The sequence below is a fragment of the Archangium sp. genome (assembly GCF_036277355.1).
Lineage (GTDB): Bacteria > Myxococcota > Myxococcia > Myxococcales > Myxococcaceae > Archangium.
In genome coordinates, this window is record NZ_DASUNC010000086.1 from 1 (window position 1) to 57,671 (window position 57,671).

43 protein-coding genes (1 of these 43 running past the window's edge) are annotated in these 57,671 nt (G+C 68.8%); 17 read left to right on the plus strand and 26 right to left on the minus strand.

Annotated features, from left to right (window positions below):
• The 5 genes from VFZ09_RS22900 to VFZ09_RS22920 all read right to left on the minus strand — a co-directional run.
• The coding region (locus tag VFZ09_RS22900) for a serine/threonine protein kinase (protein WP_329729767.1) at positions 1-1,681 on the minus strand (1,681 nt) is incomplete at its 3' end.
• Complete coding sequence (locus VFZ09_RS22905) at positions 1,678-3,600, minus strand: hypothetical protein (protein WP_329729768.1); 1,923 nt, start codon at positions 3,598-3,600, stop codon at positions 1,678-1,680. The genes VFZ09_RS22900 and VFZ09_RS22905, both read right to left, overlap by 4 nt.
• Positions 3,601-3,603: 3 nt before the next feature.
• Positions 3,604-4,431, minus strand: a complete 828-nt coding sequence (locus VFZ09_RS22910) for a carboxypeptidase regulatory-like domain-containing protein (protein WP_329729769.1) — start codon at positions 4,429-4,431, stop codon at positions 3,604-3,606.
• Positions 4,428-5,816 carry a hypothetical protein gene (locus tag VFZ09_RS22915; RefSeq protein ID WP_329729770.1) on the minus strand — a complete coding sequence of 463 codons (1,389 nt, stop codon included), beginning with the start codon at positions 5,814-5,816 and terminating at the stop codon, positions 4,428-4,430. The genes VFZ09_RS22910 and VFZ09_RS22915 overlap by 4 nt, the downstream gene beginning before the upstream one ends.
• Before the next feature lie 44 nt (positions 5,817-5,860).
• Positions 5,861-7,480 carry a hypothetical protein gene (locus VFZ09_RS22920; RefSeq protein WP_329729771.1) on the minus strand — a complete coding sequence of 540 codons (1,620 nt, stop codon included), beginning with the start codon at positions 7,478-7,480 and terminating at the stop codon, positions 5,861-5,863.
• 191 nt (positions 7,481-7,671) lie between these two features.
• Between VFZ09_RS22920 and VFZ09_RS22925 the strand changes: the two genes are divergently transcribed.
• On the plus strand, positions 7,672-8,301 hold the full coding sequence (locus VFZ09_RS22925) for a hypothetical protein (protein ID WP_329729772.1): 630 nt from the start codon (positions 7,672-7,674) through the stop codon (positions 8,299-8,301).
• A gap of 1 nt (position 8,302) precedes the next feature.
• Here the strand turns inward: VFZ09_RS22925 and VFZ09_RS22930 are convergent, their stop codons facing one another.
• The 3 genes from VFZ09_RS22930 to VFZ09_RS22940 form a co-directional block, all read right to left on the minus strand.
• Entirely contained in the window at positions 8,303-9,505 is a 1,203-nt protein-coding gene (locus VFZ09_RS22930; protein ID WP_329729773.1) for a proline dehydrogenase family protein, read from the minus strand.
• A gap of 249 nt (positions 9,506-9,754) precedes the next feature.
• Complete coding sequence (locus VFZ09_RS22935) at positions 9,755-10,450, minus strand: pirin family protein (RefSeq protein ID WP_329729774.1); 696 nt, start codon at positions 10,448-10,450, stop codon at positions 9,755-9,757.
• Between the two features lie 123 nt (positions 10,451-10,573).
• Positions 10,574-11,647, minus strand: coding sequence for a DMT family transporter (locus VFZ09_RS22940; RefSeq protein ID WP_329729810.1), 1,074 nt, complete (start codon positions 11,645-11,647; stop codon positions 10,574-10,576).
• A gap of 116 nt (positions 11,648-11,763) precedes the next feature.
• Between VFZ09_RS22940 and VFZ09_RS22945 the strand changes: the two genes are divergently transcribed.
• From VFZ09_RS22945 to VFZ09_RS22955, 3 genes are all read left to right on the plus strand, one after another.
• Positions 11,764-12,144 (plus strand): VOC family protein, encoded by a 381-nt coding sequence (locus VFZ09_RS22945; protein ID WP_329729811.1) that lies wholly within the window; start codon positions 11,764-11,766, stop codon positions 12,142-12,144.
• Positions 12,145-12,338: 194 nt separating this feature from the next.
• A complete protein-coding gene (locus VFZ09_RS22950; RefSeq protein WP_329729775.1) occupies positions 12,339-13,160 on the plus strand; it encodes a sigma-70 family RNA polymerase sigma factor in 822 nt (273 codons plus the stop codon).
• Positions 13,161-13,311: 151 nt separating this feature from the next.
• Positions 13,312-14,781: an MDR family MFS transporter gene (locus tag VFZ09_RS22955; RefSeq protein WP_329729776.1), complete on the plus strand. Its 1,470-nt coding sequence runs from the start codon at positions 13,312-13,314 to the stop codon at positions 14,779-14,781.
• Positions 14,782-14,799: 18 nt separating this feature from the next.
• Here VFZ09_RS22955 and VFZ09_RS22960 read toward each other — a convergent pair whose 3' ends face one another.
• The 5 genes from VFZ09_RS22960 to VFZ09_RS22980 all read right to left on the minus strand — a co-directional run bounded on the left by VFZ09_RS22960 (position 14,800) and on the right by VFZ09_RS22980 (position 24,531).
• Positions 14,800-15,339, minus strand: coding sequence for a hypothetical protein (locus tag VFZ09_RS22960; protein WP_329729777.1), 540 nt, complete (start codon positions 15,337-15,339; stop codon positions 14,800-14,802).
• A 137-nt stretch (positions 15,340-15,476) separates the two neighbouring features.
• Positions 15,477-18,443, minus strand: a complete 2,967-nt coding sequence (locus tag VFZ09_RS22965) for an HsdM family class I SAM-dependent methyltransferase (RefSeq protein ID WP_329729778.1) — start codon at positions 18,441-18,443, stop codon at positions 15,477-15,479.
• A 399-nt stretch (positions 18,444-18,842) separates the two neighbouring features.
• A complete protein-coding gene (locus VFZ09_RS22970; RefSeq protein ID WP_329729779.1) occupies positions 18,843-21,989 on the minus strand; it encodes a multidrug efflux RND transporter permease subunit in 3,147 nt (1,048 codons plus the stop codon).
• Between the two features lie 2 nt (positions 21,990-21,991).
• Positions 21,992-23,146, minus strand: coding sequence for an efflux RND transporter periplasmic adaptor subunit (locus VFZ09_RS22975; RefSeq protein ID WP_329729780.1), 1,155 nt, complete (start codon positions 23,144-23,146; stop codon positions 21,992-21,994).
• Positions 23,143-24,531 carry a TolC family protein gene (locus VFZ09_RS22980; RefSeq protein WP_329729781.1) on the minus strand — a complete coding sequence of 463 codons (1,389 nt, stop codon included), beginning with the start codon at positions 24,529-24,531 and terminating at the stop codon, positions 23,143-23,145. Before VFZ09_RS22980 ends, VFZ09_RS22975 begins: the two co-directional genes overlap by 4 nt.
• A 122-nt stretch (positions 24,532-24,653) precedes the next feature.
• Here VFZ09_RS22980 and VFZ09_RS22985 point away from each other — a divergent pair, with 122 nt between their 5' ends.
• Positions 24,654-25,097: a MarR family winged helix-turn-helix transcriptional regulator gene (locus VFZ09_RS22985; RefSeq protein WP_329729782.1), complete on the plus strand. Its 444-nt coding sequence runs from the start codon at positions 24,654-24,656 to the stop codon at positions 25,095-25,097.
• A 19-nt stretch (positions 25,098-25,116) separates the two neighbouring features.
• On the opposite strand, the gene VFZ09_RS22990 is transcribed toward VFZ09_RS22985, so the two are convergent.
• Positions 25,117-26,430: a hypothetical protein gene (locus tag VFZ09_RS22990; protein ID WP_329729783.1), complete on the minus strand. Its 1,314-nt coding sequence runs from the start codon at positions 26,428-26,430 to the stop codon at positions 25,117-25,119.
• A gap of 216 nt (positions 26,431-26,646) precedes the next feature.
• On the opposite strand from VFZ09_RS22990, the gene VFZ09_RS22995 reads away from it, so the two are divergent.
• Entirely contained in the window at positions 26,647-28,170 is a 1,524-nt protein-coding gene (locus VFZ09_RS22995; RefSeq protein ID WP_329729784.1) for a hypothetical protein, read from the plus strand.
• Positions 28,171-28,200: 30 nt separating this feature from the next.
• Here VFZ09_RS22995 and VFZ09_RS23000 read toward each other — a convergent pair whose 3' ends face one another.
• The 5 genes from VFZ09_RS23000 to VFZ09_RS23020 form a co-directional block, all read right to left on the minus strand.
• Positions 28,201-28,923 (minus strand): YebC/PmpR family DNA-binding transcriptional regulator, encoded by a 723-nt coding sequence (locus VFZ09_RS23000; protein ID WP_329729785.1) that lies wholly within the window; start codon positions 28,921-28,923, stop codon positions 28,201-28,203.
• A 96-nt stretch (positions 28,924-29,019) separates the two neighbouring features.
• Complete coding sequence (locus tag VFZ09_RS23005) at positions 29,020-30,108, minus strand: metallophosphoesterase (protein WP_329729786.1); 1,089 nt, start codon at positions 30,106-30,108, stop codon at positions 29,020-29,022.
• A gap of 217 nt (positions 30,109-30,325) precedes the next feature.
• Positions 30,326-32,167, minus strand: a complete 1,842-nt coding sequence (gene typA, locus VFZ09_RS23010) for a translational GTPase TypA (protein WP_329729787.1) — start codon at positions 32,165-32,167, stop codon at positions 30,326-30,328.
• A 167-nt stretch (positions 32,168-32,334) separates the two neighbouring features.
• On the minus strand, positions 32,335-33,285 hold the full coding sequence (locus tag VFZ09_RS23015; protein ID WP_329729788.1) for an alpha/beta hydrolase: 951 nt from the start codon (positions 33,283-33,285) through the stop codon (positions 32,335-32,337).
• Positions 33,286-33,289: 4 nt separating this feature from the next.
• Positions 33,290-34,873, minus strand: coding sequence for a sigma 54-interacting transcriptional regulator (locus VFZ09_RS23020; RefSeq protein ID WP_329729789.1), 1,584 nt, complete (start codon positions 34,871-34,873; stop codon positions 33,290-33,292).
• Between the two features lie 109 nt (positions 34,874-34,982).
• Between VFZ09_RS23020 and VFZ09_RS23025 the strand changes: the two genes are divergently transcribed.
• The 8 genes from VFZ09_RS23025 to VFZ09_RS23060 all read left to right on the plus strand — a co-directional run bounded on the left by VFZ09_RS23025 (position 34,983) and on the right by VFZ09_RS23060 (position 42,356).
• On the plus strand, positions 34,983-35,972 hold the full coding sequence (locus VFZ09_RS23025; RefSeq protein WP_329729790.1) for a cation diffusion facilitator family transporter: 990 nt from the start codon (positions 34,983-34,985) through the stop codon (positions 35,970-35,972).
• A gap of 203 nt (positions 35,973-36,175) precedes the next feature.
• Entirely contained in the window at positions 36,176-37,528 is a 1,353-nt protein-coding gene (locus tag VFZ09_RS23030; RefSeq protein WP_329729791.1) for a carbohydrate porin, read from the plus strand.
• Between the two features lie 62 nt (positions 37,529-37,590).
• Entirely contained in the window at positions 37,591-38,643 is a 1,053-nt protein-coding gene (locus VFZ09_RS23035; protein ID WP_329729792.1) for a hypothetical protein, read from the plus strand.
• Complete coding sequence (gene rsmD, locus VFZ09_RS23040) at positions 38,643-39,200, plus strand: 16S rRNA (guanine(966)-N(2))-methyltransferase RsmD (RefSeq protein ID WP_329729793.1); 558 nt, start codon at positions 38,643-38,645, stop codon at positions 39,198-39,200. Before VFZ09_RS23035 ends, rsmD begins: the two co-directional genes overlap by 1 nt.
• Positions 39,201-39,233: 33 nt before the next feature.
• On the plus strand, positions 39,234-39,716 hold the full coding sequence (coaD, locus tag VFZ09_RS23045) for a pantetheine-phosphate adenylyltransferase (protein WP_329729794.1): 483 nt from the start codon (positions 39,234-39,236) through the stop codon (positions 39,714-39,716).
• Between the two features lie 131 nt (positions 39,717-39,847).
• A complete protein-coding gene (locus VFZ09_RS23050) occupies positions 39,848-41,038 on the plus strand; it encodes a pyridoxal phosphate-dependent aminotransferase (protein ID WP_329729795.1) in 1,191 nt (396 codons plus the stop codon).
• Between the two features lie 41 nt (positions 41,039-41,079).
• Complete coding sequence (locus tag VFZ09_RS23055) at positions 41,080-41,757, plus strand: hypothetical protein (protein WP_329729796.1); 678 nt, start codon at positions 41,080-41,082, stop codon at positions 41,755-41,757.
• Positions 41,754-42,356, plus strand: coding sequence for a head protein (locus VFZ09_RS23060; RefSeq protein ID WP_329729797.1), 603 nt, complete (start codon positions 41,754-41,756; stop codon positions 42,354-42,356). Before VFZ09_RS23055 ends, VFZ09_RS23060 begins: the two co-directional genes overlap by 4 nt.
• A gap of 60 nt (positions 42,357-42,416) precedes the next feature.
• Here VFZ09_RS23060 and VFZ09_RS23065 read toward each other — a convergent pair whose 3' ends face one another.
• The 3 genes from VFZ09_RS23065 to VFZ09_RS23075 all read right to left on the minus strand — a co-directional run bounded on the left by VFZ09_RS23065 (position 42,417) and on the right by VFZ09_RS23075 (position 44,273).
• Positions 42,417-42,935: a hypothetical protein gene (locus VFZ09_RS23065; protein ID WP_329729798.1), complete on the minus strand. Its 519-nt coding sequence runs from the start codon at positions 42,933-42,935 to the stop codon at positions 42,417-42,419.
• A gap of 36 nt (positions 42,936-42,971) precedes the next feature.
• On the minus strand, positions 42,972-43,283 hold the full coding sequence (locus tag VFZ09_RS23070) for a hypothetical protein (protein ID WP_329729799.1): 312 nt from the start codon (positions 43,281-43,283) through the stop codon (positions 42,972-42,974).
• Positions 43,284-43,547: 264 nt separating this feature from the next.
• On the minus strand, positions 43,548-44,273 hold the full coding sequence (locus tag VFZ09_RS23075) for a hypothetical protein (RefSeq protein WP_329729800.1): 726 nt from the start codon (positions 44,271-44,273) through the stop codon (positions 43,548-43,550).
• 156 nt (positions 44,274-44,429) lie between these two features.
• On the opposite strand from VFZ09_RS23075, the gene carB reads away from it, so the two are divergent.
• A complete protein-coding gene (gene carB, locus VFZ09_RS23080) occupies positions 44,430-47,657 on the plus strand; it encodes a carbamoyl-phosphate synthase large subunit (RefSeq protein ID WP_329729801.1) in 3,228 nt (1,075 codons plus the stop codon).
• 45 nt (positions 47,658-47,702) lie between these two features.
• Here the strand turns inward: carB and VFZ09_RS23085 are convergent, their stop codons facing one another.
• Together VFZ09_RS23085 and VFZ09_RS23090 are read right to left on the minus strand one after the other, a co-directional pair.
• Complete coding sequence (locus VFZ09_RS23085) at positions 47,703-50,015, minus strand: peptidoglycan-binding domain-containing protein (RefSeq protein WP_329729802.1); 2,313 nt, start codon at positions 50,013-50,015, stop codon at positions 47,703-47,705.
• A 37-nt stretch (positions 50,016-50,052) separates the two neighbouring features.
• The gene (locus VFZ09_RS23090; protein ID WP_329729803.1) at positions 50,053-51,228 is read right to left on the minus strand and encodes an SH3 domain-containing protein; all 1,176 of its coding nucleotides are present in this window, start codon (positions 51,226-51,228) and stop codon (positions 50,053-50,055) included.
• A 191-nt stretch (positions 51,229-51,419) separates the two neighbouring features.
• Here VFZ09_RS23090 and dacB point away from each other — a divergent pair, with 191 nt between their 5' ends.
• The gene (gene dacB / locus VFZ09_RS23095) at positions 51,420-52,925 is read left to right on the plus strand and encodes a D-alanyl-D-alanine carboxypeptidase/D-alanyl-D-alanine endopeptidase (protein ID WP_329729804.1); all 1,506 of its coding nucleotides are present in this window, start codon (positions 51,420-51,422) and stop codon (positions 52,923-52,925) included.
• Between the two features lie 247 nt (positions 52,926-53,172).
• Positions 53,173-55,659, plus strand: a complete 2,487-nt coding sequence (locus VFZ09_RS23100) for a HEAT repeat domain-containing protein (RefSeq protein ID WP_329729805.1) — start codon at positions 53,173-53,175, stop codon at positions 55,657-55,659.
• 91 nt (positions 55,660-55,750) lie between these two features.
• Here the strand turns inward: VFZ09_RS23100 and VFZ09_RS23105 are convergent, their stop codons facing one another.
• Both VFZ09_RS23105 and VFZ09_RS23110 read right to left on the minus strand, forming a co-directional pair.
• Entirely contained in the window at positions 55,751-57,313 is a 1,563-nt protein-coding gene (locus tag VFZ09_RS23105) for an ATP-binding protein (protein WP_329729806.1), read from the minus strand.
• A gap of 126 nt (positions 57,314-57,439) precedes the next feature.
• Positions 57,440-57,671, minus strand: the 3' end of a protein-coding gene (locus VFZ09_RS23110; RefSeq protein ID WP_329729807.1) for a glutathione S-transferase family protein. Its footprint extends 527 nt past the window's final position; the window shows 232 of its 759 coding nt (coding positions 528-759); the start codon falls outside the window, past its right edge; it ends in the stop codon at positions 57,440-57,442.

The following is a 57,671-nucleotide window of genomic DNA, read 5'->3' on the forward strand; positions in this document are numbered from 1 at the left end:
CGCCCGAGCGAGCGATCGTGACCAGGAGCATGACCCGGCGGTCCGCGGGAAGCTCGTCGCGGAACTGCTCTCCGCACTCGAGGAGCTTCCGCGAGTTCTTCTTCATGACGCGGCTCACGTCCCTGGCGGTGAGCGGGGAGGGCATGGGGACTGGTTTCGGCGTCACCGTGGGCTCGGGCGCCGTGTCCACGGGAGGCTCCGCCGGTGGAGGCTCGGTCTTCTGCTCCACGGGGGGCGTGGGCGTGGGGGCCGCGGGCGTGGGAGTGGGCTCCACCTTGGGCGCCGGGCTCGGAGCTGGCGCGGTCACCCCGGTGACGGGAGCGGGAGGCGCTGCCCGAGGCATGAGGTACCAGACCGCGCCTCCACCCAACGCCAGCAGTGCCACGGCCCCGATGGCACCCATCGCCACGGACAGCCCCGTGCTCCGCGCGGGAGGTGGACTGGCGGGGATGGGGACCGGGACGGGGACGGCGGCGAGCGCGGGAGGAGGACTGGCGGGGACGGGGACGGTGACGGCGGGGAGCGTGGGAGCTATGGGGCGCCGCTGGGGTTCTTGGGTGGGCGGCTCCGGGGCCTCGACGGCGGTCATCCGAGCCGACGGACGGACCAGGGTCCTCGCGGTGCCGAGCAGCTCCTCCTGTTGCTGGTCCTGCTGCTGCACCAGCGTGTGCGCACCCAGCTCGGAGAGCGGGGGAATCTTCGTCTTTCGCTCGACGTCGGCCGCGCCGAACATGCCCTGCATGTACTGGGCGAGCTGCGACACGCCCGGGATCGACGCCGTCCCGCGCAGGAACTCCTCCAGGTCGGCGCGCATCTCGGCCGCGCTCGCGTAGCGATCCTCCCGGCGGCGCTCCAGCGCCTTCATCACGATGCGATCCAGGTCGGGAGGAACGTCGGGCCGGTAGGTGCTCGGCGGGGGGATGGGTTGCTCCATCAGCGCCAGCAGCACGCCCAGCTCCGTGTCCCGCTGGAAGACGCGGCGCGCGGTGAGCAGCTCATGGAAGGTGACGCCCAGCGAGAACAGATCGCTGCGGCTGTCGAGCTGCTGCTCGCCCCGGGCCTGCTCGGGGGACATGTAGCCCCACTTGCCCTTCAGGAACCCGGGCTGCGTCTGCGTCATCCGCGACGAGGCCTTGGCGATCCCGAAGTCGAGCACCTTCACCGTGCCCTGGTACGTGACGAAGATGTTCGAGGGCGAGATGTCCCGGTGGACGAGCTCCAGGGGCCGCCCCTGATCCTGATAGCCGTGGGCGAACTCCAGGCCCTCGAGCACGGAGAGGATGATGCGGGCGGCGATCGGGACCGGCACGCCCTGGCCCTGGTATTGGGTGACCGAGAACACCGCCTCCAGGTCCTCGCCCGCCAGGTACTCCATGCAGATGAAGTACCGGTTGTCCGCCACGCCCAGATCGGTGATCTGCACGATGTTCGGATGGTGCAGCCGCGACGCCAGCCGCGCCTCGTCCAGGAACATCGAGACGAACTCCCGATGCTGGGTGAGGTGCTCGTGCATGCACTTGATCACCACGTCCCGCTCGAAACCCTCGGCGCCGAGCTGCTTGGCGAGGAAGATCTCCGCCATGCCACCCTCGGCGAGCTTGCGGATGAGCACGTAATTGCCGAAGCGGCGCGGTGACATGGCCGGCCAGGACAAGGGAATCACGGGTTGGGACGCCGTCATGGACGCGCTTTCCGAAGAGTTCGGATCCAGTATGCCTCGTCTTGACCCGAGACGAGACGGAACACCAGTGCCTCCGTGGGAGGCAGGCGCTGGGAGAAGCGGCCCTTGGCGTCGAGCTTCATCGCCTGCCCGTTGAGGAAGAGCCGGGAGCCGCGGGGGACCACGCCCTCCACCGGAACCCCCTCGCTTCCGATGCGCTCACCCGGGCGGGGACGGCTGAGCGCCAGCCCGCTGCGCTCGTTGTCATACACCAGCTCCAGCTTGTTCATCCGGCCGCCCGCCAGCTCGTCTCCCCCAGGGCCGAGCGCCGCCACGTACCAGAGGTAGCGCCCCTCGCCGAGCGCGCCCGGCTCCAGGCTGTACTGGTTCTGGTTCGTCACCCGCTGCAGGAGCGGCGTCTGGACGTCGGTGGCGCGGTAGATGCGCAGCTGATACGAGCGCGCCCCCGGCCGGGGCTCGAAGCTGAAGTGCAGCGAGGGCACCGCGCTCTGGAAGTAGATGGTGGCCTTGAGCCCGGTCTCGAGCACCTCGGCCTTCGGGTTCGAGGCAGCCAGCGCGGAGCGGCCGCGATCCGGCTGGAACCGGGCCGAGCCCTGTGCGCGCACGTTCCCGTCCTCGGCGAGGAAGCGCCAGTGCAGCTCGCCCCGGGCCGGCGGTTCGACTCGCACCGCGTCCGCGCCCGCGCGCCCCGCCAGCAGCGGCTCCCGGAAGGAGGGCTCCTCCGCCACCTCCACCCGGAGGGGTGCTCCGGACGCGGAGGGAACCTGGATCCCCACCTCGCCGGGCCCGTCGGTGAACACGCGCGCGCCCTTCGCATCCACGGGCAGCACGAGCGGGGGCGCCGAGGCCTGCTCGGCCCGCGCGGACTCCGAGGCGCGGCGTACTCCCTCGCCCGCCTTGAGGAGGGTGGTCTTCCCATCCGCCACCAGCTCGGCCTGCCCGGTGAGGACGGTGACGGTGGCGCCTGCTTCGGGATTGCTCACGGAGATCGTGCTCTGCTCGGAGACCTTGAGCTCGACCTCACCGCGAGCGTCCGTCAGCTTCAGCGACTGCTTGCCCTTGCTGAACAGGAGCCGCGCCCTTCCTCGGCTGAGCTGCAGCGTGTAGGTGCTCTGGTCTCCCCGCCGGGAGGCCTCCTGGAGTGTCCCGGCGGTGTCCCCGGAGAGGCTCACCTGCAGCGAGCTGGAGGACAGGCGGGCGCTGGAGCTCGCGGGGATCTCGAACGCCGCGCCGCGACCGAGCTCCCGGCGCTGATCAGCGGCCACGTCGGCGAAGGCGCTGTCCTGGGCGCCACGCACGCGGGCCTTGCCGCCCTGGGGCTCGAGGGTGAAGACGATCTCCTCGGCGACCACGGGCGGCGACGCTTGCCGGGGCTTGCCGAGCGAGAGCGCGAGCTCCTCGCCCGCCACGACCTGGATGGGCTGGCCTCGCGGATCGAGCACGCGGATGTCGCCGTACTGGAGCGTCAGCCTGGGATCCTTCTCGCTCAGGTCGAAGACCATCTCCGACGCGGTGACCAGCTCCGCCCGGCCGAAGCGGCCCATGACGGTGAGCCCGTTGCCGCCGGCTTTCGGCGAGGTCGAGACGATCCTCCCTTCCTCCAGCTCGAGGGTGAGCGCTCCCGGTGTGCCGTTCACCCGGAAGCGGCTGTTCTCGGCTACCTCCACCTCGGTGCCGTTGATGTAGCGCACGCGCGCGGTGCTCCCGGGACCGGTCACCACGGTCTCGCCCGGGTAGAGCGGCTCGTCCACGCGGCCGGGGCGGGAGGTTCCATCCCGCTGCACCGTGACCTGGCCCTGGAACTGGAGGAGCTTCGCCAACTCCGGCGCGCCGGATCCGGCGGGAGGCTTCTTGTCACACCCCCCGCATCCCCCCAGGAGGAGCAGGAGCAGCGAGAGTGTGAGGGAGAGGACGCGCACGGCTCAATTCTCCAGAGGTGACAGATCCACGTAGAACAGCGCCTGCTCTCCGGCGCCCACGTCCACCACCTTCGTCTGGGGCACGTAGCCGCGTGCCTCGAAGGTGACGTGATAGCGGCCCGCGGGCAGGCGGAACTCGAAGTCTCCCGTCGCGCGGGTGCGGGCGCGGAGCCCGGCCTCCTCGACACGCAGGGTGGCCAGGACGGCGCGCCCCCGGGTGGAGCGCACGCGCCCGCGTATCCAGGCCCGGACCTCCCCGGTCTTCTGCAGGAGGACCTCCACCGAGGCCTCGCCATGGGAGGGCACGACCACCACTTCCTCCTGCGGCCGGACTCCGGTGCCGGCGAGCTTCAAGGTGACGGGGCCCGGGCCCGCCTCGGGCACCACGAAGAAGCCGTCCGCATCGCTCCGGGCGACCACCTGACCGCCGAGCTGCACCTCGATACCGCCCACGGGCACCTTCGTGCCCTCACTGCCCTGTTCCCACAGGAGCCGGCCCTTCACGGTACCGGGACCCGGGATGCGCTCGAGCGGCAGGAACACACTGGCCTGGCCTCCCGGGGGCACGAGCACCTTGCGCTCCACGGGTTGATAGCCCTCGGCCGAGACGTGGATGGCCACCTGGCCCGAGGTGAGCCCCTCCACGCGAAACGCCCCCCCAGCGGCGCGGGCTTCCTTGCCACCGGCCTGGACGCGCGGGCTCTTGAGCGGCAGGGAAGGGTGGGGCCGCAGGGTGATCCACACCGTCCCGGAGGTCTCCGGCGTGGGCGCGGCGGCCAGGGCGCCGGTGCTCAGCAGCGCGAGCACGAGTGTCAGCGCGCACGGTCTCATGGGCGCGGCCCCCCTCCGAGCGGGAGCTGGTAGCCCACTCCCAGAGACACCCCACCCAGGTTGCCGCTCACCTGCTGGCTTCCCGGCGCGTAGCCCCACTGCACCTGTCCGGCCACGCGGCCCGGGCCCAGCCTCCAGGCGAACCCGGCTCCCACCGTCACGTCGAGGCCCGTCGAGCGGAGCTCCTGGGTGACGGTGCCTTTCTGGCTCTTCAGCTCCACGTCGCCCCACATGCGCAGGACGCCCGCGCTCGCGTCCGCGAAGATCAGGCCTCGTGACAGGACCGGGTGGCTCCAGCGGGCCCCGAGCCGGACGGCTCCTCCGCCGAGGGTGAACGTCTTGGTGACCGGGTCCGGTCCGTCCGCCGCGAGGAGGGTGCTCACCGTGTTGTTGCCGCGCCATTCGGCCTGCACCAGTGCCTCCACGGGCAGCGTGGCGAGCCGGAGCGCGCCCTCGAGCCGGAGTCCCGCGCCATGGGCCCGGGCGGCGTTGCTGTGCGCGAACAGGAAGGCGCCCAGCGTGGGCTGCCAGGACGACCCTGGGGAAGACGGGGGCTGCCCGGTGGATGCCACCCGCGAGGGGGAATCCGGCCCGCCGGGTGGCGCCGGACGAGGCTCGACCTGGAGTGTGGACGAGCGCTCGGTCTCGTCGAGCGGTGAAGCGGAGATGCGCACCGGAGCCGTGCTCCCGGTGGAGGCGGTGAAGGGGACCTCGAAGATGCCGCCCTCCTTCGCTTCGATGGGGCCGAGCGTGCCCTGCTCGGCGCTCACGGTGAGGGGCGGGAGCGCGACGGCGGGGTTGCCGCTGTCATCCACGACGAACCCCTGCAGCCGGACGGGCTGCCCCTGGATCGGCGTCTCCATCGCCACGAGGTGGACGCGGGGGAACCCGGGCTCGGGGAGCGGCACGGTCCGCGTGCTGCTCTTGCGCGAGCGCTCGGTGATGGTCACCTGCGCGCTGGTGACTCCGGGAGGAAGCAGGATCGGCACCACGGCCTCTCCGCTGGCGGCCGCGACCACGGGCCCGTAGGTGGCGGCACCTATCGAGACCTGCACCCGCGAGCGAGGTGGCGCCTCGACCCGGAGCGAGTAGGGGCCGTGGACGGGCAGGGCGAGCCACGCCCCGGACTTGTGGGTTCCCCGCTTCACCGTCGCATGGAACAGGGCCACCCCGGGGCCTTGCCGCGAGGGCGGCCGGTAGGTGGCGCGGAACGTGCCGTCCCGCGCGGGAGCGGGCTCGGTGACGGAGCCGGCGTTGACGCTCAGGGAGACCTGCGCGTCACTCAGCGGATGGCCCGCCTCATCGAGCACGCTGAGCTCGAGCTGCGCGCTGCCCTCGGAGGTGACGAAAGGCTTGTCGGAACGCAGCGCGACAGCCTGACCCATCAGGGTCAGAACCAGGAGAGTGAGAGTCGCTGCCGCCATGACGCCTAGGGGTCGTTCCTTTCGCCACGCCGCAGTCTACGCAATCCCCTCCCGGGGCGCGATGCCACCCCGAGCAGGGCCAGCCAGGTGACGAGCTGACCCGGGAGGCCGCCGGTCTGGCAACCGCACCCGACGTCCACACCCACGTCCTTTTGTTGGAAGTCCACGCTTTCCATCTGGGTGAGGAAGGTTCCCTCCGGGTTCACCACCCAGACCTTCGTGCTCACCGTCTGGTTGGGCTGGATGGTCGTCTGGGCGGTGACCTTGACCGTCAGCGGCGAGCCCTTGCGCAACTCCGGGAGCTCGAACCCGTCTCCCTTGGCCGGTAGGGCCTGGCCGTTGATGCTCGCCCCAAGCACCGTCAGGCCCTGGGGTTCCAGCCTCAGCACGCCGCCCGTCACGGCCAGATCACTCTCGGCCGACACCTGCACCTCGAGCTCGACCACCTCGCCGGGCTCGGCCACCAGGCTGTCCGCCGGGGTCAGCACCGAGAGCTTCGCGACGGTCGAGCACTGCGGCTGGACGAGCCGTTTGACCTGCTCGCCGCTCGGCTTCTTCAGCACCTCGTTGCCGATGAGCGGCCAGACGGCCAGGAGCTTCGATGCATCGGTGGGGCACTCGGGCAGGCTGACGGAGGTCTTCCACCGGCCAGGAGAGTCCTCGACGGGCGAGGTGACGGCCAGGGGCGGACTGGCCGCGAAGGAGAGGAGCTTGTCCGCGGGCAGCGCCGCCGGGTCTCCACACTGGTCACGCAGGGTGAGCTGGGCGGTGAGCCGTCCACTGCCGATGAGCAGCAGAGGGGGCTCCCGGGTGCTCTCGCTGAACGAGAAGCTCGAGGTTTGAGGGCTGGGAATCCCCGCCTTGAAGTGGAGGGTGAGCGGTTCCTTGGCGTCGACGCCGGAGACGGTGAACTCGACGTCCTCTGGCTTCGTGTCCTTCCAGATCACCTGCGCGGTGCCCGTGAGGATGCCCGTGGCACAGGGGGGGGAGTACTCCGGCCGCTCGAGAGTGCTTCTGACGAAGGTGACCGAGCTGCCCGAGGCCGCGCAGAGCATCACCGGGGTGGAGGGTGCCTCCGTCACGGGATTGTCCCAGGCGTCCTCGGCCGTGAGCACGAGCGTCGTCTCCGAGCAGGCCGGCGCCGGGTCCGGGGCGGTGGTGGACAGCCTCACGTGAGCGAACGGGCCGGGGCTGACCATGGTGGAGGCGCTCCCCGTGAGGTTCTGGCCCGTCACATCCGTGACGGTGAGGGTCTTGAGGTCCGGAGCGGCGCTCGAGAAGGTGACGGGGAACTGCGGCAGCGGTGTCTCCGTGGGAACGAAGTGGACGTCCGTGTCCGGTGGGAGCAGCGCCCGGAGAACGGTCGTCTCGAAGTGCACCCGGCCGGTGTAGCGGGTGGGGTTGCCGGCCTCGTCCACCGGGAGCACCTGGAGGGTGTAGGAGGTTCCGGCGACCGTCGCCCGGTCGAGAGCGACGATGAAGCGCACGGGCGGACCGGGCACCACGAGGAGGCCCGGGACGTGGGATGGGATGGCGGGATGGGCGGGCAGGGGCGTGCCGGCCACCAGCCATGCAAGCAGCAGCAGACAGTTCGTGCGGAGACGACGGCTCTGTGCCTGGTTCATCGTTCGGTCCGGGGAGCGCCAGGCAGCGCGAGTCTGCTCAGCGGGGGCGAGCACCCATCGTAGAGACGGGTGCATGGATGTTGCAATGAGCCCCTCGGCAGCTCTGTCTCACTCCCCGAGTATTTCGCTTTATTCCAGTTTCATTCCATGTACAATCGGGTTGTATTTATCCAACACCGAGGTTGCAACCCATGTCCAGTGCCCCGCTCCGCCCCTTCGTCCATGTCCTGCTGCCGCTCCTGCTGGTGGTGGGCTGTGGCACCTCCGAGACCCTCCCGCCGGACGCCGAGGAATCCCTGGGCACCCAGGAGGCGGCGGTCTGTTCGGGGCTGACCGTCACCACGCTCACCCTCTCGGGAGCGAGCACCTACCTGGGTGAGATGGCCGCCAGTGGCTCCTGGGCGGTGTCCGCCGGCGCCAACGCGGTGCGGCTGGAGTACTACATCGACAACGTCCTCTACTCCGTCGAGGAGCGCACCGGGACCTCGGGCACCTGGTACTTCAGCAACACCGGGGTGGCCTGTGGCGCGCGCACCCTGCTGGTGAAGGCCTGGCCGATGGTCATCGACAGCGGCGGCAACCGCACCACCTGCTACGGGGCCTTGAAGACGCTCTCGCAGACGGTGACCGAGGCGTGCCCGACCACCTGGAAGTTCATGTACACCGAGTACTGCTACGACCGCTGGACGGTGTCGTGCTACCAGGTCAACCCGCAGCCCGCCTGCCCGACCGACCCCGAGGGCAAGTCCTGCTCGACGAGCGGCGCCATGTGCTGGCGCATCCTGGACCACAGCGAGGCCGAGCGGTACCGCTGCCTGTGAGCTACCGCTCCGGAGGGCGGGCGCCGGGCAATGCCCGGGCCTGCTTGCGCCGTTGCAGCTCGCCGCGGATGAGCCGGACCTCGCGTCCGCCCTGGCCGGCGATGGCGCTGTTCTCCTGCGCGCGGCGGATGAGGTACGGCAGCACGGCGCGCACCGGGCCGTAGGGCAGGTACTTGGCCACGTTGTAGCCCGCCCTCGCCAGGTTGAACGAGATGTTGTCGCTCATCCCGTAGAGCTGGCTGAAGAAGACTCGCGGATCGTTCGGCGCGATGCCCCGCCGGGCGAGCTCCCGCACCAGCAGCAGGCAGCTCTCCTCGTTGTGCGTGCCCGCGCACAGCCCCATCCGCTCCAGGTGGTCCAGGCACACCCGCAGCGCGCTGTCGTAGGCGGCATCCGTGGCGGCCTTGTCCGGCTGGATCGGATCCGCGTAGCCGCGCTCCTTCGCGCGCAGCCGCTCCTTCTCCATGTACGCGCCGCGCACCAGCTTGGCCCCGAGGAAGTACCCCTGCGTCCTCGCCCGCTCCAGCGCCGCGCGCAGGTTGTCCAGGCTCGCCGTCCGGTACATCTGGTAGGTGTTGTAGACGAGCGCCCGCTCCCGGTTGAAGCGGACCATCATCTCCTCGCCCAGCCCGTCGATGACGTCCTGGATCCACGTCTCCTCGCCATCGAGGAAGATGCGCACCCCGAGTGCATGGGCTCGCTCGCAGATGCGCAGCACGCGCTCGCGCACCCGGCTCCACTCGGCCTGCTCGTCCGCGCTCAGGGCCTCACCCGCGCCCAGCTTCTCCAGCAGCCCGAAGCGCGCCAGGCCCGTCACCTTGAAGACGCTGAAGGGGATGTGCGGGTGGCTCGCCGCCCACTCGATGGTGGCGATCGTCTCGCGCGCGGTGGCGTCGAAGCTGGCCTCGGACTTCTCCCCCTCCACGCTGTAGTCGAGGATCGATTGGACTCCCACGCGTCCCAGCGTCTCGATGGCGGCCGCGCACTCCTGGATGCTCTCGCCGCCGCAGAACTGCTCGAAGACGGTGTGCTTCACGGTGAGCCGGACGCCGGGCAGGCCCACTCGCACCAGCCAGGCGGCCAGGGGAATGCCCGCTCGCACCAGCCAGGGGTAGGTCAATGAGGAGAAGAGCAGGTGCGCCTTGCGCATCTGCCAATCGCTCTTGGTGGCGAAGGCAATGGCCGTGTTGTCGAACGAGGTCACGGGAGCGGACTCCACCGGGTGACCGGGAGACGAAGAGGGGGAAGGGGCGGGGGCGAGTGCGGACATCAGGTGCCGGGCTACATGTTTCGGGTGCCGGCATCAAGTGGGGCACCCACCGGAGGTACCTCCGATGGTTTGAGTCCCACGTTTCGAACTCCCCGCCGCCGTGTCGGACCGGACTCCAGGGCTCCCTGGGTTTCTTGGGTTTTTCACCCCTCCCCACGTCTGGCGCTTCCAATCGGCCACGCCTCAGGCGAGGTCGAAGAGCAGGGCCTCGAGCGGCTCGGAGGCCGTGAGGACGAGCCGGGACTCCTCGGACACGGCCACGCCGTCACCGGCCTTCAGCTCCACGCCGTTGAGCGTGCCCTTGCCCCGGGCCAGCTGAACCCAGGCGTGGCGGCCTGGAGCCAGCGTGTACTCGGCCTGCTCGCCCTGGCCCAGCAGCGTGCCGTGCAGCACCACGTCCTGGTGCACCGTGAGGCTGCCGTCCCGGGCGTCGGGGCTGGCCACCACGCGCCAGCGGCCCTTGCGCTCGGCCTCGGAGAACGCCTTCTGCTCATAGCCGGGCTTCAGTCCTCGCCGGTCGGGGAGGATCCAGATCTGCAGGAAGTGCAGCTCCTCGTTGGCGCCGTTCATCTCGCTGTGCATGACGCCGGTGCCCGCCGTCATGCGCTGCACCTCGCCGGTCCGCAGCAGTCCCTCGCCGCCCGTGCTGTCGCGGTGCGCGATGGCGCCGCTGAGCGGGTAGGTGATGATCTCCATGTCCCGGTGCGGATGCGTGTCGAAGCCGTCGCCCGCCGTGACGCGGTCCTCGTTGATGACGCGCAGGGCGCGGAAGCCCATGAAGTCCGGGTCGTAGTAGCCGCCGAACGAGAAGGTGTGGTGGGAGTCCAGCCAGCCGTGGTTGGCATGGCCGCGCGCTTCAGAGGGTCGAACGATCATCATGGTGTGCTCCTTTTCTCTCGGTGAGTTCTCTCGTCGAGACACCACCAAGATGACCGCGAGACTGTTGCTGCACCAGAGGTGAATCCTGGAAGGACTGTTCCACCCATGGGACGAAACGCGGGCTCAGTGCGGCCCGTGCTTGTGCCGATGGTGCAGATCCGACACGTGCGGATGATCGTGGGTGAGGGGCACGTGCCGGTGCGGGTGGCTGTGGGGCTCGGAGATGTCCGTCAGGCCCGGGTGCTCGTGCTGGTGGTGTGCGTCGTGCACGTGCAGGTGCTCGTGCTCCATCGGCTCGTGCGTGTGCACGTGGCCGTGGCGCTCGCGCACGAGGAGGACGACGCCCAGCACCATGGCGGCGCCGCCCAGCAGTTGCGTGAGGGACAGCCGCTCGCCGAGCAGCGGGAGGGCGGCCAGGGCTCCGAGGAAGGGGGCCGTGGCGAAGTAGGCGGCCTCGCGTGCGGCCCCGAGCAGGCGCAGGGCGTACATGTCCAGGACGATGCTCAGGCCGTAGCTGGCCGCCCCGAGCGCGAGCGCCGCGGCGAGGACTCCAGGCCCTGGGAGCGGCTGTTGTCCTGTCACGACAGAGAGGGCGAGCATGCAGGCCCCGGCTCCCAGGGCCTTGATGCGCACCACGGCCACGGGGTCCTTCAGGGAGAGGCGTTGGGTGAGGTTGTTGTCCACCGCCCAGGACAGGCACGCGCCCGCCACGGCCAGGACTCCGGGCCCGTCCGCATGCACCTCGCCCGCCTGGAGCCCGAGCACCGCCGCGCCGCAGAAGATGAACCCGGCGGCGAGGGCTGCCCGGCGGCCCAGGTGCTCGCCGAACAGGAGCACGGCCAGGAGGATGGTGAAGGGCCCCTCCAGGTTGAGCAGCAGGGAGGTGCTCACCCCTGACAGCCGCTCGAGGCCCACCAGCATCAGCACGGGGCCGAGCATTCCCCCGCAGAGGATGACGCCCGCGAGCAGGGGCCCGTCCCTTCGCTCCAGGGGTGCCTCCCGGCGGGGGCTCGCGGTCCGGCGAAGCCGCGTCACGGCGCCCACGAGGGACAGCCCCAGTCCTCCGCCCAGGTAGAGCAGCGAGGCGAGCAGCAGGGGGCCGCTCGTGGGCAGGAGCAGCTTGGACAGCGGCGCGCTCAGGCCGAACAGGGCCGCGGCTCCGAGGCCCATCAGCGCCCCCTTCACCTCCGGCGACATGGACACCGTACGGACCCTCCTCGGGAGTGAGCGCGATGTGGCTCCAGGGACCCGTTTCCTACAGATAATTCCCGGTACCTTCACCTGCTTCCTGCGGGTGAAGTACACCTGTGGAGATGATCGACCACACTGGCATTGGCGTCGCCGACGTCGCCCGCTCCGCTGCCTTCTACGATGCCGCGCTCGGAGCCCTCGGCCTGCGCCGGGTCATGCAGCTTCCCGAAGGCGATGGGTCCGACGGCATCGGCTACGGCATCGACTACCCGATCTTCTGGATCGACCGGTTCCATCCGCACTCCGTCAAGCAGCACACCGCCTTCGCCGCCAGGAGCAGGGCCGAGGTCGACGCCTTCCACGCCGCCGCCGTGAAGGCAGGTGGCACGGACAACGGTCCGCCCGGGCCGCGCACGCCCCAGGGCTACCCGCCGGGCTACTACGCCGCCTTCGTGCTCGATCCCGATGGCAACAACATGGAGGCGGTGTTCCGCGGCGGCTGAGGCCCCCTTCCGCCTGCGGGTGGGCTTTGGCTCGTCTTCGTGCCCGCCATGTTCGCCGGCATGGACCTCGCCCAGCTGTTACAGACGCGGCGGAGCGTGAGCGCGGAATCGGTTGGAGCCGCGCCCTGACACGAGGCATCCTGGCTGCCTGGCGCTCCCCGGCCGCGGAAGGAGCGCGAGGAGGCGACCGGGAGATGGCGACGCGAACCGATGGGCAGCTGTTGGAGGCCGTGCGCTCGGGTGACGGCAAGGCCGTGGACGAGCTGCTCGCCCGTCACGAGAAGCAGGTGTACCGCTTCGGCCTGCGCATGTGCGGCTCGGAGGAGGACGCCAAGGAGGTGCTCCAGGAGACGCTGCTCGCGGCCTTCCGGGGCATCCACGCGTTCCGGGGCGACGCGCAGCTGTCCACGTGGCTGTTCCAGGTGGCCCGCACGCACTGCTTCCGCCTGCGCCGCCGCCGCGCCGGAGCCCCCGAGGAGCTCCAGCCCCTGGATTCTCCCGCGGCGGCCCAGGTGGCCGCGGCGGATGCGGCTCCGGACATGGTCTCCCACGCGCGGCAGATGGGAGAGGTGTTGCAGGCGGCCATCCTCGCGTTGCCCGAGGCACAGCGCGAGGTGCTCATCCTCCGGGACGTGGAGGGCCTCACGGCCGAGGAGGCGGCGCAGGTGGTGGGGATCGAGGTGCGGGCGCTCAAGAGCCGGCTGCACCGCGCGCGTCTCCAACTGCGCGAGCACCTCTCCACGCTGATGGGGGAGGGTGCCCAGGACGAGGCCCGGGGATGTCCGGAGCTGGCGCAGGAGCTCTCGGCGTTCGCCGCGCAGGAGGTGGACCAGGCCACGTGCGTGCGCCTCGAGGACCATCTGTCGCGGTGCCCGCGCTGTGCCGAGGCGTGCGACTCGCTCAAGCGGACGGTGTCCCTGTGCCGGCGCATCCCGGGGGACGAGGTGCCCGCGCCGGTGCGCGCGGCGGTGCGCCAGGCGTTGTCACGGGCGCTCGAGGCCGAAAACCCCCGGTGAGTGTCCGGCACGCGGAGTCCACGCGCGCTGACACCGGGCGAGCGGGCATCCGGACTCGCGGTGGGGACGGGAATACTTGACGATGGCGGCCCTGGGCTCCACCCGTTAAGCAGGGCGCCACCTCTCCGCCCGACAACCCCGCCCCGACAGCATGAGAACCACCCACCGTCCCCTGACCACCGTTGCCCTGGCCTTGAGTCTCTTCATGGCGGCGCTGGAGATGACCGTCGTCTCCACCGCCATGCCCACGGTGGTCAGTGAGCTGGGCGGGTTGCAGAGCTACGCCTGGGTCTTCACCGCGTACATGCTGGCCTCCACCGTGACGGTGCCCATCTTCGGCAAGCTGGCGGACCTCTATGGGCGCAAGCCCGTGCTGCTCTTCGGCATCGTCCTGTTCCTCGCGGGCTCCGTCCTCAGTGGGCTGTCCACGTCGATGAACATGCTGATCGCCTTCCGCACGCTGCAGGGGCTGGGGGCGGGAGCGATGCAGCCCGTCTCGCTCACCATCATCGGGGACATCTACACGCTGCAGCAGCGCGCGAGGGTGCAGGGCGTCTTCAGCGGGGTGTGGGGGATCGCGGGGCTGGTGGGCCCGCTCACCGGTGGCCTCATCGTGAAGTACCTCACCTGGCACTGGGTCTTCTTCATCAACGTGCCGGTGGGGTTGGGAGCGCTCGCGCTGCTGGTGTTCTTCTTCCACGAGCAGGTGCAGCACAAGCCGCAGAAGCTGGACTACGCGGGCGCGGTGTTGCTCTCGGCGGGCGTGGTGGCGTTGCTCTTCGGCGTGCAGGGAATCGGCCGCAACCTGCCGGAGCTGCTGTTGGGCGTCGTGCTGCTCGCCGCCTTCGTGTGGGTGGAGCGCAAGGTGGCCGAGCCCATCATCCCCATGAGCCTCTTCAAGAATCCCGCCATCGCCATCGCCTCGGTGGCGGCGGCGCTCTTCTCGGCGGCGATGTTCGGGGCCACCACCTACGTGCCGCTGTACGTGCAGGGCGTGCTGGGCGGCTCGGCCACGCTGGCGGGAGGGATGATCACCCCGATGATCGTCGGCTGGCCCGTGGCGAGCCTGGTCGCGGGGCGGCTGTTGCTCAAGACGGGCTTCCGTCCGCTCATCGTCGGAGGGCTGGGGCTCACGGTGATCGGCACGGGGGCGATGGCGCTGTTGCTCAAGCCGCAGTCCTCGCTGCTGATTCCGGAGCTGGCGATGGCGCTGTTCGGCATCGGCCTGGGCTTCACGGCCACCTCGCTGCTCATCGCGGTGCAGACCAGCGTGGGCTGGGAGCTACGCGGGGTGGCGACGGCGAGCCACATGTTCTTCCGCACCATCGGAGGGGCGCTCGGGGTGGGGTTGATGGGCGGCGTGGTGGTCTCCCAGCTCATGAAGGATCCGAGTGTCCCCCTGGCCGCCGCCAACGAGCTGCTCGGCCCCGAGCATGGCCGTGGCCTGTCTCCGGCCTTGTTCCAGTCGTTGAGCGGAGCGCTCGGCACGGGGCTGACGATCAACTTCTGGATCATCTGCGCCGCCACCGTGGCCGCCTTCGCCGCGGGGCTCTTCTTCCCCAAGGTGCAGCGCGGCGAGGGCGTGGCGCTCTCCTCCACCGACGTGGCGGCGCCTCACTGACGCGCCCGCAGTGAAAAGTCAATCTGGGCGCGCGTCTAGCCAGAGATGGGTGAGCTCGATAGCAACACAGGGGGGCGTGAGCGTTGTTCGCTCATGGTAAGAAGTGAGAAGGTTCGTGTCCGTCTCATGCGGGAAAATAGACGCAGTTTTGAATGCATCTTTGAGCAGAGGGAGCAGCGTCGAGTGCGGCTTTCGTCCATCCCGGACGTACGCCACCATGAGTCCCGAAGACATCTTTGGTGCGTATCGTCCGTCCGCGAACTTCGCGACACCTTGTTCGCAGTACCACACATCGACTGCATGATTCCGTTTGGGGCTTACCACCTTGCATTCAGCGAATAGGCCCCATGCACTCAGATCGGTGACATCACGCGGCTCTTTTTTCGGTTGGAACATAAGATCCGGTGACTGGCGGAAAGACTTGCCCGATGCCCGATGCTGGCCACTCCGCTCCACTCTTCCAAACAAGCGAAGCATGGACGCTCTTCGTTTGCCGCCGCGCTTCTCATTGAGAAGCGCTTCGATCTTGTTGGTGAGTTGTTCCTCATCAACTGTCATCAGTTCTATTTGCCGGTCGGACCGCAACTGGGCCCAAGCCCACCGGATGGATGCGATGACTGCATTACGTAGATCGCTTGAGATGGGTGGTTGTGCGTCAGACACGCGCACTGATGTTGAGAGGTGCGTGCGAGAACTCACGAGCTTTTCCCCTCAAGGATGGACAGCGCCAGCATCCGCGCACGTGTAGGTGTCCAGTATCGGTAGTGATGAAGGATGGCAGCGAGCGTTGTTACCGCATCAATGCTCACCGTCACAAGCGTCGCTCCCGATGCATCTGCTTCCTGAAGAACCTTGGCCCATGGGATGGCGATGTCGCCAGGAGTCCTGGTCTTGTGCGTAAGTCGATCGACCTGTAGCACGCTCCATGGCCCTGTGTTCACTTCGGTTCGGAGTCGTACGCAAGCACGCTCATTCGACGTTGCTAGTACGTGGGAAAGCTCTTCTTGGAGCACTTCCGTGAATCGCTTGATTTCATGAGGCTTCGGAGGAGTCAACGCGCGGCGCCGATTCTTCGCGTACGGTAGTGCCGTATCGAGCGTGTCACAAACGTTGTCTCGGTCGATGTCATCGAGGTCGTATGTGTCAAATACGAGCTTGTCGATGCGTTTTTCAAGCGCCTCTGACCAGCCGGATGTCCAAAGCGTCTTGGAGAGTTCCAGGGCTACCCGCCGCTGTGGTTTCGCTAGTCGCTTGAGGGGGATGACTGGGAACGCCTTCAACGTCTCAAGAACGTACCTGTCGCGCTCGACCCCGAATGCGCCGTCGGTAAGAAGCGCAAAGTAGAGAAAAACTTTCGATTGCAATAGCAGTTGTAGCCAACGAGCTTCATCAAGACCGTCATCTACTTGCGCGAATGACGCCCCGTGCCACGATTGTGAGAATGCAACCTCAGATTTGGATTCTGCTCCGGCTACGACGGCTCGTGGCTCTGAGGGATTCGCCGGGGGCGACTGCCGTACGAGAAGGAGAGGAGCAGTGTAGGCATTGCGTGGGCGGGAAGCTTCAACCTGTGCCTCTCCGCACGGAAGTAGTGAACTGGGATCGACCCAGAATCCGATTGGAGGTTCAAGTTGATTTTCTGGGGATTTCTTGAGCCGCGGTGTGATGCACGGCATATCACGCAGCCATTTGGTGGAATTCTTGCGATTACCGACGCGGTATCCGTTTCGTATCGTTGTGCCGAGCGTCTTTTCGACGTAGTCCACCAACGACGGGTGAGCGGCCATGAGTCGGTTTACGATCTGCTCGTCGAACCCCGTGCCACGAAATCGCGTCTTCAGAAGCCACGGTTTGGTGACTGCATTATCGACGCTGACGACTTTTGCGTCGTTCCAATCAATGCGAAGAAGACGCTGCGCTTTCTGGTCCTTGTCACTGACCAGCGGACTGACGAACTGGAATGCACTTCCGTGCTCCGGTCTGGCGTTGCATGCAAAGAGGATAGCGAAAGGTGCTCGGCTATTCGGCCAAACCGACGTTTCTCGCAGGGCTGTTCCGTTGAGGAGTCCTGTTACTTGGACGCTCTGGAGCAAGTCACGTCGCGCTTCATCCGCCTTTCCAGGAAATAACCAGCGAGCATGCGTCACAAGCGCGATTTGCGCACGAGGACGAGCCCACTCCATGGCACGGTAGACAAACGGAATGTCCGGGAAGGCATCTGGAAAGGTAAACGTCTTGGATCGTGCATCTCCCAGCCGGGACTTCACGAGTTCCCGAGAGTCGTTGGCCCAGCGCTGTTTGTCTTCAATGCTGGCATCGGCCGTCCACGGTGGATTTCCGATGACGAGGTCGAACTGCTCCTTGTGCTCCGGATCTACGGGGCCGAGGCTCCCACGAGAATGACCCCCTCCGCGCAGGTGGAGCGCCATACCGCGAAGCGGCTTCTCGAACTTGAGTAGGGAGAGCGGTTGTGGGTTGGGCTGCGGATCGAGTTCGATAGCGGTAAGGTAGAGCGCGAGTTCAGCAAGCCTCAGTGCCTCATCGTTAATGTCAAATCCAGCGAGTTGATTGTAAAGAATTCGCCGAATGACCCTTCGCGATGGTTGACGTTTCGTACGTGCCCACTCGCGTGCGACAAGTGCGCGGAATACGGCGACGAGAAACACGCCCGCGCCAGCGGCGGGGTCAAGCACGCGTGGAGCTTCGACGTGATCGAGCGAGGCGAACGACTCCTCTACCATGAATTCAGCGATATGGCGTGGTGTGTAGAAGATGCTCTCGCCTTCCGCAGCATCTGTGTCTTCCTGGTGGGCGTACGCCTCATAAACCTCGCTGAGTAGACCGACAGGAACGTGGGCAAAGTTCACGTGACGCCACTCGGAAGGCAGTTCGAGCTGTCCTTCGGCTGTAGCTGCATGCGAGATATTTCCGACTACTTGATTGTAGATAATCTCTGGCAGTTCTGACGCGCGCTCCTTGGTGCGGAATTGAAGAAAACTGCCGTTAAAGGTTTGATCGAGCCAATCAAAGGTTTTGAGCGAGCGCGCTCGCGTCACGAGGCAATCCGCGAAGGCTTGTGCTTTGCTATCCCCGCATATCTCACTGGGATTGAGACCCTGAAGGAGTTGCCGATCGATGAGGAAGCGCCAGAATAGAGCGCGTCCAACGAGGGAAATAGCATCGTGCGCATTGACGCTCGCCGCATGGCCTAGCCTCCGTGCATTCTCGATCGACTGGCGCAGTAGGTTCCTCAACTGCGTGCGAATTCCGATCGCTTCGCCTGCTTGCGGCTTTTGAAGCAGTGTCGGGAACCGCAAAGGACCTTCCGGTAGGTCCTTCAGAGATGCCGGTGGTGAATTCCCTCCAAGCACGACTGGGTAGACGTCGAGTCGGCCAGGTCGGAGAACTGCAATGTAGTCCGCATCGCCGCGAAACGCGATGCGTCGCACCCATGCTCCAAGATTGAACGCCGATTGGCGCGCATCGAAGACATAGGCGCGCGGCTGGCGCTGCGATTCCAACGCCAACACTGGACGATCTTCATCCCGTGCGCGGACGAGATCGAGGTAGCGCAGAGTGCGTGGTTCCTCTTGCGTCAGATCGACGAGCTGGTCGCGCGTCGCGCCGTAGCTCTCTATCTGCTGAACGAGTTCGTCAGACACGGCGGCATCTTCTTCGAAGCTCTACGCACGAAGCAATCTCCACTTCTGTTCCCCGCTCTAAGTCCCCGGACGTGGTTTCTGTCCACACCGGGTTGTGTCCACACCGGACTGGTGGAGTGTTCACTTGGTTCCTCGACACCGTCGCGGAGCTAGTACTACGAGGTCACTTATCCTCCGGGCGAAGCACGTCTCCGAAGGGAATTCTCCCTTGGAGAACGGTTGAAGTGACCGGATAGTACCTCGAATGGCTGGTCCAATGGTCGGACCAGTTAGAACGGTTCGGGGCTGGAAGGTGTAGTGCGCCAACGCTCCGCCTCGTCCATCTGCAGTGACCTTATGAGCGAGTGGGGGAGAGTTCGGCCCGGGCCCTCGACGAGTGGCCCAGGCCCCGGGCTCACGTCACGGCGCGGGGGCGGGAGCGATGGTCTCCGGCTCCACGCCGCCGCGCTTCGCCGCTCCCCGGAGCTGCTGCATCAGCACGTACAGGCCGGGGATGAAGACGAAGTTGACGACGGTGGACACGAGCATTCCGCCGAACACGGCCGTGCCCAGCGAGTTGCGCGCGGCGGCACCGGCGCCCTTGGCCATCATGAGCGGCACCACGCCCAGCAGGAAGGCGATGGACGTCATGAGGATGGGGCGCAGACGTACCTCGGCGGCCTCGACCACGGCGTCGATGGCGCTCTTGCCGCTCTCGCGCAGCTGCTCGGCGAACTCCACGATGAGGATGGCGTTCTTGCTGGCCAGACCCACCAGCATCACCAGTCCGACCTGGCAGAAGACGTCATTGGCGTAGCCACGCGCCAGCTGCAGTCCCAGCGCGCCCATGATGGCCAGCGGCACCGAGAGGATGATGACGAAGGGCAGGGTGAAGCTCTCGTACTGGGCCGCGAGCACCAGGAACACGAACAGCAGGCCGAGGGCGAAGATGATCAGCGTCTGACCGCCGCTCTCCTTCTGCTCGAGGCTGATGCCCGTCCACTCCGAGCTCATGCCCTGGGGCAGTTGCTGCGCGGCGAGCTGGTCCATGGCGTCCAGCGCCTGGCCGGAGGAGGCGCCCGGAGCGGCCTGTCCGTTGATCTCCACGGCGCGGAACAGGTTGTGGTGCCGGATGACCTGGGCGGAGGCCGTGGGCGTCACCTTCACCAGCGACTCCAGGGGAATCATCGCGCCGGTGTCGGTGCGCGTGTAGAAGGCGCCGATGTCCGAGGGGTTGTCGCGGAACTGCTGCTCGGCCTGGACGTAGACGCGGTAGGTGCGGTTCGCGTAGTTGAAGTCGTTGACGTACTGGCTGCCCATGTAGAGCTGCATGGTGCCGAAGATCTGCTCGATGGGAACGCCGAGCGCCTTGGCCTTCTGGCGATCCACCTCCACGTCCAGCAGCGGCGTGTCGGCGTTGAAGGAGGTGAAGACGCCGCGCAGGCGGCTGTCCTGGTTGCCGTTGGCCACCAGCTCCTGGGCGGTCGAGGCCAGCTGATCCAACGAGATGCTGCCTCCGACGTCCTCGATGATGAACTGGAAGCCGCCCACGCTGCCCACGCCGCGGATGGCGGGGGGCTGCAGGGGCATGACGCGGGCTCCACCGATGGAGGCGAGCGGCCCGCGCAGCCGCTCCACCAGCGCGGCCACGGACTGGTTCGGGTGGGGCCGCTTCTCCCAGGGCAGCAGGGGAATGAAGATGGTGGCGTAGTTGGGGCCGGTGCCCTGGAAGGAGAACCCGCCGATGGCGAAGATGGTGACCACCTCGGGCTGGGCCTCGAGGATCTGCTCCGCCTCGGCCAGCACCTTCTCCGTCTGGGCGAGCGACATGCCCTCGGGCCCCTGCACGGAGATGATGAGGTAGCCCTGGTCCTCGTCGGGGATGAAGCCGGTGGGCGCCGTGCGGAACAGCAGCACCGTGCCCGCGATGCACAGGAGGAACGCCACGAGGATGATGACGGGGTGCGCGAGCAGCGAGCGCAGGCCCCGGCCGTAGACGGCCTTCGTCCAGTCGAGCGCCTTGTCCATCCAGCGGAAGAAGATCCACTTCTCGCCGTGGTGGTGCTGGAGCAGGCGGGCGCTCAGGGCGGGCGTCAGGGTGAGGGCGCAGAAGGTGGACAGGGCCACCGACGCGGCGATGGTGAGAGCGAACTGGCGGTAGATGGCGCCCGTGGTGCCGGGGAAGAGCGCCACGGGGATGAACACCGCCACCAGCACGATGGAGATGGCCACCACCGCGCCGGCCACCTCCTTCATGCCCTCGCGAGCCGCCTGCATGGCCGTCAGGTGCTTCTCCACCATCAACCGCTCGATGTTCTCGATGACGACGATGGCGTCGTCCACCACGAGGCCCGTGGCCAATGTGAGGCCGAACAGGGTGAGCGTGTTGATGGAGAAGCCCATCAGGTAGACGAAGGCGAAGGTGCCCACCAGCGAGACGGGGAGGGTGAGGGCGGTGATGAGCACGCTGCGCCAGCCGTGCAGGAACAGGAAGATGACGAGGATGACGAGCGCGATGGCCTCGATCAGGGTGTGCACCACCTCGTTGACGGAGGCGCGCACCGCGAGCGTGGTGTCGTTGCCCGGCCTGTACTCGAGCCCCGGGGGGAACTGCTGGGCGAGCCGGTCCATCTCCTTGATGACGCCGTCACGCACGTCGAGCGCGTTGGCGGTGGGGAGCTGGAAGATGGCGAGGCCCACGCCGGTGCGCCCGTTGAAGCGCAGCAGCGTGCCGTAGTTCTCCGCGCCGAGCTCCACGCGGGCCACGTCCTTGACGCGCACGAGCTTGCCGTCGGTGGTGTTGCGCTGGAGGACGATCTCCCCGAACTCCTCGGGCTCGACGAGCCGGCCGCGCGCGCGCACGGCGATCTGATAGGGCTGCTCGTCGGTGGAGGGCGGCTGGCCCACCTGGCCCGCGGCCACCTGGAGGTTCTGCTCCTGGAGGGCGCGCACCACGTCCTGGGGGGTGAGGTTGCGGCGCGCCAGCTGGGTGGGATCCAACCACAGGCGCATGGAGAACTTGCGCTCGCCGAAGATGCGCACCTCGCCCACGCCGCGCACGCGCTTGATGGCGTCCTTGAGGTTCACGTCGGCGTAGTTGCTGAGGAACCTGGCGTCGTAGCGGTTGTCCGGGCTGGACAGGCCGATCGTCAGCAGCATCTGGCTGGAGGCCTTGTTGACGACGATGCCCGTCTGGTTCACCTGGGCGGGCAGACGCGAGGCGGCGCGGCTCACGCGGTTCTGCACGTCCACGGCCGCCACCTCGATGTCGCGCGTGGGCTCGAAGGTGACGGTGATCTGACTGGTGCCGTCGTTGCTGCTGGTGGAGGTGATGTAGCGCATGCCCTCCACGCCGTTGAGCTCCTGCTCGATCGGAATGGTGACGGCGCTCTCCACGACCTCGGCGCTCGCGCCCACGTAGGTGCTGGTGACGGTCACCTGGGGCGGGGCGAGATCCGGGTACTGGGCGATGGGAAGGGTGGGAATGGCGATCGCCCCCACCAACGTCAGCAGGATGGAGCAGACCGCGGCGAAGACGGGCCTGCGGATGAAGAAATCGACGAACATGGTTAGCGGCTGCCCCCGGCGGCTCCACCACCGCCCTCGGAGCCCTGCGTGACGGCCCGGGCGGGCGAGGGCTTCACCTTCACCGGCGCGCCGTGACGCAGCGCCTGCAGCGAGGTGACGGCCACCTGCTCACCCTCCTTCAATCCGCCCTCCACCACGTAGGCCATCTCCCCGAGCGCCCCGAGCTTCACCGGGCGGCGCTCCACCACCGTCTGGCCGTCCTTCTCCACCACGACGAGGGCGAAGGGCTGGCCGCTCTGGCGCACCACCGCGAGCGCGGGCAGTTGCAGCGCCTGGCGGGTGGAGTAGACGAGCCGCGCGCGCACCAGCTCGCTGGGACGCAGGCCCACGGTGTTGCGGAAGGCCGCCTTCACCTCGACCAGCTGGGTGCGCGGGTCGGCCTGGGGGGCCACGAAGAAGATGGGGCTGGAGATGAGCACCTTGCCCTGGGAGTCGAGCACCTCGAGCGGCGTCTCGGGACGCAGCGAGCGGGCTCGCTCGGAGGGCACGGCCACGCTCACCTCGAGCACATCCGCCTGGGCGATGCTCGTCAGCGGCGTGGTGGCGCTCACGAAGTCACCCACGCGGGCGAGCACGTCGCCCACGGTGCCGGCGAAGGGGGCGCGCACGGTGTTGAACTGCAGCTGCACCTCGCGCTGGGACTCCGTGGCGGCGGCGGCGCGCGTATTGGCCTCCAGCGCCGCCACCTGGGCCCGGGCCTGCTCCAGCTCCTGGGCGCTCGCCAGCCCCTCCTTGTAGAGGGACTCGATGCGGGCACTCGTGCGGCGGGCCTGCTCCAGGTTCACCTCGGAGGAGGTACGCTGGGCGCGGGCCGTCTCGAGCGCCGCTGTCTCCTCGCGGGCGTCCACGTCGAGCAGCGGGGCGCCGGCCTCCACCTTCTGGCCCGGGCGCACGTGGATGCGGCGCACGTAGCCGGCCACCTGCGGCAGCACGTTGACGCTCTGCCGCGACATCAGGCTGCCGAGGTACTCGCTCGTGTCGCGCACCTCGCTCGGCGACAGCTGCACCACCTCGATCTCACGGGGTGGAGGAGCGGCCTTGGCCGGCGGCTTGCCACCGCAGCCAGACACTCCCGCCGCGACAGCGGCACCCCACAGTCCCACCACCAGCGCCTTCAGGGGGCGTACCCTTCTCACCAGTCGCACCGGGCCTCCGTCAGAAATGCGTCCAGGCGCGCCTGGACAAGCTCGAATTCACGCAGGGCCAGCGCCAGCTCCGCCTGCCGCAGGGCCGCCCCGCTCTGTACCAGTTCCAGACTGCTGCCGCGGCCCACCTCGAACGCTCGCCGGGTGAGCTGATCCGTCTTCGCGGACAGCTCGAGTGCCGCGGCCGCCGTCTTCACCAGCGACTCGGACACCTCCACGCTCCGCCGGGCGCGCGCCACCTCCACCTCCACGTCGCGCCGGGTGCGCTCGAGCGTCTCGGCCGCCTGCTGCTCCAAACCCGCGCGCTCGCGGACGATTCCCGCCCGTCCGCCCCCTTCCCAGAGAGGCACCGACAGGACGGCGGCGATGCTCCAGGTGGCCACCCGTGCGGGGCCGGGATCCGTGGTGAAGGCGTTGACGTTGCTGTTGATGCCGAGCGTGGGCAGGTAGCCGGCGGACGCCTGCCGCGTGCTCTCGTGGGCCGACTCCACCTGGGCGCGGGCGGCCTCGAGATCCGGCCGCTCACCCAGGGCCTTCAGCGGGGTGCAGGTGGCCCGGGTCTGCTCCACCAGGCCCTGCAGCTGGAAGGACGGATTCACCCCCACCTCCTGGGGCAGGCCCAGGGACAGGCCGAGCGCCTCGCGGGCGCGGCGCAGCTGCTCGTCACCGGAGATGAGCGACTGCCGGGCCACCTCCACGTCCTGGCGCACGCGCACCACGTCCAGCTGCGTGCCCGCGCCCAGCTCCAGCGAGCGCTGGGCGAGCGCGGCGCGCTCCAGGGCCCGGCGCAGGCCCACTCGGTTGATCTCCGCGGCGCGCTCGGCGGCCACGGTGGCCACCAGGGTGCGCGCCAGGCCCAGGGTGAGGCGGCGCTGCACGTCCTGGAGGTTCGCCTGGGCGCCGTCCTCGGCCGCCGAGGCCGACGACAGCCCGCGCCAGGCGCTGATGTCCACCACCGACTGCGTCAGGGACACCGCGCCACTCGCGAGCGGCACGGTGGGCCGGAACTCCGCGTCGGCCGGGGTGATGAGCGGCGCGCCCGTGGGGCCCACGGCGAGGCTGGGGTGGAGCAGATCCAGTCCCACCCCCGCCGACACGCGGCCGTTGGGCAGGAGCGAGGCCAGGGCCTGGCGCCAGCGGCCCTCGGCGCGCTGGACGTTGGCCTCGGCGATCCGGAGGTCCGTGGAGCGCTCGCGCACCAGCCCGAGCGCCTCCTCCCAGGTGCCCACCTGTTTGGAGGCGGGCCGCGCGGGGGTGAGCATCGGATCGTCCACGTGTGGCTGGAAGGGGGGCGGGGTGGGCAGGAGCGGATCCTGGTCGGCCAGGGCGGGGCCCGCGGCGAGCGCCAGGAAGAGGAGGGCGATACGGGAAGTCATGCCGGGGGGAAGCCAGGGAAGATCGGGTGTCGCGCGTGCTGTCCGGCTGCCCCTATAACGGCCGGAACTTTTGGTGTCATTGACAATCGTTGTATACAACAATCATTGTGGTTCTAGGTGAAATGACCCTCGCGGAGCAAATAGGAGCCCTTCGGCGCACCCTCTACCGGCTGCTGACCCGCCGGTTGAGCGGGAAGACGCGCCGCTCCCTCACGCACCTGCTGGCGGTGAAATACGTCGCCGTGCGGGGGGTGCGGACCCAGGCGGAGCTGGCCGAGCTGTTGTTGGTGGATGCGCCGGCGGTGAGCCGGCTGGTGGATCGGCTGGAAGAGGACGGGCTGATGAAGCGCTGTGCCGGGGAGGATCGCCGGTGCGTGAAGCTTCAGGCCACCGACGCGGGCCGGGAGGCGATGGGGGCGTTGGAAGAGGCGACGCTGTCGATCGATGAGGATGCGGCCCGTTGTCTGACGGAGGCGGAGCTGACGGAGCTCAAGCGTCTGCTGGACAAGCTGCAGGCGGGGCTGACCCAGGTCGTTGCCCAGCCCGAGGACGAGCCCCAGAGCTGATGTCCGCGGCCCCCCGCGCTCAGTCTGGCCGCAGCGTCGTGCTCGCGCCCTCCAGGCGCAGCGGCGCGAAGGCCGCCGTGGGCGCGAAGGCCCTCACGAGCAGCAGCGTGTCGTTCGTCCTGTAGAGCGAGACCTCGAACAGGTACGGCCTGCCGTTGCGCACCGCGCTCCCGGTGAGGGTGGCGATGCTCGGGTCCTCGAGGGGCGTGCCGTTGTCGGAGGTCTCGCCCAGCTCGAAGTCGGGGTACTGCACCCGCAGGTCGCGCAGCTCCACGTCCCTCGCCTCGCGCAGGTCCTCCGCCTCCGCGTCATTCCAGTCGCGCACGGACACCATCAGGCTGCCGGCGTACTCCGGGTGGGTCACCCACACGTCGATGCTGGCGTCCGCGCTCCGCGACACCTCGCTCTTGCGGCGGTACCAGCCATCCGACGGGATGCGCAGCTTGTAGGGGTGGCGCTCGCCGACGATGGATTCGCCCTCGCCGAGCTGGCGGCCCTCGAGGTCCGGCCGCAGGGCGATCCGGGCCCGGTCACTCAGGGGCTGGACGGCGGAGAGCTTCTGGAAGCCGATCAGCTCCACGCCCACGGCGATCAGCACGGCGGTGAGGCCCACGCCGGCCAGGAAGGACGAGGGCTTGCCCCAGATGAGCACCAGCGTGCCGCAGGAGAAGGCGAACACGACGAGGGTGAAGAGGTACTGCGCCTGGTAGAGGCTCATGCCTCCGAACAGGAACATGCCCACCACGAGCCGGATGAAGCCGAGGGTGCGCAGCTGGGTCTTTGCGCGCAGGAAGCTGATGCCGAGCAGCACGTCCAGGCCCACGCCGACGAGCGTGCCCGCGAGCTGGGCCGCCCGGAGCGAGGGATCGGTGGAGACCGAGGGCAGGAAGAGGAACTCGAAGAGGTGGAGGACCGCGTTCACCAGCAGGACGGCACCGCCGACGGGGAGCGCGACGGTCACATCGGAGGCGGCTTCCGCCTGGGGTGCTGGCTCGGAGGCGGGGGCCTTCCTCTCCCAGGCGGGAGTGGCGTCCAGGGAGGGGATGTACTCCACGTTGGGGACGTGCTCCGGCTGACGGGCGGGGGCCGGGGCCACGGGGATGCTGACAGGAGCGGCCCGGGCAACGGGAGTGCTGGCCACGGGGGTGACGGTGCGCTCCGCGACGCTCGGCATGGCCACGGAAGGCCGGGGCAGGGCGGCGACGCTGGGGATGGCCGTGGTGGAGGGCCGTGCGCCCGTCGAGCCCCGGCCACAGCGGGGACAGAGGCTCTGGGCCCTCGGCCGGTGCTTGAGGCCGCAGTGGGGGCAGTTGATCCAGTGACTGTCGTCCACGGTATCCCCTTCCGACGCTCGTCTTCTAACAGAGTGGGACTGCCGGGAGATAGATGGCCCCCCGAGCACCTGTGCGCGGATGTCCGCCAGGTGAGACGTTCGTCCCGGCCGGGGACGGGCGTGGAAGCGCCGCCCGTGTGATTTCCGAGGGAAGCGGGACTGGAGCTGCCCTTGCAGTGGGGGTCGCGAGCACCCATCGCTCTCGGAGGCGGAAACATGAGTACGGTATCGCGGCGCGAGTCCCACACCCCGGCATCCACGGACCCGTTGGCCCCGGACGCGGAGTCCCACGCAACAGCATCCCGGGTGTCGGCGAGCGGGCCGGCGCGGACGGGCAGGAGCACGGGGAAGCAGGAGGCCCCGGCCGGTGCGGTCCCGGGCAACCAGGTGGAGACGTACCGGGGTCCCGTGGAGAGGCCGCGCTCGCGGGGGCCGGGCGGAGCGTCCACGGGGACGGAGGGAGGGGGAGGGCTGACGGCGGGCCAGCTCGCGCTGGGCGGGAGGGCGGCGGACGCGGCCCGGGCGGATGCGGCCTACGCGGACATCCAGGCCACCCTGCACACGGATTGGAAGGACTGGGCCGTCACGGACGCGGACGTGCGCCGGGTACATGAGCAGCTGGAGAAGCTGCCTCCGGCCGACTACCGCCGGATGCTGGAGCGGATGGAGCAGGGCGGGCTGCTCGGGAAGTACGTGAAGCAGATGAGCCCCGAGGCGCGCGAGGCGTTCCTGTCCCAGGCGGTGAGCAAGGGCTCCGTGACGAGCGAACCCGGCAAGAAGGCCGAGCCGGCGCCGTGCGATCCGCCCGATGGCCCGGCATTCCATCGCAACGACGCGAACCTGCCCGAGAGCCTCCGGGAGCTGATCCATCATGGAAACCGGGTAGCCAGGAAGGCATACGCGGATGCGTACGACGCGTACATCCATCGTTACAAAGAGCGAGTCGCCCAGGCTGGTGATTTGCTCGCACTTCGTGAGTTGGGCAGACCCGTTGATCCCATCGGGAGCCAGTTCGAACTGGGCGTCGTCTCCGGGCATCCGGACTATCAACGCTTCACGAGCGAGTGGTGGAAGACGCCCAGTGCGCTCCCCAGCAATGCCGCGTATGTGGCGGTGGATCAGCGCATCAAGGATCTCACCGATGCGCAGCGGGCCGGAACGCTCAAGCTCAAGCAGGAGACGGAGCTCAGCGTGGAGAGCGAGGGCATGGCGCTGAAGGTGTCCCGGGAGACGAGTGTCACCCAATACGGGAAGACGGACAGCTCATTGAAAGCCGGAGCGGAGGGCTCTCTGGGGCACCGGAAGACAGCCATCGAGATCGAGTCCTCGGGTGCGGCCAAGACGTCGAAGGGGGTCGACTTCGAGGTGGGCAAGGCGAGCATCGATTCCGAGGGCACCGTTCGCATGGAGCTGTCCATCCCCGGTACCCATTACGGCGCCTACTCCGAGTTCAACCACGAGAAGGGGACGTTCGGAGGCGGCGTGAGCGTCGAGAAGAAGGTCTCGAAGGACGCCAAGGTCAAGCGGGAGTACGGCGTCACCATGCAGGGCGCGCGGCTCGAGCGCGCACAGGACGTCGCCTCGATGACGCCCGGTACGCTCTTCGGACCGTTGCCCGAACTGGAGCAGGGGCTCGCCTGGAAGGACATCCCCGCCGGTCGCCGTGCGCGCATGGAGCGGGATGGGTGGAGCGCCGGGAGCTGGGCCTCGGAGCTCCAGAAGCAGTCCGCCCGCCGCTGAGCGGCCCGGGCGTGGTGAGCGTCGGCTCCATCACGCCAGGTTGTGGAACACGCGCTGGACGTCCTCGTCCTGCTCCAATGCGTCCACCAACTCGAGCACTTCCTTCGCCTTGTCCTCGGGCAGCTCCAGGAGGTTCTGGGCGATGTACTCGGACTCCGAGGACAGGGGGTGGATGCCCCGCGCCTCGATGGCGGACTGGAGCTGACCGAAGTCGTTGAAGGCGCAGCGGATGATGATCTGCTTCTCCCCCTTCTCGCCGGTGCCCTCGCCCATCTCCTGCAACCCGTGGTCGATCAGGTCCAGCTCGAGCGCCTCCAGATCCAACCCCTCGGGGGCGAGCCGGAAGACGCCCATGCGCTGGAACATGTAGGCCACGCTGCCGCTGTTGCCCATGTTGCCGCCCCAATCCTTGAAGTGCATGCGGATGTTGGCGACGGTGCGCACCACGTTGTCGGTCGCGGTCTCCACCATGACGGCGATGCCGTGCGGCGCGTAGCCCTCGTAGAGGACGACCTCGTAGTCCTTGGCGTCCTGGCCGCTGGCGCGCTTGATGGCGGCCTCGACCTTGTCCTTGGGCATGTTCGCGGCGCGGGCGTTCTGAAACGCCCGGCGGAGGGCCGGGTTGTTGTCCGGGCTCGGGCCTCCCGCCTTCACCGCGATGGCGATGTCCTTGCTGATCCGCGTGAAGATCTTCGCCATCTTGTTCCAGCGGGCGAACATCGTGGTCTTGCGGGTCTCGAAAATGCGTCCCATGGGCCGGAGAATGGCCGAGCCCCCGGGCCTTCTTCAAGGCAATCGGTGCCGCTTGTCACCCCGCGGGCAGGTGCCCGTCCGGCCTGGGAGCACGCTTCACGCCCGGCGAAGGATGATGACCGCCAGCTCCGGCGGAGCGCCCAGCCGCGCCGGCGGCCCCGTGGTGCCCACGCCCCGGTTCACGTACAGCCACGAGCGGCCCCGCCGGTACAGTCCCGCCGTCCAGACGGTGATGAACCGCGCCAGCGAGAGCCGGCGCACCCCCGGGACGGCCAGCTGGCCCCCATGGGTGTGGCCCGAGAGGGTCAGCTCGACCGCCCGGGCCTCGGCCTCCGGAAACAGGTCGGGGTCGTGCGCGAGCAGCACCGTCGGGGCCCCCTCCGGCCGTGCTCCGAGGGCCCGGGCCAGGTCGTGCCGGGACGTCCAGGTGTCGTCCACGCCCGCCACGTAGAGCGAGGCTCCGTTCCGCTCGATGACCGTCCCCTCGTTGCGCAGCACCGTGAGGCCGTGATGCTCCAGTTGCCGCACCAGGTACTCGCCGTCGGTGAAGTAGTCGTGGTTGCCCATGCACGCGAAGGCGCCATCCTTCGCTCGCAGGCCTCCGAGCGCCCGCGCCACCGCCTCGACGTGCGATGAGCCGTGGGTGATCAGGTCCCCGGTGACGGTCACCAGGTCCAGCTCCAGTGAGTTGAGGCGCGAGACCCAGGCGGCCACCCGCTCCTCGGGCACGTGCGGGCCACAGTGGACGTCGGAGATCTGCCCGATGCGGTAGCCGTCCAGCTCCGGGGGCAGGCCCTCCACGCGCACCACCCGCCGCCGCAGCCTCGGACGGCCGAGGACCGAGTCCGCCCCCAGCCCGAGCGCGAGGGCTCCGGTCAGGCCCCAGGCGGCCCCGGCCGGCATGCCCGCCCGGACGGCCAGCGCGGTGGGCACCATGAGCAGGCCGAACACCAGGCAGGCCGACCACCAGCCCAGCGCCAGGTAGGTGGAGAGGCTGCGATCCGTGGTGTGCCACGGGCTCTGCAACTGGCGCAGGTAGGGCCAGGAGAGCAGCACCGCCACGAGCACCGGTATCGGCGTCCGGGTCAGCCAGCAGAGCCACAGCACGGCCGGAAGCTGGACCAGGGTGGTGACGGCGGCCGCGACCAGATGGAAGCGGTTTCGGAGACGGGCTCGGCTGGACATCGGACTGGATGTGTAACCGGCTCGGGGTGGCTCTGCTTCTGCTTCAAATGGCAAAGGGCCACGGTGTGGGTCCAGTTGACCCTCACCCCAGCCCTCTCCCAGAGGGAGAGGGTGATCGGAACTCGATTGCTTCCGATACCCTCACCCCGTCCCTCTCCCGAGGGGAGAGGGGATGTTTCCACGGAGGGGTTCTGTGTCTCCGTGGTTCCGCTCCGCTCTACGCCTCGCCGCGCTCCTCGCGCTTGCGATCACGCTCGGCCCGGTAACGCTCGCCCGAGCTCAGTGCCTTCTTGCGCATGCGCACCGACTTCGGCGTCACCTCCACCAGCTCGTCGTCGGCGATCCACTCCAGCGCCTTCTCCAGCCCCATCTCGCGCGGAGGCGTCAGGATCACGTTCTCGTCGCGGCCCGCCGCGCGGATGTTCGTCAGCTTCTTCTCGCGGCACGCGTTCACGTTCAGCTCGGACGGGTGCACGTGCTCGCCGATGATCATCCCCTCGTAGATCGTCACGCCCGCACCCACGAACAGGTGGCCACGCTCCTGGATGCTGAAGAGCGCGTACGGCACCGTCTCGCCCAGGCGGTCCGACACGATGGCGCCGTTGGCCCGCTTCGGGATGTAGCCGAACCACGGCTCGTACCCGTCGAACTGGCTGCTCATGATGCCCTCGCCACGGGTAATCGTGAGGAACTCCGAGCGGAAGCCGATGAGGCCACGCGCCGGAATGCGGAACACCAGGCGCGTCCGCCCGCCGCCCAGCTGCGACATGTCCGTCATGCGGCCCTTGCGGGGCCCCAGGCGCTCCGTCACCGCGCCCACGCTGCCCTCGGGCACGTCGCAGAACATCAGCTCCATCGGCTCGTGCAGCACGCCGTCGATCGTCTTCGTCACCGGCTCGGGGTTCGACGCCGTCAGCTCGTAACCCTCGCGGCGCATCGTCTCGATGATGACCGCCAGCTGGAGCTCGCCACGGCCCACCACGCGGAACGCGTCCGGCGTCTCCGTGTCCTCCACGCGGATGGACACGTTGCGGTAGGCCTCGCGGTACAGGCGCTCGCGCAGGTTGCGGCTGGTGACGTACTTGCCCTCCTTGCCCGCCAGCGGCCCGTCGTTCACCTTGAAGATCATCATCATCGTGGGCTCGTCCACGGTGATGCGCGGCAGGGCCACCGGCTTCTCCGCGTCGGCGATGGTGTCGCCGATGGAGATGGCCTCGATGCCCGCGATGGAGACGATCTCCCCGGGGCCCGCGTCCGGAATCTCCGTGCGCTTGAGGCCCTGGAAGCCGTAGAGCTTCACGATCTTCCCCTGCTCGATCTTGCCGCCGTCCCGCATCACGGCCACGGGCATGTTGGGCGCCAGCCGGCCGGCCTGGACGCGGCCCACCGCGAGGCGGCCCACGTAGTCGTCGTAGTCCAGGTTGGCCACCAGCAGCTGCAGCGGCTCCTGCGTCGGCGCCGGAGGCGGCGAGATGTGCGAGAGGATGGCCTCGAACAGCGGCTCCAGGCTCTTGCCCGGCTGCTCCAGCGAGGGCGAGCTCTGGCCCTGGCGGGCGATCGTGTACAGCACCGGGAACTCGAGCTGGTGCTCGTCCGCGCCCAGGTCGATGTAGAGCGAGTAGACCTGATCCAGGATCTCCTTGGGACGGGCGTCCTGGCGGTCGATCTTGTTGATGACGAGCACCGTCTTCAGGCCCATGCCCAGCGCCTTGCTGAGCACGAAACGCGTCTGGGGCAGGGGGCCTTCGGCCGCGTCCACCAGGAGGATCACTCCATCCACCAGGCGCAGGCCGCGCTCCACCTCACCGCCGAAGTCCGCGTGGCCCGGGGTGTCGATGATGTTGATCTGCTTGCCCTTGTACGTAACGGCCGTGTTCTTCGCGAGAATGGTGATGCCTTTCTCGCGCTCGAGGTCGTTGGAGTCCATGACCCGCTCGGTCACGGCTTCGTTGCTGCGGAAGATGCCCGCCTGGCGGAGCATGTGGTCGACGAGGGTGGTCTTGCCATGGTCGACGTGGGCGACGATGGCGACGTTACGGATGTTCTCTCGGGCAATCATGTCGAAGCGAGCCGGAGCTGCGTCCTCCGGCTGAGAAAATCGTGGATGGGCAAGACGCCCAGGCCCCGCGCGCGGGACCCTGTGTGAACTCCACAGGAACGCGGAGGGCGGGCGCTTATATGCCGCGAGTGTCCACACTGCAACGTGGCTGGACGAAAGATGGGCGGTCAGGTAGGCGACGCGGCCACATCCAGCAGCAGATCTCCCTCGCTCTCCCGGTGAGCGGGGAGGGGGGCGGGCGGCGAGGCGGGCAGGTGCTCGCGCAGGAAGCGCTCCACCCGGAGCTCGACCAGCTCGCGGTGCTCCAGGGGGGCGGCATGGGTGCCCTGGGGCACCATCATGAACTCGGCGTCCGGGATGTGGGCGGCCATGCGCCGCGACAGCCACGCCGGGGTGAACTTGTCGTGCTCGCCCGCGACGATGAGGGTGGGCACGTCCACGTGGGGCAGGTGATCCCACGCGCTGTGGTGGGCAGCGGACTCCAGGGTCCGCACGAAGACCACCGGATCCATGTTGGCCAGGTGGGTGAAGTAGGGGACGAGGTCGCTCCTGGCCAGCAGCGAGCGGTTGAGCTCCACGGAGAGGGCCACCTGCATGGCCAGCTCGGTGCTCAGCAGGGTCCGGGTGAGCCGGGCCGCGGGCTGGGGGAAGCGCTCCACGGTGAAGCGGATGAGCGGGAAGAGCCGCTTGAGCCAGTCGCCGTCGTGGAAGGTGTCCAGCGGGGTGCCGTAGCTGCCGCAGAGGAGGACGAGCCCCTTCACCCGGTGGGCGTAGCGGCGGTGGAACTCGAGCGCCACCTGCACGCCCATGGAGTGGGCGAAGAGCACCGCCTGATCGATCCCCGCCGCGTCCATGACGCGGTTGAGGTCATCGCAGGTGTAGAGCATGCCAATCCGCTGCCGGTCGCGGGGCAGCCCCGAGCGCCCATGGCCCCGGTAGTGCCAGCGCAGCACCCGGTAGCTCTGCCCCAGGTAGGGCGCGAGGTACTTCCACACGAAGCCGTCGCAGCCCAGGCCGTCGCACAACACCATTCCCGGCTCGCCCTCACCCTGCACCTGGTAGTACAGCGAGGCCCCGTCGGGCACGGTGAGGAAGTCCTGCCGGAAATAGTGGCTCATGTGCTCACGCGTCTGCCTCGGCGCCGGGCGGGAGACCCTTGTCGAGGCCGTACTTGGCGATCTTCAAGATAAGGTTGGAGCGGCTGATGCCAAGCTCCCTCGCCAGCCGGCTCTTGTTGTTGCCAGTGCGCAACAGTCCCTGGTGGATCATGTCGCGCTCCAACGTCTCCACGGCCTCGTGCAGCTTGCCGGCGGCGCGGGCGGTGAGCATGGAGAGGCTGCCGGGCGTCACCGCGTCCCGGATGCGGCTGGAGATGAGCTCGGCGGGCAGCAGATCCAGGTCTCCGCCGAGCACCAGCAGGCGCTCCATCTCGTTCTCCAGCTCGCGCACGTTGCCGGGCCAGGCGTAGGTGGAGAGCAGGGCCATGGCCTCGGGGGACAGGCCGCGGGCGCGCTGGCCCTCGCGGTGGTGCTTGCGCAGGAAGTGGTCCACCAGCAGCGGCAGATCGTCCCGGCGCTCGCGCAGCGGGGGCAGGTGCACCCGGATGACGTTGATGCGGTAGAAGAGGTCCTCGCGGAACTCGCCCCGCTTCACCATCTCCCCCAGATCCTTGTGCGTGGCGGCGATGACGCGCACGTCCACCTCGCGCGGCTCGGTGCCTCCCACGGGCAGGAAGGTGCCCTCCTGGAGCACGCGCAGGAGCTTCACCTGCAGGGCGGGGGACATGTCGCCCACCTCGTCCAGGAAGAAGGTGCCGGTGTCGGCCACCTCGAAGAGGCCCTTCTTGTCGCGCATGGCGCCGGTGAAGGCGCCGCGCATGTGGCCGAAGAGGGCGCTCTCCAGCAGGTTGTCGTTGAAGGCCGAGCAGTTCTGCACCACGAAGGGGCCGTGCCGCCGCGGGCCGTTGAAGTGGATGGCGCGCGCCACCAGCTCCTTGCCCGTGCCCGACTCCCCGTTGATGAGGATGGTGGCCTCCGAGTTGGACACCTTCTGCAGCAGCTTGAAGATCTCCTGCATGGGCCCGGAGCGGCCGATGATGTCCTCGAAGCGGTAGTGGTCACCGTTGCCCGGGGTGGCTCCCGGCGGACCGATCTCCTCGCGGCGGGCCTTGTCCGCCTCGAAGGCGGCGATCTCGCTGGCGCCGTACTCGAGCAGATCCGCCAGCTTCGTCAGCCCGTCGTCGCCGAGCACCGGCAGGCGATCCACCACGCGCTCCACGTCCGCGCTCACCGCGCCCAGCTCGCGCAGGCGCGTCTTGAGCACCTCCACGTCCCGGCTCGAGGGCGGCTCGCGCAGGAAGCCCTCCACGAAGAAGCAGCCCTCGTACTCGTCCTGCACGTAGAGCGGCGCGCCCACCAGGCTGAACTGCAGGTGGCATGGCTGCACGGTGGCGCGGCGCAGCCGCCGGTTGGCCCGGAACTGCTCGTGCAACTGACGCACGGACTGGTTGCAGCGCCGCAGTCCCTCCCGCGAGCTGAGCGACAAGCGGCAGCACCCGTTGGGCGTCGGGGGAATATCTCCGCCCTTCTGCCACTCCATCACCAGCCCGTTGCGGTCCGCGAAGTGGAGCTCCGCTCTCCACCACTTGCGTATGATTTCCCGCAGCATGATGATGGTGTGCAGGTTCTGGTGCCTCTCGAAGTCCATCTGCCGTGCCTTGGGATGTTCAACAGGGGAAAAACCTTGAACCCACGATGTTCCGGACTCTAGCCGTTTGGTGCTTCTCCGTGGATCTGCGTTCGCACATCATCCGCTCGTGACTACCTCTCCCCACATCCATGGCGCATCGGGTCATGACCACGAGCACGCTCACGGCGAGGCGTGCGAGGGGCACGGTCACGGTCAACCGACGAAGCGGCTGCCTCCTTCCATGAAGGAGGAGCGGAGGAAGGACCGGACGCGGCTGCTCTTCGCCCTGGTGCTGACGGGGACGATCGCGGTGGCGGAGGCGGTGGGGGGCTACCTCACCAACTCGCTGGCGTTGATGTCCGACGCGGGCCACATGCTCACGGACGTGAGCGCGCTGGGGCTGAGCCTGCTGGCGCTGTGGTTCTCGGGCAAGCCGGCGGACCTGAAGAAGACGTACGGCTACTACCGCATGGAGATCCTCAGCGCGCTGCTCAACGGCGTGCTGCTGCTGGGCATCACCGTCTTCATCCTGGTGGAGGCCTGGGATCGGTTGCGCGCTCCAGCCGAGGTGAAGCTGGGCCCCATGGCGCTGGTGGCCACGGTGGGTCTGGTGGCGAACCTGGGAGCGCTCGGCTTCCTGCACCGTTCGCACTCGATGAACGTGCGCGGGGCCTTCCTGCACGTGCTGGGGGATGCGCTCTCCAGCGTGGGCGTGCTGATTGGCGCCGGGGTGATGTACCTGACGGGCTGGTACATGGTGGACCCCATCATCTCCGTGCTCATCTCGGTGGTGATCGTCGTGGGCGCGCTGCGGCTGGTGCGCGACGCGGTGGACGTGCTGCTGGAGGCGGTACCGTCGCACGTGGACCTGTCGGTGGTGAAGGGCCTGCTGTTGAAGGTGGAGGGCGTGCGCGACGTGCACGACCTGCACGTGTGGACCATCGCCAGCGGGATGCACGCGCTGTCGGCGCACCTGGTGGTCCAGGATCCGATGGTCTGCAACAACGACGACATCCTCACCGCGGCCAAGCACGAGCTCTTCGAGCGGTTCGGGATCGATCACACCACGATCCAGATCGAGAGCGAGACCTACGCCCACCAGGGCGAGGTGCACTGAGCCGCTCCCGCCGTCCGCCGCCGTGAGGCCGCCAACACGAGCGGGCCTCCGCGCGGCTTTCACGCTCCCCGGACGTTGAAGGCCACACAGAGCCTCGTTCGAGGGGGTGATGACGCCCCTGTCCATATACAGCATGCCGGAAACGACGGATGCGGTGGCCCAGGGCCGGAGCGCCGGGGGGCCGCCGCACACAGGAGGCCTCCGTGACGGTGCTCCGAAGGCGCGGGTCCGGGCTCGTGGGAGGGTTGGCGGTGGCGCTGGTGCTGGCCGCGCCGCTGGCTCGGGCGGACCTGCTGGCGGACCGGCTGCGGCTGTCCATGTACGGCCGCATGGGGCTGGCCTGGACGCCCCAGGGCGACTTCATCCAGGGGCGGAGGCTCAACCTGACGGGGAGTGCCATCGGCGGCCGCCTGGAGGAGGGGGACTACCTGGAGCCGACCATCGCGCTCCACCTGATTCCTCCGCCCCAGGATCTGGATGATGCCTTCGTCCGCCTGGTGATGACGCCGGCCCTGCTCTCCAACAACGGTCTGATCCTCAGCGCCTTCAGCACCGACTTCGCCCGGACGCTGCGCATCGAGCTGTTCCAGGCCTACGTGGAGGCCGGCAACTTCTGGCTGCCGGAGCTGAAGGTGTGGGCGGGTGCCCGCTTCTACCGCGGCACCGACGTGCACATCTCCGACTTCTACTACTTCAACAACCTGACCGGGCAGGGCGTGGGCGTGCAGTACCGCCGGCTGGACGTGGCCGTGCTGCTGCGCACCTCGGAGACGAACGCGCTGTACAACGTGGACCTGGACGGGGATGGCAAGGGCGAGACGCGCCGCCAGCGCACCGTCTTCGTGGGCCAGTACGTGCACGAGCTCCACGAGCGTTTCGAGGCGCACCTGCTGACGGAGTTGCACCTGCTCCCGGCCTCCTCGGCCCGGCTCGCGGACGGCTCGCCCGCGCGGCTCTCGGACTTCGGCTGGGTGCTGGGCATCAAGGGACGCCTGGATCTGGGCGCCCGGGGCTTCAACGAGCTCTCGGTGCGCTACGGCCGAGGCCTCGCCAATGGCGGGGCCGGGGGCGGGCAGACGTGGAACACCTTTGGCGCGCCCGATGCCGACGGCCGGTATGCCGGCGCCGTGGGCGTCGAGGTGGTGGAGCATCTGCTCATCGACCTCGGGCCCCGCTACAGCTTCAACGGCTATGGCATCTTCCACTACGGCCAGGGCGGGAGCGGGAAGCCCGAGGACGAGACCGTGGACTTCGCGGTGGGCGCCCGTGGCACCTGGTACCTGAGCAAGATGTTCCACCTCATCCAGGAGGCGAGCTTCCAGGGGCTGACGGTGGGCCCGGGCCCGTTGTCCACGGCGGTGAAGATGACGCTCATGCCCGCCATCGTCCCCACCGGGGAGCTCAGCGTCTTCGCCCGGCCCCACTTCCGGCTCTTCTACACGGTCGCCTTCTATGACCGGGATGCCGTGCGGGGGCTCGTCTCGCCCTTCCTGCAGACCGTGGGTCCCACGCGTATCGGACACTACCTGGGCGCCCAGGTGGAGTGGTGGTTCTGAGCGCCGGGTGAGGGGCTGAACGAAATTCCCCATATCGCGCTTGCGGCCCCCCTCGGGAGCGGATGATTCTCGTTCTCCGGATGAACGTGCTCGACAAGGTGCTGACGCTGAGGCCGACGAGCGTGGTGGCGCGGCTGGGGACCCGCTCGCGGCTGCCCGCGCTCAACCCGCGCGATCTGCTCGCGGCGTTGGAGGGGGTACCGGCGGCGCTGCCATGTGTGCCCGTGCCCGCGCGGCCCATGTTGCCGGGGCTGCTGGCGGCGGCGCGGGGCGAGGACGCGGTGCTGGGGCTGATGTGCCCGCATCCCTTGGCGGACCGGGGCGCCGCCGAGCGCTTCATGGCCGCGGTGCAGGAGGTGTCGGAGGCGGATGGTCACACGCGTCCCGTCTTCCTTCAGGCGGGGCCGGTGCGGGTGCCGAGGGCGGAGCCGGAGACGCTGGGGCAGCTCGAGGAGGGCATCTTCCGCCTGGTGGACGCGGGCTTCTCGCTGGTGTCGCTGGACGTGACGCGGCTGGATGCGGGCGCGGCGGCGGATGCGGTGCGGCGGCTGTCCGGGCCGGTGCTGGAGCGGGAGCTGGCGCTGGAGGTGACGCTGCCCGCGGGCGACGAGGGCAGTGAGCTGGAGGGCGCCCGGGATCTGTTGGAGGGCCTGCGGCGGCGGGGCGTGGCGGTGTGCTTCCTGCGCCTGACCGCGGCCCTGCTGGGCGAGGAGGAGCAGGACGTGCAGTTCCTGCGGAGCCTCGTGGAGCTGGCGGGGCAGTACGGGGTGGGGGTGACGGTGGGGGAGGCGGGGCGGCGCTCGGCGCGGGTGCTGCCCACGTACGTGGCGGCGGGGGTGAAGAAGGTGGAGTGCACGGCGCCCTTCGAGCGGCTGGCACTGGCCGCGTACCCGGAGCCGGTGCGCACCAGCCTGGAGCAGAAGGCGGAGAAGGCCGGACTGGGGGCGGGGGAGCTGCTCGGGGTGATGGGCGCGCAGCTTCCGGCGTTGGATGCGCAGGAGGCGTCGCGGCTGGAGGCGCTGACGTTCGCCGAGGCCTGCGAGGTGCTGGCGGCGCTGGGTGCGTCGCGGACGGGGTGGAAGTCGATGGTGTTCCTGGCGGAGCGGGGCGACTGATGCGGATTGTCGCGGGCAGTGCGAAGGGAAGGGCGCTGGCGGGCCCCAAGGCCACGTCGAAGCACATCCGTCCCACGGCGGACCGGGTGCGCGAGACGATCTTCAACGTGCTCGGCCAGTGGCTGGAGGGGCAGAAGGTGTTGGATCTCTACGCGGGCACGGGGGCGCTGGGCCTCGAGTCCATCTCGCGAGGGGCTCCCAGGGCCGTGCTGGTGGACTCGGATCGCGAGGCGTTGTCGCTGTGCCGGGCGAACACGGACACGCTGGGCTTCGGCGCCCGGGTGGAGATCCTCGCGCAGCCAGTGGAGCGGGCGCTCGAGGTGCTCGGCCGCCGGGGGGACAGGTTCGAGCTCATCTTCGCGGACCCGCCGTACGCGGCCCGGGTGGTGGAGACGGTGCTGGAGGGCATCGCCCGGAGCAAGGTGCTGGCCCCCGGGGGCACGGTGGTCGTCGAGCACGACAAGCGGGAGGCGGCCCCCGAGTCCCATGAGGGCTTCGAGCGGGTGGATCAGCGGCGGTTCGGTGACACGTTGGTCAGTCTGTTCCGCATTCCTTGACCGGTTGTCTCGGTGCGTCGAGACTGTGAGCGCATGCGCACCGCCATCTATCCGGGCTCGTTCGATCCGCTCACCAACGGTCACCTCAGCATCATCCAGCGCGCACTCCAGATGTTCGATCGGGTGATCGTCGCGGTGGCGGTGAACCCCAAGAAGGTCCCGCTCTTCTCCGAGGAGGAGCGCAAGCAGCTCATCCTCGATGCGTGCCAGGATCCGCGGGTGGAGGTGGATGCCTTCCACGGACTGCTGGTGGAGTACGCGAACCGGCGCGGCGTGAACGTGATTCTGCGCGGACTGCGGGCCGTCTCGGACTTCGAGTACGAGTTCCAGCTGGCCAACATGAACCGCAAGCTGGCCCCCGGCATCGAGACCGTCTTCATGATGACGGGCGAGGACTACTTCTACGTGTCGTCGCAGCTCGTCCGGGAGGTGGCCTCGTTCGGCGGCAACGTGGAGGGGCTGGTGCCGCCCAACGTGCTGAAGGTGCTGCGCGCGAAGTACGCGAAGCAGGGCTGAGCGGCGCCAGAAGCGCGGCTCGATGACGCGGTGAGCCGAGGGCGTCATCTCCTCGAGGGAGCGCCCGGATCTGTTCACTGGTGACTCCGGGCTTCTTGTCCGCCCGGGGGGCGCGCTGCTAGGCACCAGCCATGAATCTTGCGAACCGGCTCAAGAGCATCAAGCCGTCACCCACGCTCGCGCTCAACGCGAAGGCGAAGGCGCTGGCGGCCCAGGGCGTGGACGTGGTGGGCCTCGTGGCGGGCGAGCCCGATTTCGACACGCCGGAGCACATCAAGCAGGCGGCCATCGAGGCCCTGCGGCAGGGCTTCACGAAGTACACGCCCACGGCGGGCATCCTGGAGTTGCGCGAGGCCATCTGCGGCAAGCTGGAGCGGGACAACCGCCTCACGTACGCGCCGGATCAGGTGGTGGTGTCGGTGGGGGCCAAGCAGGCCATCTACAACACCTTCCAGGCGCTGCTGAACGAGGGCGACGAGGTCATCATCCTGGCGCCGTACTGGGTGAGCTACCCGGAGATGGTGCAGCTGGCGGGCGGCAAGCCCGTCTTCGTGCAGACGCGCGAGGAGGACGGCTTCGCGCCGGATCCGGACGCCATCCGCCGGGCGCTCTCGCCGCGCACGAAGGCGATCGTGCTCAACAGCCCGAGCAATCCGTCCGGGGCGGTGTTCTCGCGGGCCGCGCTGGAGGGGATCGCGCAGGCGGTGCGCGGGCACGAGTGCCTGGTGATGAGCGATGACATCTACGAGAAGCTGCTCTACCAGGGCGAGTTCCTGAACATCGGCAACGTGGCGCCGGACCTGGTGCCGCGGCTGGTGGTGATCAACGGGATGAGCAAGGCGTTCTCGATGACGGGCTGGCGCCTGGGGTACGCGGCGGGGCCCAAGTGGCTCATCGCGGGCATGCAGATGGTGCAGGATCAGTCCACGTCGAACGCGGCGTCCTTCGTGCAGAAGGCGGCGCTGGCGGCGCTCGAGGGTCCGCAGGACATCTTCGCGCCCATGGTGGAGGAGTACCGGGTGCGGCGGGACATGGTGGTGGACGCGCTCAACTCGATGGAGGGCGTGCGCTGCCGGCGTCCCGAGGGCGCCTTCTACGTGCTGCCCAACGTGAGTGGACTGCTGGGGCGCACGTACAAGGGCGAGCCTGTGACGGGCTCGATGCAGATCTCGGAGATCCTGCTCAACGACTTCCGGTTGGGCGCGATGCCGGGCGCTCCGTTCGGCGTGGAGGGCTACCTCCGGATGAGCTTCGCGACCTCGCGCGAGCAGCTGCGCAAGGGCCTGGATCGCTTCCGCGAGTTCGTGGGCTCCACGCGCTGAGACGCTTGTACCGCCCACATCACCCGCATAGGTTCGGCCAGATGAGAATCGTGAACCTGGGCGCGGTGGTGGTCCTCTTGGGAGTGCTCATATCGGGCTGTGCATCCGGGCCGGCAGGTCAGGGGCCGGCCCATGACGTGAGCACCCGTGGGTCCATGGGGATGGCGGGTGGCGGTTCGTCACCAGCCGTTGAGGAACTCGACCAGTACGTGCTCGTCATCCAGGAGACCCCTGGCGGTCACCTCACCCACAGCTGGCGCCCCATCGCGGAATTCGACCTTTCGCAATTCAGGTTCCAACCGCGTGCGGAGCGGTCATATGGGCGCATCGTACTCGCGGCTGCGCATGCGCGAGATTGTCATGCGGAGTTGGACGCGTGCATTGATAATTGCCTGAGTCAGCCTCTGTCCGAGGACTATTCGCACATCACTTCGTATCGCGCCAAGTCGGCTCATTGCAGGAAGGGCTGCTGGCAGCCGTACCGCGATTGCGAGGAGTTGCAGAGGCGCCGCCCTCAAGAGTTCTCGGCCACGAATCAAGCGATTGACTGGTTGAAGCGCAACCGCGACGGATTGTTGGTGGGAAGTACGGTTGTCATTGCAGGAGTTGCCTTCGTCGTGGCCTTCCCCCCTGGAGTGCTCATCGTGTTGATTCCGGCGGCTGCATTGGCGTCCTCGGAGTTCGATGGCGAGCCCCGATTCACGGCGGTGGCGCAGTGAAGATCTTCGACCGCATGCTCGAAGCACAGGAGTTGCTCGGAAAGAGCCGGGAACATGCCCGGTCTCCCGAGGAGAAGGAGTTGTTTCTCCTCGCCATCGATGCGCTCTGGTTCGTCTGGCGCAATGGGCAGTCTTATGAGTTCGAGCGTTACCGCCGTGATGATGAATCCAATGCTCCCCCGTGGGTCATCGCTTCCTTCAACACCCGCGACGAAGCAGAAGTCTGGGTCAGGGAAAGACCCACGTCGCCCGATCTGGCCCTCGTGTTGATCGCGGACGAGTACCACGTCGTCCTTTCGTCTCGCGACGAACAACGCCGTGCGCTCGTTCCGGATCTGGCGATCGCGATCCATATCGAGGAGATGACGCGAAACGGGCTCCCCCCGGTGGTGGCCACGTTCAACACGCGTGACGAGGCGAAGGCCTGGTGGAGCGGTCAGGCCGAACCCCCACCTCAGGCCGTCATCCAGATTGGGAGCGAGCGCTATCTCGCGGCGTTCTACGAGAACATCCACCACCGGGCCCTTTTCCCCTTCTCCGCCGTGGAGAGACTCCATGCGGTGCGGAGGAGGCGAGAACAAAAGGAGGCGGGCGAGTAGCGGTGGCGGGCCCTGGCGCATCGGGCCTTTTGATGGGTGTCTGATTCCAGGTGAAGGTCATCACTCTTCCCTGGCTGCGAGGATGCCTTGCTGCACGGCGTAACGCCTTGCGTCCGCGACGTAGTAGAGGATGCGCTCGGACTCGGGGAAGACCTTCAGCGCCTTTTCCCCGAGTTGGAGAGCCTGTGTCAGCGACTCACGGGTTCGCTTGTCGGTCCAGTACCGGATCATCCCCGCCCACGCGTACTCGAGCGTCTCCAACGACTTCTCTGCCCCCTCCTGGTAGAGCGCGAACGCGTCCTCCGGGGCGTTGCGGAGATCGTCCAGGAAGTAACCGAGCTCCACCAGCGAGGGAGCACTTCGCTCCGAGCTCTGTACCGCCTGCTCCAGCAGCCGCTGGGCTTCCGAGAACGACTCCGGGGCATCCACGTCGGGCTGATCGATGAGTTGGAGTAGCCGCGCGAGGCGCAGGAGGTTGGGAGTGAACGCGGGACAGGCCGCGAGGAGTTCGCGGTGGAGCCGGAGCTGCTCGGGATTGTCCTTGTCGGCCTCTCCCTCCTTCCGGGCTGCCTGAAACATGGCTGTCAGCTCATCGAGGCTGAGATGCGCCACGGCCTACCTCACCTTGTCCATCAAGCGATCCGGGTTCTCGAGCAGCTTCTTGGCCATTCTCAGTTGGGCTTCCGTGGCGAGGCTGTAGTCGCCCCTCTCCAGCATCTGCTTGATCTGAAACAGCGTGTAGTCCTTGAGCTGCGAGGGGAAGTCCGGAGCGCGCTGGAGCCTCGCGGAGATCTCGCCCAGTTTCATGTTCAGTTGGGCGATGCGCTCCAGCAACCGGGTGGCATGGGGCTGGGAGATGAGTCCCGACGCCACGCCCTCGGCGATCAGGGCCTCTGCCTCGGCGAACTGCCCGTTGGCGATGAGCACCGAGACACGGGAAGAAACAGTGCTCCCCTTGGCTCGTACGCCTTCGTCTTCGACCTCGGACCCGCCACGCTCCTGCCGGACAGGAGCGGAGGGCTCTCGGATGGAGCCCGAGCGCTCATGACCACACCCTGAGCCGAGCAGGATGGAGCCAACGAGCAATAGTACCCCGACCCTCATGAGTGCCCCTCTCTCGAGTACACCCCGATTATACGAGGGGCTCTGCTTCTTCGATGGCCGTCAGCCCCGAAGTTCCGGAATCCGCACTCAGTCCGTGTAGGCGAACGCCTTCCAGCCCTCGCCGTCCTGCCGGTACAGCAGAACCGCCGCGTGGCCCGAGAGGTTGGCCACCGCGGCGTACACCTCGGTGCCGCGCGGGATGTTGATGCCGAGCCGCGCGGGCGGCTTGCCGTACTTCTTCTCCATCTCCGCGTACGGCAGCACCTCGACGTCGTAGAGCGTCACCAGGTCCGTCCGCTTGTTGCGCAGCTCCTTCACCCAGGTGACCACCAGCGGCTCGGGCGCGTCGAACCTCCGCTCCTCCAGCTGGAAGGGGAAGGAGAGCATCGGCACGGTGCTGCGCACGTCCCCGGTGAGCAGGTAGCCCACCAGGTAGCGGGCCTCGTCGCGCACCTGCTCCTGGACGCTGCCGGGCTCGGGAGGGGCAGCCGGGGCCGCGGGAGCCGGAGCCTGGGCGGTGGGAGCCGCGACCGGTGCAGGCGCCGGGGCCGCCGGAGCGGGGGCCGCGGAGGGCTGGGCGGCGGGGGCGGCTGCCTCGGCGGCGGCCTCCTGCCTGCGGCGGCGGCGCGGCCTCTCGGCGGGAGCCTGCTCCCCAGCCGGAGCTGCCTGCTCCCCAGCGGGTGCCGCCTGCTCGGCGGCCGGAGCGGGCGCCGGAGCCGGCTCGGCCGCCGGGGCGGCGGGAGCTTCCTGGGCCTCCTGGGCGAGGACAGGTGACGCGAGGGTAACGAGCAGGGCCAGAGACCAGCGACGCATGAAACCTCCGGAAAACGGAGCACAGCCTAGCAGAGCGCACGGCCGCCTGGGATCGACCTCCCTGCCGCCGGGCAGGCCTCCCCCCTTCCTCCCCCCGCTACCCGTTTCACACGGTTGGTGCAAGCGGGGGCGAAGGTTGCTATTGGCCCCCCCTCGATGCCCAAGCGTAACGATATCCGGAAGGTTCTCGTCATTGGCTCTGGCCCGATCGTCATCGGCCAGGCGGTCGAGTTCGACTACTCAGGAACCCAGGCCACCAAGGCGCTGCGGGAGGAAGGCGTCGAGGTCGTCCTCTTGAACAGCAACCCGGCGACGGTCATGACCGATCCGGAGTTTGCTCACCGCACGTACATCGAGCCCATCACCGTCGAGGTCGCCGAGCGGATCATCGCCCAGGAGCGCCCCGACTCCGTCCTCCCCACCATGGGCGGTCAGACGGCGCTCAACCTCGCCAAGGCGCTCGCCGAGCAGGGCATCCTCGAGAAGTACGGGGTGAAGCTCATCGGCGCCTCGCTCGAGGCCATCAACAAGGCCGAGGACCGGCTCCTCTTCAAGCAGGCCATGGAGCGCATCGGCGTGGCCCTGCCCAAGAGCGGCTACGCCACCACCATCGACCAGGCCCTCGCCCTGGCGGACGAGATCGGCTTCCCCGCCATCATCCGCCCCTCCTTCACCCTGGGGGGCACCGGCGGCGGCATCGCCTACAACCGCGAGGAGTACGAGGCCATCTGCCGCTCCGGCCTCAAGGCCAGCCCCACCAGCACCATCCTCATCGAGGAGAGCGTGCTCGGCTGGAAGGAGTACGAGCTGGAGGTGGTCCGCGACTCGGCGGACAACGTCATCATCGTCTGCTCCATCGAGAACCTGGATCCCATGGGCGTGCACACCGGTGACTCCATCACCGTGGCCCCGGCCCAGACGCTCACGGATCGCGAGTACCAGCGGCTGCGCGAAGCCTCCATGCGCATCATCCGGGAGATCGGCGTCGACACGGGGGGCTCCAACATCCAGTTCGGCGTCAACCCGCGCGACGGCCGCATCGTCGTCATCGAGATGAACCCGCGCGTGTCGCGCTCCAGCGCGCTGGCCTCGAAGGCCACGGGCTACCCCATCGCCAAGGTGGCGGCGAAGCTGGCGCTCGGCTACACGCTGGACGAGCTGCGCAACGACATCACCCGCGACACCCCGGCCTCCTTCGAGCCCACGCTGGACTACGTGGTGGTGAAGGTGCCGCGCTTCAACTTCGAGAAGTTCCCCCACGCCAACCGCACCCTCACCACCAGCATGCGCGCGGTGGGCGAGGTGATGGCCATTGGCCGCACCTTCCGCGAGGCCTACCTCAAGGCCATGCGCTCCATGGAGTCCGGCCGCACCGGCCTGGAGGCTCCCGAACTCCCCGAGAACAAGGAGGAGCGGCGCAAGGTGCTGCGCGATTACGTGCGCGTACCCCGTCCCGAGCGGCCCGGCTACGTGGTGCAGGCCTTCCGCGAGGGCATGACGGTGGAGGAGGTGCACGAGCTCTCCGCCATCGATCCGTGGTTCCTGCGCCACATCCAGGCGCTGGTGCACGAGGCGAAGCACATCCAGGAGTTCGGCAAGCTGGAGAAGGTGCCGGACGAGGTGCTGCGCGCGGCGAAGTCGGACGGCTTCGCGGACAAGTACCTGGCGCAGCTGCTGGGCTGCACCGAGGCCGATGTCCGGGCGCGCCGGCACGCGAAGGGCATCCGGCCCGTATACAAGCGGGTGGACACCTGCGCCGCCGAGTTCGAGGCGTACACGCCCTACCTCTACTCCACGTACGAGGAGGAGGACGAGGCGCCGCCCACCCCGCGCCAGAAGGTGCTCATCCTGGGCAGCGGCCCCATCCGGATCGGCCAGGGCATCGAGTTCGACTACTGCTGCGTGCACGCGGCCTTCGCGCTGCGCGAGGCCGGGTACGAGACGGTGATGGTCAACTGCAACCCGGAGACGGTGTCCACGGACTACGACACGTCGGACCGTCTGTACTTCGAGCCGCTCACCATCGAGGACGTGCTCGAGGTGTCGCAGCGCGAGAAGCCGGTGGGCGCCATCGTGCAGTTCGGCGGGCAGACGCCGCTGCGCCTGTCCGTGCCGCTGGAGAAGGCGGGGCTGCCCATTCTCGGCACGCCGCCGGACGCCATCGACCGGGCCGAGGACCGCGAGCGCTTCGCGCAGCTGATTGAAAAGCTGGGGCTGATGCAGCCGGAGAACGGCGTGGCGCGCAGCCACGAGGAGGCCTACCGCGTGGCCGAGCGCATCGGCTACCCGGTGATGGTGCGGCCCTCGTACGTGCTGGGCGGCCGGGCGATGGAGGTCGTGTACGACCAGCAGAGCCTGGAGCGGTACATGCGCGAGGCGGTGAGCGCGTCGCCGGAGCACCCGGTGCTGATCGACCGCTTCCTCAAGGACGCCACCGAGGTGGATCTGGATCTGGTGGCGGACAAGACGGGCGCGGTGCTGGTGGGCGGCGTGCTGGAGCACGTGGAGGAGGCGGGCGTGCACTCGGGTGACGCGGCGTGCACGCTGCCGCCGCACTCGCTGTCGCCGGACCTGGTGGAGCGGATGAAGGATCAGGCCATGGCCCTGGCGAAGGAGCTGGGCGTGGTGGGTCTGATGAACGTGCAGTTCGCCATCCAGGGCAAGACGATCTTCGTGCTGGAGGTGAACCCGCGGGCGAGCCGCACGGTGCCATTCATCTCGAAGGCCACGGGCGTGGCGCTGGCGAAGATCGCCTCGCTGTGCATGGTGGGCAAGACGCTGGAGGAGTTGGGCGCCACGCAGGAGCCCGAGTTCCGGCACGTGGCGGTGAAGGAGTCGGTGTTCCCGTTCGCGCGCTTCGCGGGAGTGGACGTCATCCTCGGGCCCGAGATGAAGTCCACGGGCGAGGTGATGGGCATCGCGGACGACTACGCGTCGGCCTTCGCCAAGAGCCAGCAGGCGGCGGGCGTGAAGCTGCCGAGGAGCGGCAAGGTCTTCATCTCGGTGAAGAACGACGACAAGCCGGCGGTGGTGGATCTGGCCAGGCGGTTGCGCTCGCTGGGGTTCCAGATCGTGACCACGGGTGGCACGCACCAGTACCTGGCGACGAAGGGCATCGAGACGCAGAAGGTGCTGAAGGTGCAGGAGGGCCGGCCGCACATCGTGGACAAGATCGTGGACGGGCAGATCGTCCTGGTGATCAACACGACGTTCGGCAAGCAGGAGATCGCCGACAGCTTCTCCATCCGGCGCGAGGCGCTGATGCACAGCGTGCCGTACTACACGACGGTGCAGGCGGCTCGGATGGCGGTGGGGGCGCTGGAGGCGCTGCTGCGCAAGGAGCAGACGGTGCGTCCGCTCCAGGACTACCTGGCCAGGAAGTAGCTTCGGCCCGGGGTGGGGCAGGCCGTGGGGCCTGCCCCCTCTCCGTCAGCCGCCGTTGGCCTCGCGCCAGGCGTCACGGTAGGCCGGGAGCGCCTCGCGCCAGGCGCCGTCCGCGTGGCCGTCGCGCGGGACGAAGATGCTGCGATCCCAGTTGTTGCTGCCCGTGACGGACTCCCACTCCATCCACAGGCAGCCGGTGAGGCGCGGGTTGTCGCGGAGCTGCTCCAGCGTGGTGTCCAGCTCGCGCGCCACCTGGGCCGTGTTGTCGACGCGGAAGGAGTCCGGTGAGGCGCCGCCCTCGGTGGACAGCGACTTCGGCGCGTAGCCGAGCGCCTCCCGGGCCCACTTCTCGTACCAGGGGCCCGTCTCCGGTCCCCATCCCATCTGACCCCGGGCGCCGCCACTGCCGGGGCTGGTGCCCGTGTTGACTCCGTCCTCCCAGACATAGGTGTGCGTGGCGATCCAATCCACCAGCCGGCGCGGTGGCGAGGAGGTCCGTTCGTGCTCGGCGATGCCCTGCACCAGCGCCTTGAAGTAGGTGTCCGGGGCGAAGGCGAAGGGCGCCTCGTCGCTGGCTCCGGCGGCCATGGGCGGGATGCCCACCTTCACCTGGCCGGACAGGCCCTCGCGGGCGAGCGCGTCCTGGATGGCGGCGAGCGCGTCCACCTGCCTCGCCACCGAGTCTTGCAGGTACTGCTCCTTGCTCACCTGGCCCTGGCGCCCCTCGAGGCCCGTCTCGATGTTGGGCTCGTTGCCGAGCTGGATGAGCCGCACGCCCATGTTCCCCAGCGCGACCGCCGTGTCCGACATCCGCGTCATCGTCTCCGCGTTCCACTGGTCCGGCGGGGAGGGCTCGTAGATACGGACCGTGGGGGTGATGCCGGCCGCCTGGAGCTTGTCGAAGACCTGCTGGATCTGCTCCTTGCGCTTCGGATCGTCGAGCTCGGAGGGCGCGAGGTTCATCGTCGTGTAGCCCACGCCGAGCTCCTTCATCTTCGCGATGGCGGCGTCCACCTGGGCGGTGTTGCCCGGATCGTAGGCGACGGGCCAGTGCGCGCCCAGCCGCCCATTGACCTGGATGCCGGGGACGACCTCGTAGGGCGCGTACACCGAGCCGGGTGCCCCCACCGGAGCGGGGCCCACGGGAGGCGTGACGGGCGTGGGGTTCCGCACCTGGCCCGGGCCGCGGTCGCGGTACTCGTCGCTCTGGCGGAACATGGCCACCAGGGTGTCGCGGATCTCCGCGTCCGTCTTGCCCTGGGCGCGCTGCCGCCCGGCGAAGTCCATCCAGGTCTGCTTGCCGGCCGGATCACTGGCCCGCCCGAGCTCGGAGCGGTAGACGCCCTCCACCAGCTCACCCAGATCGGCGCGCGTGGGCTGGCCCTGGGTGGGGGCCGCGGCGAGCGCCTGCCTCGTGGCCGCGTCGTAGGCGCCGGTGACGGGCAGGCCCTGGTCCCGCTGGAAGGAGGACAGCGCCGCCTCGGTCGCCGGGCCGAAGGTGCCTGGACCCGTCGCCATCTGCGCCTGCGTGAGGTAGCCCGTCCGGACGAGCTCCTGCTGCATCGCCAGCACCTCGGGGCCCTCGGCACCTCGCCGCGGCTCGGAGGGGCCGGGCTGTACCGGTGGAGGCTGCATGGGCGGGGGCTGCACGGGCGGAGGCTGTTGCTGCGCGCCGGCCGGCACTGCCTGGAAGGAGACGAGGAAGTTGACGTGGTGGTTGGCGGGCATGGTGAAGGGGCCCACCTGCTGGCTGCCGAAGCCCGCGTAGGGGTTGCCCGGCACGTCCCTGGGCGTCACCCACACCTGCATGGCGTTGCCGCCCCACATGGGGATGTCGAAATACCCCTGCGTCGGCCCACCGGTGTTCTCGCTCGTCGTCCAGGCGTCCTGCTTCACCCCGTAGGCGTCGTTGAGCTTGGGGCTCGCCGAGGTGACGGGTTGGCCCGGCCCATGGGTGAACTGGACGTCGAAGTAGCGGGTGAGATCCTCCGGGGGAATCTCCTTTCCGCTCGCATCGAGGATGCGCACGTAGACGTTGTGGTTGCCTCCCGACTGCTGATCGTTCTGGTAGGCCACCGTCCTCACGTCCATCGAGCCGTTGGGGCCCTGGCTCCGCTGGGGGGTCTGCACCTGGAGCCGCGCCTCCGTGGCGATGCGTGGATCGATGAGCGCGGAGGCGCGCGTGGCCGCCAGCTGGACCGGAGCCGGGCGGGGAGGGGCCTCGAAGGTGTCCACGGCGGTATTGCGCGGCGGGGCCTGGGTCTTCTGCGTCTCCTTCTCGGGAGAGGACTTCGTGGGCGTGGAGACCTTGGGCGTCTCGGTGCGCGGGGTGCTCGAGTCTGAGCGTCGGACGGTCATGGGGGACTCTCCGGAGGAGTGGAGGGGTGTGGCGGGACTAGGGCGTGCCGTCCACGGACATGGCGCCCGCGTTGCCGCGCATGAAGGCGTCCAGCTCCGCGGGCGTCACCTCGATGGGGCCCTTGTCCGGGTGCGCCGGGTCGCAGACGATGAAGTTGCCCTCGGACGTCACGCCCGTCACCGTCACCAGGTGCTCCTCGGCGCCGCCGCCGCGCGCCCACGTGTCCGTCTTCTCCCGCGCCGGGCCTCCCTCGGGTGGCACCTCCACGAAGTTGCCGGAGATGACCACCGCCTTGCCCTCGCTCACGGCCTGGGCCACGCTCGCCGAGTCGGCGGAGATGGACTCGGCGACGCCTCCGGCGGCCTCCACCGCGCGCTGCACACCCCCGAACTCCGTATAGGTGCTGTTCTCGTTGCCCTCGCCGCTCATCGGCGCGTACTGGTAGCCGGCGTCGGGGTTGTTCGGATCCACCGGCACCACGCCGTCCCGGGCGCTGTCGGCGCCGTTGTACATGTGGAAGCGCGCGGCCTGCACGTCCGCCCCATCGGTGCCGTTGTTCGGTACCCCGGGGATGTCCGGCAGCGTCAGCCCCTGATCGCGCAGCGCCATCACCACCGAGGTGGGGCCGCAGTTGGCGTTGCGCCCGTCCCCGCTCACCTGTGTCTCGGCGGTGAACTGGTTGACGTACAGCCCCTGTGCCCGCTCCATGGCCTGTGCGTCCGTCTCCGTCCGGGGCCGGGGCGCCGAGGAGGCCCGCGTGTACTGCTCCGAGACCCAGCCGCCGCGCTGCGTCGTGCCGTCATTCCACGACACGTGGACGAAGCCGTCCTTGCGCGTGGCGCCCGTCTCGTCCGGCGTCACCTGCAGCTCCGCACCGGGGGGGATGATGGCGGTGGGCGTGTTGCCCACGGTGGTGGGCGCCGTGCGCAGGTTGAGGAAGTCGGTGGAGACCCGCCGCTCGGGAGTCGAGCCGCCCGTCGCGGAGGCGTCCGCCGGGGCGGTGTTCTTCAGGGCGAGCACCTCGGGCGAAGCCGGAGTCCGCAGGGCCACGGGCGAGGTGCGCGCCGAAGTGAAGCTGCTCACGCCGGAGGCGAGGCCCCGAGCCTCGTTGGTGGGCTTCGTGGCGGTGGTGCCGGTGGCGGGCTTCGACTCGGAAGTCCTCGTGTTGGACACGGAGGGGGCCGACTGAGGGGTCTTGCGAATGGTCGTCATCGAGGGCTCCGCCACGGAAGAGGAGGGGTTGAGTTCGTTATCGGACGAATGCTTCCCGGGGTTGCGTCCGGGAATTCTTCCGTGGGTGGCGGAGGCCCCCTTGCCCCCTCTGTGAACGTGCGCACGGCGGCGGCGGGAACCACCCCGCCCGAGCGTCGACACCTCGGAGAGGGGACGGTAGCTTGAGCTCCATGCGCCGTTCCCCCCTCGCGACGCTCCTGCTGGCGGCCCTCGTGTTGCCGGCCTGTCTTCCCCGCGCGACGACGAACCGTCCGCCGCCGCCGTCTCTGATCTCGGTGGCGGATTCGCTCTTCGAGTCCGTCGAGAGCGAGGGCACGCTCGCCAGTGTCTTCATGGTGGACGCCGCCACGGGGACGCCCCTCTACGCGCGCCACCCGCACGTGCGCCTGCTGCCCGCGTCGACGATGAAGGTGGTGTCCACCTCGGCGGCGCTGTCCGCGTTCGGCCCGGACTACCGCTTCCGCACGCCGGTGCGGCTCGAGGGCACGCAGCTGGGCAACCTCTTCCTCGGGGATCTCGTGGTGGAGGCCTCGGGAGATCCGTCGTTGGGCTCGTGGCGCTTCCCCGAGACGGCCGTGGCCTGCGAGCAGCTCGCCGAGGCCATTCACACCCGGGGCATCCGGCAGTGGCTCGGCGCGGTGCGGGTGGACAACGCGGACGAGGGGCCCCATGGCCTCTTCGGCCCGGGCTGGGCCTGGGATGACGCGGCCTATGCCTACAGCGCGGCTCCGTCCCTCTTCGTCTTCCGCGAGAACGTGGTGGACCTGTCGCTGGAGCGCCCCGAGGGCCAGGAGTGCACCGAGCAACCCCGCCGGCCCATCACGGTGCGCTACAGCCCGGCCTTCGAGGCGCCTCCCACCGTCGTGTACCTCGAGCCGAACGCCCAGCGCGCCGGGCTTGGCTGCGTGCGTGAGCGGGGCAGCGGGCGCATCCGCTGCGTGTGGCGCTCGACGGCGGAGCAGTGCCCGCGCAAGGCGAACATGCGTGTCGCCATCGACGATCCGCAGGCCCTGTTCACCTCGTGCCTGGAGGAGTCCCTGGCCGTGCGGGGCATCTGGCGCGCGCCGGTCGCGCCGCGGATGGCCGCCGTGCCCTCGGCCACCACGAGCGAGCCGCTCCTGGAGTTCGTCAGCCCGTCCCTGGCCGAGCTGGTGAAGGTGACGAACAAGGAGTCCCTCAACCTGTACGCCGAGCGGCTCGGCCTGCGCTTCACCCGCGAGCGCACGGGCACCGAGAGCTACACCGCGCTGCGCGACGCCATGACGCAGGAGCTCACGCGCCGGGGCATCTCTCCCCGCCTGCTGAGGGCGGCGGATGGCAGCGGGCTGTCGCGCTACAACGTGGCCACCGCGCAGGGGCTGGTGGGGGTCATCTACACCAGCCTGAAGGAGCCGTACGGCCCCGCGCTGCTGGAGAGCCTGCCCATCGCGGGCGTGGACGGCACGCTGGCGAACACCGCGGCCTCCAACGGGGCGAAGGGGCTCATCCGCGCCAAGACGGGGACGCTCTCGGGGCAGAAGGCCTTCGTGGGCGTCGCCGAGCGCCCCAACGATCCGGAGCACCCCCGCGTCGTCTTCGCGCTGATGCTGGGCAACATCGACGAGCAGCCCACGCTCACCGCGAACCAGGTGTTCGAGCACTTCGCCGAGGCGATGGTGTCCCTGCCCCTGCGCTGAGGGCCGGGCACCTTCACTCCGGGGGTGTTGCCTCCGAGGCAACAGCCACCTCCCCGGCGTGTTGCCTGTCAAGACACACGTGGTTTGGATTGCCTCGGAAGGCATGCGCCGGGGTGTTGTTTTCGCGTCCACATGTTTTTTTTCAGTGTTGATGTCTTGTCAGAACCGGTCTGACTGGAATAAAAGAGAATTGCTTCAAAACGCGAGGGGCAAGCCAATCAGGCTTCCCACGTTCAGGGGGCAATTCATGAAAATCATGTCCATCCGTATCCAGTCTCTCCGCCCCGTGCTGATGCTGGGCACGCTGTTGCTGTCGGCGGCCGCGCCGCTGACGGTGCACGCCGGGCAGGCGCCGTCGAGCCAGATGGCGGCGGCCTCGGCGCTCCCGCTCCGGTATGAGAAGGGCCTCTCGTATACCTATCAGTGGTCCGCCAAGGTGCAGGGCCGGACGTTCAACCAGGACGAGAAGCAGGTGGGGCAGAGCGAGAACGCCACCCAGTTCGACGCCCTGGCGCGGGTGACTCTGGTCGAGCAGCTCGATGCGGAGACGTACCTGCTGGCGCTGTCGCTCGAGGAGCCGCGGATCTCCCGCTACAACGAGGACGGGGCGATGGTGGAGGAGGAGCGGGATCCGGAGCTGATGGCGGAGCTGGCCCGGCCCGTCTACTTCAAGCAGAACGCCTACGGCCAGGTCAGCGAGCTGCTCCACTCCGCGAAGGAGAGCCCGGGCACCATCAACCTCAAGCGCGGCATCATCTCGGCGCTCCAGTCCTCGGTGAAGGATGTGGGGGCCTTCGAGGCGCAGGAGCAGGACGTCTCCGGTATCTACCGCGCGAAGTACGAGGCGTTCCGGGAGGGCGAGCAGCTCTTCGTGAGGAAGCAGCGCACGGACAAGGACTACCTCGCGTTCGCGGACCGGACGATCGAGGCGCGGGACTTCAACCTCGAGAGCAGCAGCGAGTCCGTGGTGAGTGACAAGTACGGCGTCGTCGAGTCGTTCAGCTCGCGCGAAGTCGCCAACTCGGTGTCCAAGGAGGCCAGCCCCTACGCGGGCGAGGGCGCCGGGATGTGGTCGGAGCTGGTGAGCGAAGGGCGGATGGACCTGGTGGACGTGAGCTACCGGGGCGAGGTGGAGCCCCCGGGTGCGGAGTATGTCGCCGGTGGCCTCATGGCCGCTCCGTACGACGACGGCGCCGGGAGCGAGGTGCCCACGGATCCGAAGCAGGTCCAGGCGCTGCTCTCCGAGGACCTCTCCCTGCTGCGGATGGATCCGCGCAGCCCGGAGGCCTTCAACCGGCTGCTCGCCACGCTGCGGGCCAGCCCCGTGGCGGTGCGTGAGCTGGGCCAGTCCCTGCGCCGGGGCGTCCTCGCTCCCGAGCTCCTGCCGGCCGCCATCGGCGCGCTGGGCTCGCTCGGCACCGACGAGGCGCAGTCCCTCCTGCTCGACGGCGTCGTCCTGTCCCCGAGGGCCTCGCTCGAGTCGAAGGATCAGGCCCTCGTGGCGCTCTCGCTCGCCGAGCGGCCCCTGCCCGCGGCCGTCCAGAGCGTGGAGCGGCTCAGCGCGGACGCGTCCTCGCCGCTGCGCACCCAGGCCACCCTGGTCCTGGGCGCCATGACGGAGAAGCTGCTGAGCGTGCGCCCGCTGGAGGCGTCCCGCATCGTGGAGCGCCTGGAGCGCGAGCTCACCTCCGCGCGTGACACCACGGAGCAGGATCACCTGCTGAGCGCCCTCGGCAACGCCGGCCACCCGGCGTCGGTGAGCGTCATCGCCCCCTTCCTGCAGCACGCCTCGCCGCTGCTGCGTGGCTCGGCGGTGGAGGCCCTGCGCAAGATGCAGTCGCCGCTCGTGGACTCGCTGCTGCTGGTGCGCTACAGCCAGGAGCCGGAGGCCTGGCTGCGCTCGCTCATCGCCTCGGTGCAGGAGCGCCGTGGCCGCGAGGCTCCCAGCAGCTCCATCCAGTCCCTGACGTACTACTGGTCCTGGCAGCGCGACATTGGCGGCAGTGACATCAAGGCCCGCCTCTTCGCCGAGCTGGACGTGCGCGACACCCCGGACCTCTACGTGCGCGCGCTGGGCCAGGCCACCGCCCACGCCTGGTCGTGGCAGTACACGCTGCTGAAGGCCTACGCCCTCACCGACGTGGTGAACGATAACGGCACCCTCAAGCGCCGCTTCGGGGCCTACCTGGATCTGCTCAACAACCGCTACTTCACCGCCGAGTACTTCCTCACCTGCGGCCAGACGCGCTCCGGCTCCCTGGGCAGCTTCACGATGCAGTTCTTCAACCTGTCCAAGAGCTTCTACCCGTGGGGCATCCGGGTGACCTTCAGCATCGGCGCCAGCGGCACGGTGGATGGCACCTACTCGTACACGTACACGGCGTGCAACGCGCCGGTGCTGCTCTCGGCCGCGGTCACCGTCACCCCGGGGGCGCGCATCAGCGCCGTGGGTGGGGCCACCGTCTCCATCTACATCGCCCGGGCGGGCGCGGAGATCCGCGCGGACATCCTGAAGACGACGCTGCCGGCCACCGCCACGGGTGAGCTCCGCTACGGCGCGCTGCGCACCTGCCAGAACCTCTCCGTCACCATGCAGCCCATCAGCGGCAACCTGAGCCTCTGGTACCAGCTGCGCCGCTGGAACGGCAGCTGGGGCTCGCGCAACTCGTGGAACGTGTGGAGCTTCTCCAGCAACTCCTACACCCAGTCGCTCATCAACCGCTGCCTGCCGTGATGGGCTGACGCGGCCAGGACGTGGTTCCCACGCCCCGGCTCCCTCTCTCGGGGGGGCCGGGGTGTTCGCTCGTACAGGGATGTGCCTGGTTTCAGGCCGAGGGGATGGGGGACGCGTAGGCGCCCGCGGACTCCGGGGCGTCCGTGAAGGACTCGGCCGCGGTGGGCAGGAGGACGCGGAAGGTGGTCCCCTCGCCCACGGTGCTCTCCACGGACAGCTCGCCTCCCAGTGCGCGGATGATCTCGTGGCTGATGGGCAGTCCCAGGCCCGTGCCTTCCCCCGCGGACTTGGTGGTGAAGAAGGGCTCGAAGATGCGCTCGAGGTTCTCGGGAGGGATGCCGCAGCCGGTGTCCCGCACCTCCACCACCACCCGTGAGCCGTCCTGGACGCGTGTCTTCAACCGGATCTCCCCACCTGTCTGGGGCATGGCCTGCGCGGCGTTGACCAGCAGGTTCACGAAGACCTGGGCCAGCTGCACGGCATTGCCCTGCACCTGGGGCAGCTGGCCATAGTCGCGCACCAGCCGGGCCCGGCTGCACACCTTGCCCTTGACCAGATGGAGGGATGTCTCCAGCACCTCGTGGAGCTCCAGCGGCTGCGAGGAGACCGGATCTCCTCGCGAGAGCGATTGCAGGCTCTGGACGATGAGGCGCATGCGCTCGGCCCCCTCGCGCGCCTCGGCGACCGCCTCCAGCAGATCGCTCTTCACCTCCTCCGGCTGCTCCAACTGGCGCAGCTCGCTCTGGATGAAGCCGAGGTTGCTGGAGACGAACGCGAGCGGGTTGTTGATCTCATGCGCCACGCCCGCCGCGAGCATCCCGATGGAGGCCATCCGCTCGTTGAGCCGCAGGCGTGCCTCGCTCTCGCGCTGCTCGGTGATGTCCCGGACCGTGACGGCCAGACAGTCACCCACGGCCCGCAGCTCGCGGCGGAACCAGCGGCGCCCGCTCCCGGAGGTCTCCTGGAGCACTTCCTCGGTCTGGGGCTTGCCCGTCCGCCAGAAGGCCTCGCACGCCGCGGGGGTCGCGATGAAGGCCGCATGCGGGAACTCGGAGAGGAAGTGCCCCTCGGCCTCGCGCGCGCGGCAGCCCAGCAGCGACTCGGCATGGGTGTTGAGGTGCAGGACGCGCATCCCCTCGGTCTCGCCCCGCAGGATGAAGAAGGCGTCGAAGCTGCCGCCCACCGCCAGGCGGAAGAGGGCCTCGTTGCGGCGCCGGGCCTCATCTCCGCGCAGCTGGGTGGACAGATCCCGGGCAATGCCGAACAGCCCGATCACCTGCCCATCCTCACTCCGGATCACGCCCTTGGTGGAGAACCACTCGCGCTGCGACCCCGCCATGCGCTCGCTCATCTCCGAGTGCAGCACCCGCCCGGCCAGCAGCACCTGCCGGTCGAACTCCATGGTGGCCTCCGCTTCCCCTGGGGGCACCAGCTCGTCGTCCTTGTGGCCGAGGATGTCTTCCACCGCATGCCCGAGGAAGCACGCCCCGGCGCCGTTGATGAAGGTGTAGCGGCCCTGGAGATCCTTGGTGAAGACCGCATCCGGCGAATGCTCGGCCAGGTGCAGGAAGAGCTCCCGGTAGGGCAGCCCGGGTGGTGGGACCGAATGCCCCGTATTCAGGACGGCCTCACCTGAAACGCGATGCTCGCTCATGGAGATCCCCCCGGGGTTGCTGCATCTCCATGTAATTAATGTGTTGCTGGAAATCCTTGCGGAAGCCGCGACCCGACTTCCGTTGAGAACTCCACCTTGCACATGCCGTCTGGCGAACAGCTGGCTTCAGGGCTTCTCGTGGGGGCCGACCGGAACAGGCCGATGCTCGGTGTAGAGCTGATCCCTCCAGCGCACCAGGTCCGCGAACCGCTCCGCGAGCGCCGGGTGCGTCCAGGCCTTCCTCCGGCCCGGCCCCAGCGGGATGAAGAGCTCGTCCACGGGCTGGATGAACTGGAGCGTCAGCGCCATGGTGATGTCCGCGTACGAGAACGTGCCGGTGAGGTATTTGCGGCCCTGG

Coding starts and splice junctions, on each gene's coding strand:
- VFZ09_RS22910 (WP_329729769.1), bottom strand. CDS start 4,431: ATGAGACCGTGCGCGCTGACACTCGTGCTCGCGCTGCTGAGCACCGGC.
- VFZ09_RS22915 (WP_329729770.1), bottom strand. CDS start 5,816: ATGGGTCAGGCTGTCGCGCTGCGTTCCGACAAGCCTTTCGTCACCTCC.
- VFZ09_RS22920 (WP_329729771.1), bottom strand. CDS start 7,480: ATGAACCAGGCACAGAGCCGTCGTCTCCGCACGAACTGTCTGCTGCTG.
- VFZ09_RS22925 (WP_329729772.1), top strand. CDS start 7,672: ATGTCCAGTGCCCCGCTCCGCCCCTTCGTCCATGTCCTGCTGCCGCTC.
- VFZ09_RS22935 (WP_329729774.1), bottom strand. CDS start 10,450: ATGATGATCGTTCGACCCTCTGAAGCGCGCGGCCATGCCAACCACGGC.
- VFZ09_RS22940 (WP_329729810.1), bottom strand. CDS start 11,647: ATGTCGCCGGAGGTGAAGGGGGCGCTGATGGGCCTCGGAGCCGCGGCC.
- VFZ09_RS22945 (WP_329729811.1), top strand. CDS start 11,764: ATGATCGACCACACTGGCATTGGCGTCGCCGACGTCGCCCGCTCCGCT.
- VFZ09_RS22950 (WP_329729775.1), top strand. CDS start 12,339: ATGGCGACGCGAACCGATGGGCAGCTGTTGGAGGCCGTGCGCTCGGGT.
- VFZ09_RS22955 (WP_329729776.1), top strand. CDS start 13,312: ATGAGAACCACCCACCGTCCCCTGACCACCGTTGCCCTGGCCTTGAGT.
- VFZ09_RS22960 (WP_329729777.1), bottom strand. CDS start 15,339: ATGACAGTTGATGAGGAACAACTCACCAACAAGATCGAAGCGCTTCTC.
- VFZ09_RS22970 (WP_329729779.1), bottom strand. CDS start 21,989: ATGTTCGTCGATTTCTTCATCCGCAGGCCCGTCTTCGCCGCGGTCTGC.
- VFZ09_RS22980 (WP_329729781.1), bottom strand. CDS start 24,531: ATGACTTCCCGTATCGCCCTCCTCTTCCTGGCGCTCGCCGCGGGCCCC.
- VFZ09_RS22985 (WP_329729782.1), top strand. CDS start 24,654: ATGACCCTCGCGGAGCAAATAGGAGCCCTTCGGCGCACCCTCTACCGG.
- VFZ09_RS22995 (WP_329729784.1), top strand. CDS start 26,647: ATGAGTACGGTATCGCGGCGCGAGTCCCACACCCCGGCATCCACGGAC.
- VFZ09_RS23000 (WP_329729785.1), bottom strand. CDS start 28,923: ATGGGACGCATTTTCGAGACCCGCAAGACCACGATGTTCGCCCGCTGG.
- VFZ09_RS23005 (WP_329729786.1), bottom strand. CDS start 30,108: ATGTCCAGCCGAGCCCGTCTCCGAAACCGCTTCCATCTGGTCGCGGCC.
- typA (WP_329729787.1), bottom strand. CDS start 32,167: ATGATTGCCCGAGAGAACATCCGTAACGTCGCCATCGTCGCCCACGTC.
- VFZ09_RS23015 (WP_329729788.1), bottom strand. CDS start 33,285: ATGAGCCACTATTTCCGGCAGGACTTCCTCACCGTGCCCGACGGGGCC.
- VFZ09_RS23020 (WP_329729789.1), bottom strand. CDS start 34,873: ATGGACTTCGAGAGGCACCAGAACCTGCACACCATCATCATGCTGCGG.
- VFZ09_RS23035 (WP_329729792.1), top strand. CDS start 37,591: ATGATTCTCGTTCTCCGGATGAACGTGCTCGACAAGGTGCTGACGCTG.
- rsmD (WP_329729793.1), top strand. CDS start 38,643: ATGCGGATTGTCGCGGGCAGTGCGAAGGGAAGGGCGCTGGCGGGCCCC.
- coaD (WP_329729794.1), top strand. CDS start 39,234: ATGCGCACCGCCATCTATCCGGGCTCGTTCGATCCGCTCACCAACGGT.
- VFZ09_RS23050 (WP_329729795.1), top strand. CDS start 39,848: ATGAATCTTGCGAACCGGCTCAAGAGCATCAAGCCGTCACCCACGCTC.
- VFZ09_RS23055 (WP_329729796.1), top strand. CDS start 41,080: ATGAGAATCGTGAACCTGGGCGCGGTGGTGGTCCTCTTGGGAGTGCTC.
- VFZ09_RS23065 (WP_329729798.1), bottom strand. CDS start 42,935: ATGTTTCAGGCAGCCCGGAAGGAGGGAGAGGCCGACAAGGACAATCCC.
- VFZ09_RS23075 (WP_329729800.1), bottom strand. CDS start 44,273: ATGCGTCGCTGGTCTCTGGCCCTGCTCGTTACCCTCGCGTCACCTGTC.
- carB (WP_329729801.1), top strand. CDS start 44,430: ATGCCCAAGCGTAACGATATCCGGAAGGTTCTCGTCATTGGCTCTGGC.
- VFZ09_RS23085 (WP_329729802.1), bottom strand. CDS start 50,015: ATGACCGTCCGACGCTCAGACTCGAGCACCCCGCGCACCGAGACGCCC.
- VFZ09_RS23090 (WP_329729803.1), bottom strand. CDS start 51,228: ATGACGACCATTCGCAAGACCCCTCAGTCGGCCCCCTCCGTGTCCAAC.
- dacB (WP_329729804.1), top strand. CDS start 51,420: ATGCGCCGTTCCCCCCTCGCGACGCTCCTGCTGGCGGCCCTCGTGTTG.
- VFZ09_RS23100 (WP_329729805.1), top strand. CDS start 53,173: ATGAAAATCATGTCCATCCGTATCCAGTCTCTCCGCCCCGTGCTGATG.
- VFZ09_RS23105 (WP_329729806.1), bottom strand. CDS start 57,313: ATGAGCGAGCATCGCGTTTCAGGTGAGGCCGTCCTGAATACGGGGCAT.